This window comes from Serratia nevei (genome assembly GCF_024160145.1).
GTDB lineage: Bacteria > Pseudomonadota > Gammaproteobacteria > Enterobacterales > Enterobacteriaceae > Serratia > Serratia nevei_A.
In genome coordinates this window covers 56991-113945 of record NZ_JAMYWQ010000010.1, presented here as the reverse complement: position 1 = coordinate 113945, position 56955 = coordinate 56991, and the positions used below count along the sequence as shown (strand labels likewise).

At 60.5% G+C, this 56955-nt stretch carries 53 protein-coding genes, 1 tRNA gene and 1 other RNA gene (1 of these 55 cut by a window edge); 35 read left to right on the top strand and 20 right to left on the bottom strand.

Going from position 1 to position 56955, the window contains the following annotated elements; all coding sequences use genetic code 11:
• The first annotated feature begins 68 nt into the window (after window positions 1-68).
• Window positions 69-725: a ribose-5-phosphate isomerase RpiA gene (rpiA, locus tag M6G53_RS09920; RefSeq protein ID WP_025304157.1), complete on the top strand. Its 657-nt coding sequence runs from the start codon at window positions 69-71 to the stop codon at window positions 723-725.
• A gap of 292 nt (window positions 726-1017) precedes the next feature.
• Window positions 1018-2256, top strand: coding sequence for a phosphoglycerate dehydrogenase (serA, locus tag M6G53_RS09915; RefSeq protein ID WP_025304156.1), 1239 nt, complete (start codon window positions 1018-1020; stop codon window positions 2254-2256).
• A gap of 48 nt (window positions 2257-2304) precedes the next feature.
• Here serA and M6G53_RS09910 read toward each other — a convergent pair whose 3' ends face one another.
• The 3 genes from M6G53_RS09910 to zapA all read right to left on the bottom strand — a co-directional run bounded on the left by M6G53_RS09910 (window position 2305) and on the right by zapA (window position 3518).
• Complete coding sequence (locus tag M6G53_RS09910) at window positions 2305-2913, bottom strand: 5-formyltetrahydrofolate cyclo-ligase (protein WP_253330913.1); 609 nt, start codon at window positions 2911-2913, stop codon at window positions 2305-2307.
• 52 nt (window positions 2914-2965) lie between these two features.
• Window positions 2966-3148, bottom strand: a non-coding RNA gene (ssrS, locus tag M6G53_RS09905) — 6S RNA.
• A gap of 40 nt (window positions 3149-3188) precedes the next feature.
• Complete coding sequence (gene zapA, locus M6G53_RS09900; protein ID WP_004931621.1) at window positions 3189-3518, bottom strand: cell division protein ZapA; 330 nt, start codon at window positions 3516-3518, stop codon at window positions 3189-3191.
• Window positions 3519-3837: 319 nt separating this feature from the next.
• On the opposite strand from zapA, the gene M6G53_RS09895 reads away from it, so the two are divergent.
• From M6G53_RS09895 to M6G53_RS09860, 8 genes are all read left to right on the top strand, one after another.
• Window positions 3838-4416 carry a YecA/YgfB family protein gene (locus tag M6G53_RS09895; RefSeq protein WP_253330905.1) on the top strand — a complete coding sequence of 193 codons (579 nt, stop codon included), beginning with the start codon at window positions 3838-3840 and terminating at the stop codon, window positions 4414-4416.
• A 55-nt stretch (window positions 4417-4471) separates the two neighbouring features.
• The gene (gene pepP, locus M6G53_RS09890; RefSeq protein ID WP_253330903.1) at window positions 4472-5788 is read left to right on the top strand and encodes a Xaa-Pro aminopeptidase; all 1317 of its coding nucleotides are present in this window, start codon (window positions 4472-4474) and stop codon (window positions 5786-5788) included.
• 1 nt (window position 5789) lies between these two features.
• The gene (gene ubiH / locus M6G53_RS09885; protein WP_253330894.1) at window positions 5790-6968 is read left to right on the top strand and encodes a 2-octaprenyl-6-methoxyphenyl hydroxylase; all 1179 of its coding nucleotides are present in this window, start codon (window positions 5790-5792) and stop codon (window positions 6966-6968) included.
• 80 nt (window positions 6969-7048) lie between these two features.
• Entirely contained in the window at window positions 7049-8251 is a 1203-nt protein-coding gene (ubiI, locus tag M6G53_RS09880) for an FAD-dependent 2-octaprenylphenol hydroxylase (RefSeq protein ID WP_253330892.1), read from the top strand.
• 508 nt (window positions 8252-8759) lie between these two features.
• Complete coding sequence (gene gcvT, locus M6G53_RS09875; RefSeq protein WP_049232314.1) at window positions 8760-9857, top strand: glycine cleavage system aminomethyltransferase GcvT; 1098 nt, start codon at window positions 8760-8762, stop codon at window positions 9855-9857.
• A 164-nt stretch (window positions 9858-10021) separates the two neighbouring features.
• On the top strand, window positions 10022-10408 hold the full coding sequence (gene gcvH, locus M6G53_RS09870) for a glycine cleavage system protein GcvH (RefSeq protein WP_253330890.1): 387 nt from the start codon (window positions 10022-10024) through the stop codon (window positions 10406-10408).
• A 92-nt stretch (window positions 10409-10500) separates the two neighbouring features.
• Window positions 10501-13380 (top strand): aminomethyl-transferring glycine dehydrogenase, encoded by a 2880-nt coding sequence (gene gcvP, locus M6G53_RS09865; protein ID WP_253330888.1) that lies wholly within the window; start codon window positions 10501-10503, stop codon window positions 13378-13380.
• Between the two features lie 108 nt (window positions 13381-13488).
• Complete coding sequence (locus tag M6G53_RS09860; protein ID WP_253330886.1) at window positions 13489-14454, top strand: quinone oxidoreductase family protein; 966 nt, start codon at window positions 13489-13491, stop codon at window positions 14452-14454.
• 10 nt (window positions 14455-14464) lie between these two features.
• On the opposite strand, the gene M6G53_RS09855 is transcribed toward M6G53_RS09860, so the two are convergent.
• Genes M6G53_RS09855 through M6G53_RS09845 form a run of 3 tightly spaced genes read right to left on the bottom strand, consistent with a single transcriptional unit; the run spans window position 14465 to window position 17074 of the window.
• Window positions 14465-14995 carry a GNAT family N-acetyltransferase gene (locus tag M6G53_RS09855; RefSeq protein ID WP_253330884.1) on the bottom strand — a complete coding sequence of 177 codons (531 nt, stop codon included), beginning with the start codon at window positions 14993-14995 and terminating at the stop codon, window positions 14465-14467.
• Window positions 14992-16410 (bottom strand): ATP-binding protein, encoded by a 1419-nt coding sequence (locus M6G53_RS09850; protein ID WP_253330882.1) that lies wholly within the window; start codon window positions 16408-16410, stop codon window positions 14992-14994. The genes M6G53_RS09855 and M6G53_RS09850 overlap by 4 nt, the downstream gene beginning before the upstream one ends.
• Window positions 16411-16414: 4 nt before the next feature.
• On the bottom strand, window positions 16415-17074 hold the full coding sequence (locus M6G53_RS09845; protein ID WP_019455640.1) for a response regulator: 660 nt from the start codon (window positions 17072-17074) through the stop codon (window positions 16415-16417).
• Window positions 17075-17263: 189 nt separating this feature from the next.
• Here M6G53_RS09845 and M6G53_RS09840 point away from each other — a divergent pair, with 189 nt between their 5' ends.
• Both M6G53_RS09840 and M6G53_RS09835 read left to right on the top strand, forming a co-directional pair.
• Window positions 17264-17497 (top strand): hypothetical protein, encoded by a 234-nt coding sequence (locus M6G53_RS09840; RefSeq protein ID WP_253330877.1) that lies wholly within the window; start codon window positions 17264-17266, stop codon window positions 17495-17497.
• A gap of 96 nt (window positions 17498-17593) precedes the next feature.
• The gene (locus M6G53_RS09835) at window positions 17594-18340 is read left to right on the top strand and encodes an SDR family oxidoreductase (RefSeq protein ID WP_253330876.1); all 747 of its coding nucleotides are present in this window, start codon (window positions 17594-17596) and stop codon (window positions 18338-18340) included.
• A gap of 46 nt (window positions 18341-18386) precedes the next feature.
• Here the strand turns inward: M6G53_RS09835 and M6G53_RS09830 are convergent, their stop codons facing one another.
• Window positions 18387-21593 (bottom strand): hypothetical protein, encoded by a 3207-nt coding sequence (locus M6G53_RS09830; protein ID WP_253330875.1) that lies wholly within the window; start codon window positions 21591-21593, stop codon window positions 18387-18389.
• A gap of 345 nt (window positions 21594-21938) precedes the next feature.
• On the opposite strand from M6G53_RS09830, the gene M6G53_RS09825 reads away from it, so the two are divergent.
• The 8 genes from M6G53_RS09825 to rbsK are packed head-to-tail and all read left to right on the top strand — an operon-like array spanning window position 21939 to window position 29878.
• The gene (locus M6G53_RS09825; RefSeq protein WP_198636958.1) at window positions 21939-22757 is read left to right on the top strand and encodes a DeoR/GlpR family DNA-binding transcription regulator; all 819 of its coding nucleotides are present in this window, start codon (window positions 21939-21941) and stop codon (window positions 22755-22757) included.
• Window positions 22758-22805: 48 nt separating this feature from the next.
• Window positions 22806-23789 carry a substrate-binding domain-containing protein gene (locus tag M6G53_RS09820; protein WP_253330874.1) on the top strand — a complete coding sequence of 328 codons (984 nt, stop codon included), beginning with the start codon at window positions 22806-22808 and terminating at the stop codon, window positions 23787-23789.
• A 2-nt stretch (window positions 23790-23791) separates the two neighbouring features.
• The gene (locus M6G53_RS09815) at window positions 23792-25309 is read left to right on the top strand and encodes a sugar ABC transporter ATP-binding protein (protein ID WP_253330873.1); all 1518 of its coding nucleotides are present in this window, start codon (window positions 23792-23794) and stop codon (window positions 25307-25309) included.
• On the top strand, window positions 25302-26288 hold the full coding sequence (locus M6G53_RS09810) for an ABC transporter permease (RefSeq protein WP_253330871.1): 987 nt from the start codon (window positions 25302-25304) through the stop codon (window positions 26286-26288). The genes M6G53_RS09815 and M6G53_RS09810 overlap by 8 nt, the downstream gene beginning before the upstream one ends.
• A gap of 10 nt (window positions 26289-26298) precedes the next feature.
• Window positions 26299-27333 (top strand): ABC transporter permease, encoded by a 1035-nt coding sequence (locus tag M6G53_RS09805; protein ID WP_253330869.1) that lies wholly within the window; start codon window positions 26299-26301, stop codon window positions 27331-27333.
• Between the two features lie 31 nt (window positions 27334-27364).
• Window positions 27365-28036 (top strand): D-allulose 6-phosphate 3-epimerase, encoded by a 672-nt coding sequence (gene alsE / locus M6G53_RS09800; protein WP_253330867.1) that lies wholly within the window; start codon window positions 27365-27367, stop codon window positions 28034-28036.
• A gap of 10 nt (window positions 28037-28046) precedes the next feature.
• The gene (gene alsK / locus M6G53_RS09795) at window positions 28047-28955 is read left to right on the top strand and encodes an allose kinase (RefSeq protein WP_253330865.1); all 909 of its coding nucleotides are present in this window, start codon (window positions 28047-28049) and stop codon (window positions 28953-28955) included.
• Window positions 28952-29878: a ribokinase gene (gene rbsK, locus M6G53_RS09790; protein WP_253330863.1), complete on the top strand. Its 927-nt coding sequence runs from the start codon at window positions 28952-28954 to the stop codon at window positions 29876-29878. The genes alsK and rbsK overlap by 4 nt, the downstream gene beginning before the upstream one ends.
• A 32-nt stretch (window positions 29879-29910) precedes the next feature.
• Here the strand turns inward: rbsK and M6G53_RS09785 are convergent, their stop codons facing one another.
• Window positions 29911-30519, bottom strand: coding sequence for an HD domain-containing protein (locus M6G53_RS09785; RefSeq protein WP_253330861.1), 609 nt, complete (start codon window positions 30517-30519; stop codon window positions 29911-29913).
• A 183-nt stretch (window positions 30520-30702) separates the two neighbouring features.
• Between M6G53_RS09785 and trhA the strand changes: the two genes are divergently transcribed.
• Complete coding sequence (gene trhA / locus M6G53_RS09780) at window positions 30703-31377, top strand: PAQR family membrane homeostasis protein TrhA (RefSeq protein WP_253330859.1); 675 nt, start codon at window positions 30703-30705, stop codon at window positions 31375-31377.
• Window positions 31378-31525: 148 nt separating this feature from the next.
• Window positions 31526-32023, top strand: coding sequence for a DUF2165 family protein (locus tag M6G53_RS09775; protein ID WP_253330857.1), 498 nt, complete (start codon window positions 31526-31528; stop codon window positions 32021-32023).
• Window positions 32024-32061: 38 nt separating this feature from the next.
• On the opposite strand, the gene ygfZ is transcribed toward M6G53_RS09775, so the two are convergent.
• A complete protein-coding gene (ygfZ, locus tag M6G53_RS09770) occupies window positions 32062-33054 on the bottom strand; it encodes a tRNA-modifying protein YgfZ (protein ID WP_253330855.1) in 993 nt (330 codons plus the stop codon).
• 320 nt (window positions 33055-33374) lie between these two features.
• Here ygfZ and sdhE point away from each other — a divergent pair, with 320 nt between their 5' ends.
• Both sdhE and M6G53_RS09760 read left to right on the top strand, forming a co-directional pair.
• Window positions 33375-33641 carry an FAD assembly factor SdhE gene (sdhE, locus tag M6G53_RS09765; RefSeq protein ID WP_019455657.1) on the top strand — a complete coding sequence of 89 codons (267 nt, stop codon included), beginning with the start codon at window positions 33375-33377 and terminating at the stop codon, window positions 33639-33641.
• On the top strand, window positions 33622-34044 hold the full coding sequence (locus M6G53_RS09760) for a protein YgfX (RefSeq protein WP_253330853.1): 423 nt from the start codon (window positions 33622-33624) through the stop codon (window positions 34042-34044). The genes sdhE and M6G53_RS09760 overlap by 20 nt, the downstream gene beginning before the upstream one ends.
• Window positions 34045-34105: 61 nt before the next feature.
• Here the strand turns inward: M6G53_RS09760 and fldB are convergent, their stop codons facing one another.
• On the bottom strand, window positions 34106-34624 hold the full coding sequence (fldB, locus tag M6G53_RS09755) for a flavodoxin FldB (RefSeq protein ID WP_253330851.1): 519 nt from the start codon (window positions 34622-34624) through the stop codon (window positions 34106-34108).
• An 85-nt stretch (window positions 34625-34709) separates the two neighbouring features.
• Between fldB and xerD the strand changes: the two genes are divergently transcribed.
• From xerD to M6G53_RS09725, 6 genes are all read left to right on the top strand, one after another.
• The gene (gene xerD / locus M6G53_RS09750) at window positions 34710-35630 is read left to right on the top strand and encodes a site-specific tyrosine recombinase XerD (protein ID WP_253330849.1); all 921 of its coding nucleotides are present in this window, start codon (window positions 34710-34712) and stop codon (window positions 35628-35630) included.
• Window positions 35631-35656: 26 nt separating this feature from the next.
• The gene (dsbC, locus tag M6G53_RS09745) at window positions 35657-36373 is read left to right on the top strand and encodes a bifunctional protein-disulfide isomerase/oxidoreductase DsbC (RefSeq protein ID WP_253330847.1); all 717 of its coding nucleotides are present in this window, start codon (window positions 35657-35659) and stop codon (window positions 36371-36373) included.
• A gap of 6 nt (window positions 36374-36379) precedes the next feature.
• Window positions 36380-38113, top strand: a complete 1734-nt coding sequence (gene recJ, locus M6G53_RS09740) for a single-stranded-DNA-specific exonuclease RecJ (protein ID WP_253330845.1) — start codon at window positions 36380-36382, stop codon at window positions 38111-38113.
• A gap of 166 nt (window positions 38114-38279) precedes the next feature.
• A protein-coding gene (gene prfB / locus M6G53_RS09735; protein WP_096242572.1) for a peptide chain release factor 2 occupies window positions 38280-39378 on the top strand; the annotation gives its coding sequence in 2 pieces (ribosomal slippage) (window positions 38280-38354 and window positions 38356-39378; 1098 coding nt in all).
• A gap of 9 nt (window positions 39379-39387) precedes the next feature.
• Window positions 39388-40905 (top strand): lysine--tRNA ligase, encoded by a 1518-nt coding sequence (gene lysS, locus M6G53_RS09730; protein WP_033649459.1) that lies wholly within the window; start codon window positions 39388-39390, stop codon window positions 40903-40905.
• 148 nt (window positions 40906-41053) lie between these two features.
• Window positions 41054-41127 (top strand) — tRNA-Gly (locus M6G53_RS09725).
• A 167-nt stretch (window positions 41128-41294) separates the two neighbouring features.
• On the opposite strand, the gene M6G53_RS09720 is transcribed toward M6G53_RS09725, so the two are convergent.
• From M6G53_RS09720 to M6G53_RS09695, 6 genes are all read right to left on the bottom strand, one after another.
• On the bottom strand, window positions 41295-43292 hold the full coding sequence (locus M6G53_RS09720; protein WP_084827196.1) for a BCCT family transporter: 1998 nt from the start codon (window positions 43290-43292) through the stop codon (window positions 41295-41297).
• A gap of 155 nt (window positions 43293-43447) precedes the next feature.
• Entirely contained in the window at window positions 43448-43762 is a 315-nt protein-coding gene (locus tag M6G53_RS09715; protein ID WP_253330951.1) for a hypothetical protein, read from the bottom strand.
• Between the two features lie 128 nt (window positions 43763-43890).
• Window positions 43891-45123: a cysteine desulfurase-like protein gene (locus tag M6G53_RS09710; RefSeq protein ID WP_253330843.1), complete on the bottom strand. Its 1233-nt coding sequence runs from the start codon at window positions 45121-45123 to the stop codon at window positions 43891-43893.
• The gene (locus tag M6G53_RS09705) at window positions 45120-45734 is read right to left on the bottom strand and encodes a 2OG-Fe dioxygenase family protein (protein WP_224217742.1); all 615 of its coding nucleotides are present in this window, start codon (window positions 45732-45734) and stop codon (window positions 45120-45122) included. Before M6G53_RS09705 ends, M6G53_RS09710 begins: the two co-directional genes overlap by 4 nt.
• A 221-nt stretch (window positions 45735-45955) precedes the next feature.
• Complete coding sequence (locus tag M6G53_RS09700; protein ID WP_253330841.1) at window positions 45956-46624, bottom strand: hypothetical protein; 669 nt, start codon at window positions 46622-46624, stop codon at window positions 45956-45958.
• A gap of 98 nt (window positions 46625-46722) precedes the next feature.
• Complete coding sequence (locus M6G53_RS09695; protein ID WP_253330839.1) at window positions 46723-47292, bottom strand: HdeD family acid-resistance protein; 570 nt, start codon at window positions 47290-47292, stop codon at window positions 46723-46725.
• Between the two features lie 149 nt (window positions 47293-47441).
• On the opposite strand from M6G53_RS09695, the gene actS reads away from it, so the two are divergent.
• Complete coding sequence (actS, locus tag M6G53_RS09690) at window positions 47442-48197, top strand: amidase activator ActS (protein WP_253330837.1); 756 nt, start codon at window positions 47442-47444, stop codon at window positions 48195-48197.
• A gap of 34 nt (window positions 48198-48231) precedes the next feature.
• Here the strand turns inward: actS and M6G53_RS09685 are convergent, their stop codons facing one another.
• On the bottom strand, window positions 48232-49089 hold the full coding sequence (locus M6G53_RS09685) for an AraC family transcriptional regulator (RefSeq protein ID WP_253330836.1): 858 nt from the start codon (window positions 49087-49089) through the stop codon (window positions 48232-48234).
• Window positions 49090-49235: 146 nt separating this feature from the next.
• Here M6G53_RS09685 and M6G53_RS09680 point away from each other — a divergent pair, with 146 nt between their 5' ends.
• Window positions 49236-51005: an ABCB family ABC transporter ATP-binding protein/permease gene (locus M6G53_RS09680; RefSeq protein ID WP_253330949.1), complete on the top strand. Its 1770-nt coding sequence runs from the start codon at window positions 49236-49238 to the stop codon at window positions 51003-51005.
• A gap of 9 nt (window positions 51006-51014) precedes the next feature.
• Here M6G53_RS09680 and betI read toward each other — a convergent pair whose 3' ends face one another.
• Entirely contained in the window at window positions 51015-51611 is a 597-nt protein-coding gene (gene betI, locus M6G53_RS09675; protein WP_253330835.1) for a transcriptional regulator BetI, read from the bottom strand.
• Window positions 51612-51769: 158 nt separating this feature from the next.
• Here betI and M6G53_RS09670 point away from each other — a divergent pair, with 158 nt between their 5' ends.
• Window positions 51770-53314, top strand: a complete 1545-nt coding sequence (locus M6G53_RS09670) for a BCCT family transporter (protein ID WP_253330834.1) — start codon at window positions 51770-51772, stop codon at window positions 53312-53314.
• A 6-nt stretch (window positions 53315-53320) separates the two neighbouring features.
• On the opposite strand, the gene M6G53_RS09665 is transcribed toward M6G53_RS09670, so the two are convergent.
• Window positions 53321-53752 carry a VOC family protein gene (locus tag M6G53_RS09665; RefSeq protein ID WP_253330833.1) on the bottom strand — a complete coding sequence of 144 codons (432 nt, stop codon included), beginning with the start codon at window positions 53750-53752 and terminating at the stop codon, window positions 53321-53323.
• 654 nt (window positions 53753-54406) lie between these two features.
• On the opposite strand from M6G53_RS09665, the gene M6G53_RS09660 reads away from it, so the two are divergent.
• Both M6G53_RS09660 and M6G53_RS09655 read left to right on the top strand, forming a co-directional pair.
• Window positions 54407-55672, top strand: coding sequence for an MFS transporter (locus M6G53_RS09660; RefSeq protein ID WP_253330832.1), 1266 nt, complete (start codon window positions 54407-54409; stop codon window positions 55670-55672).
• 36 nt (window positions 55673-55708) lie between these two features.
• Entirely contained in the window at window positions 55709-56518 is an 810-nt protein-coding gene (locus M6G53_RS09655; RefSeq protein ID WP_253330825.1) for a MoaF C-terminal domain-containing protein, read from the top strand.
• A gap of 1 nt (window position 56519) precedes the next feature.
• On the opposite strand, the gene lldD is transcribed toward M6G53_RS09655, so the two are convergent.
• On the bottom strand, window positions 56520-56955 hold the end of the coding sequence (lldD, locus tag M6G53_RS09650) for an FMN-dependent L-lactate dehydrogenase LldD (RefSeq protein ID WP_253330823.1). It continues 704 nt past the right edge of the window; only the last 436 of its 1140 coding nucleotides appear in the window; its start codon lies beyond the right edge, outside the window — the gene reads right to left on this strand; the stop codon is at window positions 56520-56522.

The window sequence follows — 56955 nt, the reverse complement described above, 5'->3', positions numbered from 1 at the left end:
CCGGCGTGAAAAACAGCGTTTTACCCTATAATACGCACACGTTTTCGTACAGAGGCAAGGGACATATTATGACGCAGGACGAACTGAAAAAAGCGGTGGGCTGGGCGGCGCTGGAATACGTGACGCCGGGCACCATCGTCGGGGTCGGCACCGGTTCTACCGCTGCCCACTTTATTGATGCGCTGGGATCCATCAAGCACCAGATCGAAGGCGCGGTGTCCAGCTCCGACGCCTCCACCGCCAAGCTGAAAAGCCTCGGCATCCACGTGTTCGACAGCAACGAAGTGGACTCGCTCGATATCTACGTGGACGGCGCGGACGAAATCAACGGCCATATGCAGATGATCAAGGGCGGCGGCGCGGCGCTGACGCGCGAGAAGATCATCGCCGCCATCGCCAAGAAATTCATCTGCATCGTCGACGCCAGCAAGCAGGTGGACGTGCTGGGCAAGTTCCCGCTGCCGGTGGAAGTGATCCCGATGGCCCGCTCTTACGTGGCGCGTGAGCTGGTGAAGCTGGGCGGCCTGCCGGAGTATCGTCAGAACGTGGTGACCGACAACGGCAACGTGATCCTGGACGTGCACAACCTGAGCATCACCGACGCCATCGCCCTGGAGAACAAGATCAACGGCATCGCCGGCGTGGTGACCGTGGGGCTGTTCGCCAACCGCGGCGCGGACGTGGCGCTGGTCGGCACCCCGGAAGGCGTGAAAGTGGTCAAATAAGCCTCCGCCGTCTGTGGCCCGGCAGTGCCGGGCCGCATAATTCTTCGGTTAAAATATCTTTTCTGAAAAACGGCAAATTTGGTGACTTATGTCACATTGTTAAACCTGACTCCCCAAAGCTTCTGCCGAAAACTTTCCCTATGGCATTTTCTGCCGTAAACCGCCAGGAACGCTGCGCCTTGTCCTGCTGGGCAGGCAATCGTTTGTATTGCCGCCCGCGTTATTTTTGTTATGTTGGATGGGAGCTGTGTCGTCACAGCCGCTTCTGAAGTCTGAACATAGGGTCGGGTAAATGGCAAAAGTATCATTGGAGAAAGACAGGATTAAATTCCTGTTGGTGGAAGGGGTTCATCAGAGCACGGTCGATAACTTGCGTGCCGCCGGTTATACCAACATCGAATATCACAAGGGTGCGTTAGACACCGAATCGCTGAAGGCCTCCATCCGCGATGCGCACTTCGTCGGCATCCGATCGCGTACGCATCTGACCGAAGAGGTGTTCGCCGCCGCAGAAAAACTGGTGGCGGTGGGCTGCTTCTGCATCGGCACCAATCAGGTTGATCTGAAAGCGGCGACCAAACGCGGTATTCCGGTCTTCAACGCCCCGTTCTCCAATACCCGATCCGTGGCCGAAATGGTGCTGGGCGAGCTGCTGCTGATGCTGCGCGGCATTCCGGCTGCCAACGCCAAGGCGCACCGCGGCGTGTGGCACAAACTGGCCGTGGGCTCCTATGAGGCGCGTGGCAAAAAGCTGGGCATCATCGGCTATGGCCATATCGGCACCCAGCTCGGCATTCTGGCCGAAGGGCTGGGCATGAAGGTGTTCTTCTACGATATCGAGAACAAGCTGCCGCTGGGCAACGCGCAGCAGGTGCGCCATCTGTCCGATCTGCTCAATATGAGCGATGTGGTGACGCTGCACGTGCCGGAAACGCTGGCCACCAAGAACATGATGGGGGCGGAAGAGCTGGCGCTGATGAAACCGGGTGCCATTCTGATCAACGCCTCGCGCGGTACCGTGGTGGATATCCCCGCGCTGTGCGATGCGCTGGCCAGCAATCACCTGGCGGGTGCGGCGATCGACGTCTTCCCGGAAGAGCCGGCGACCAACAGCGATCCGTTCAACTCGCCGCTGTGTGAGTTCGACAACGTGCTGCTGACGCCGCACATCGGTGGCTCCACCCAGGAAGCGCAGGAGAACATCGGCGACGAAGTGGCCGGCAAGCTGGCGAAATATTCCGACAACGGGTCGACCCTGTCCGCCGTCAACTTCCCGGAAGTGTCGCTGCCGGCGCATGGCCCGAATGCCAGCCGCCTGCTGCACATCCACGAAAACCGCCCGGGCGTGCTGACGCAGATTAACCAGATCTTCGCCGAAGAGGGGGTTAACATCGCCGCGCAGTATCTGCAAACCGGGCCGGAAATCGGCTACGTGGTGATCGACATCGAAGCGGAAACCGCGCGCGCCGATGCCGCGCTGCAGCGCATGAAGGCCATTGACGGCACCATTCGTGCCCGTTTGCTGTTCTGATTCAGCAACATGCCGCAACGAAAAAGGCCGGAGCGATCCGGCCTTTTGCTATTTGGGTTCGTGCCACGCCCAGCTGCAAAGTGGGGTGAGGATTTCCGGCAGCGGGATATCCCAATGCTCGGTTGGCAGGTGCTCCACCTGTTGGCAATCATGGGCCAGGCCGATGGGATAGGGGCCGCCGTTTTGCCAGTTTTGCAGGGTGCGATCGTAAAAGCCGCCGCCCATGCCCAGACGCTGCCCGGTATGATCGAACGCCACCAGCGGCGTCAGCACGATGTCCAGTTCACCCAGCGGCAGCACCTGGCGTACATCGAGGCGCGGTTCGAGAATATTGAAGCGGTTGCGCACCAGCGGCGTTTCCGGCGCATAGCGCAGGAACAGCAGGTGGCCCGGGCTGAACGGATGCAGCACCGGTAGGTAAACCCGTTTGCCCTGCACCCACAGATGCTCGATCAGCGGCCCGGTGTCGAGTTCACCGTCAAACGACAGAAATACCGCGATGCTGTGCGCCGCCTGAATGCGCGCATGCGCGACGAGGCGTTCGGCTATCTTTTCTGCGGCAAAGCGTTGCTGGCCCGGCGTAAGCTCGCGCCGACGTTGGCGAATGAGTTGACGAATGGCTTGGCGCTGCTGCGCAAATTGGGGTTGAAAAGGCATCGTATCAGGCTTGCTCAGTGTGGGGTTCAACACACATAAACCGCTGAGAAGGGGAATCTCCGAGATGCCGTCGCAGGCTGTAACCCTTGAACCCATGGTTCAAGGTGAACGTGCCGTCGCAATCTTAAGGCTTCTCGGCGCACCGAGCGTGCTCACCGATCGCGGAGCAACACATTCTGTTTGTACTAAATATCGGCTCAGGGGACTGGCCCGCTGGCGAACATCTCAGAGAAATTTTGTACTCGTTGCCGAAACTGTGGTTTCAACAACTTAAGTTATTCGAATTGTGCATCCTGACGTTCAGAGATGCGACCTTGTTCAAGCAGCGCTTGTTCAATGGTCTGCTGCAGCATCCGTATGCGTTGTTCCATATTGGACGCATAGTCACGGGTTTTCAACCGTTCTTGAGCCAGTTCGTGACAGACGTTCAATGCCGCGATGAAAACCAGTTGCTCAGTATTGGAGACTCTAGTGCGAACTTTAAGATCTTGCAACCGTTGGTTAAGATCGTCCGCCGCCATATTCAACGCATCTTGTTGTTCTGGCGGGCAATTGACTCTTAACGAGCGGCCAAAAATTTGAATATCTACCGGTTGTGCAGACATGCCACCTTCCTGCCTAAATTTCGCGCCAGCCTTGTCCGCCCTGGCCGGGCCGTCAAAGCGGGCGCCACTATATATACCTCGGTACCAAGATACAACCCCTTTTTCAGTACCTGGTTGTAATCTACTGTGGCGGACACTGCCAGTCAAAAAAGGGTGTCAAAATGCGCAGTTACCGCACTTTCATCACCCGCCGGCGCAGTGTGAGACCTGCCACATCACGATTATAACTAGCCACTGAGGTGTCGCGCTTATCTGGTATAGCGACGGACCTTGGTGGTAGCATAACACGAACTTATCCTGCCAACGATGACGAATGCGCATGTCTATACAGAATACATTTCCAAGTTACCAATCTTTGACCGTGGCCCTCAACCAGCAGGCGGTGGCGCTGACCGCGGCAGAAATGCACGGCCTGATCAGCGGCCTGCTGTGCGGCGGCAGCCGCGATGCCGGCTGGCAGGCGCTGGTGCACGATCTGACCAACGAAGGCGTCGCCTTCCCGCAGGCGCTCAGCCAACCGCTGCAACAGCTGTATGAAGTGACGCGCGAAACGCTCGAAGACGACGAATTCCTGTTCCAACTGATGCTGCCGGAAGGGGAGATCGTCAGCGTGTTCGATCGCGCCGACGCGCTGGCCGGTTGGGTCAACCACTTCCTGCTCGGGCTGGGCATGATGCAGCCGAAGCTGGCCCAGGTGAAAGACGAAGTCGGGGAAGCGATCGACGATCTGCGCAACATCGCGCAATTGGGCTACGACGAAGACGAAGATCAGGAAGAATTGGAACAGTCGCTGGAAGAAGTGGCGGAGTATGTGCGGGTTGCCGCCATCATGTGCCACGGCGAATTCACCCGTCACAAACCAACGGCGCCGGAAAACATCAAACCGACGTTGCACTAAACGTCCTATCGCCCCTCCGCCGGCGGTGCGGATGGCATGATTTCAGGAGAAGGTAATGACTCAGCAGGAATTCAACAACCGCCGTCAGGCGCTGTTGGCGAAAATGGCGCCGGCCAGCGCGGCGGTTATTTTCTCTGCGCCGGAAGCGACGCGCAGTGCAGATTCAGACTATCCCTACCGGCAGAACAGCGACTTTTGGTACCTGACCGGCTTCAATGAGCCGGAAGCGGTGCTGGTGCTGATCAAAAGCGACGAAACGCATAACCACAGCGTGCTGTTCAACCGGGTACGCGATCTGACGGCGGAAATCTGGTTTGGCCGCCGCCTGGGGCAAGACGCCGCGCCGGCGAAGCTGGGCGTGGATCGCGCGCTGCCGTTCGATGAAATCAATGACCAGCTGCATCTGCTGCTCAATGGCCTGGACGTGGTTTACCACGCGCAGGGCGAATACGCCTACGCCGATCAGATCCTGTTCGGCGCGCTGGACAAGCTGCGCAAGGGGTTCCGCCAGAATCTGCAGGCGCCGGCCACCGTGACCGACTGGCGGCCGTGGTTGCACGACATGCGGCTGTTCAAATCGCCGGAAGAGCTGGCGGTGATGCGCCGCGCCGGTGAGATCAGCGCGCTGGCGCATACCCGCGCGATGGAAAAATGCCGCCCGGGCATGTTCGAATATCAGCTGGAAGCGGAAATTCACCATGAGTTCACCCGCCTCGGCGCCCGCTACCCGTCTTACAACACCATCGTCGGCAGCGGCGAAAACGGCTGCATCCTGCACTACACCGAGAACGAGAGCCAGATGCGCGACGGCGATCTGGTGCTGATCGACGCCGGCTGCGAGTATCAGGGGTACGCCGGCGACATTACCCGTACCTTCCCGGTCAACGGCAAGTTCAGCAAGCCGCAGCGCGCGGTGTACGACATTGTGCTGGCGTCGCTGCTGCGCGCTTTGGCATTGTTCAAACCCGGCACCAGCATTCGCGAAGTCAACGACGAAGTGGTGCGCATCATGGTGGTCGGGCTGGTGGAGCTGGGCGTATTGAAAGGTGAAGTCGACCAGCTGCTCGCGGAACAGGCGCACCGGCAGTTCTTCATGCACGGGCTGAGCCACTGGCTGGGCCTGGACGTGCACGACGTCGGCCACTACGGCACGCCGAGCCGCGATCGGCTGCTGGAGCCGGGCATGGTGCTGACCGTGGAACCGGGGCTGTACATTGCGCCGGATGCGGACGTGCCGGCGGAATACCGCGGCATCGGCATCCGCATCGAGGACGACATCGTGATCACTGCCGACGGCAATGAAAACCTGACCGCCAGCGTGGTGAAAGACGCCGATGCCATCGAGGCTTTAATGGCGGCGGCAAGGTCATAGAATGAGCGTAATTATCGTTGGCGGCGGTATGGCGGGCGCGACGCTGGCGCTGGCCATCTCGTCGCTCACACAGGGCAAAATGGCGGTGGATCTGGTCGAGGCGACCCGGCCGGACGACCGCAGCCACCCAGGCTTTGACGCCCGCGCTATCGCTTTGGCGCAGGGCACCTGCCAACAGCTGGCGCGCATCGGCGTTTGGCCGGCGCTGCGCGACTGCGCCACGCCGATCGCTCAGGTGCACGTCAGCGATCGCGGCCACGCCGGTTTCGTGAATCTACAGGCGCAGGATTATCAGGTCGATGCGCTTGGCCAGGTGATCGAACTGCACGACGCCGGGCAGCGGCTGTTCGCGCTGCTGGCGAAGGCGCCGGGCGTTACGCTGCACTGCCCCGCGCGGGTGGTGGACGTGATCCGCACCGCAGAGTGGGCGGAGGTGCTGCTGGACAACGGCCAGCGTCTGCGCGGGCAATTGCTGGTGGCGGCCGACGGTTCGCGTTCGGCGCTGGCGCAGGCCTGCAACGTAGAGTGGCGGCAGGAGGACTATCCGCAGTTCGCCACCATCGCCAACGTCACCACGGCGGAAGATCCGCAGGGGCGCGCCTTCGAGCGTTTTACCCGCTACGGGCCGCTGGCGCTGCTGCCGATGTCGCAGGGGCGCAGTTCGCTGGTGTGGTGCCATGCACGCGAAGATCGCGCCCGGGTGGATGCCTGGGACGACGAGCGTTTTATCGCCGAGCTGCAACAGGCCTTCGGCTGGCGGCTGGGGCGTATCCTCAAGGCCGGTAAACGGCACAGTTATCCGCTCAGCCTGCTGACCGCCGATCGTCATGTCAGCCATCGTCTGGCGCTGGTGGGCAACGCGGCGCAGACGCTGCACCCGATCGCCGGGCAGGGGTTCAACCTCGGCCTGCGCGACGTGATGTCGCTGGCGGAAACGCTGGCGGAAGCGGTAGACAGCGGCGAAGACGCCGGCGCTTATGCGCTGCTGAGTCGCTATCAGCAGCGGCGGCAAAACGATCGGCAGGCGACGATCGGCGTGACCGACGGATTGATCCGCCTGTTCGCCAACCGTTATGCCCCGCTGGTGGTCGGCCGTAATCTGGGGCTGATGGCGATGGCGCGTTTGCCGGCGGTGCGCGACGCCTTCGCCAAGCGCACGCTGGGCTGGGTGGAACGTTAGACACAGAATCGGGCGCCCTGTGGCGCGCCCAAAACGCGGCGCGGCAAGGCGTCGCGCGTTATTTAAGGAAATCGAGCAGCATGCAATCATTTGACGTGATTATCGCCGGTGGCGGTATGGTGGGGCTGACGTTGGCTTGCGGCCTGCAGGGCAGCGGGCTGCGCGTGGCGGTGCTGGAACAGCGCCAGCCGGACATGGCGCCGCCGTCGGAGCAGCCTGCGCTGCGCGTCTCCGCCATCAATGCCGCCAGCGAGCGTTTGCTGCAGCACATCGGCGTGTGGGACGACATTCTCCAACTGCGCGCCAGCGCTTACAACGCGATGGAAGTGTGGGAGCGCGACAGCTTCGGCAAAATCGCCTTCCGCGGCGACGAGTGCGGCTTCAGCCACCTCGGCCACATCATCGAAAACTCGGTGATCCAGCAGGCGCTGTGGAAACGCGCCGAAAACCTGTCGGACATCACGCTGATTACTCCGGCTGCGCTCAAGCAGGTGGCGTGGGGCGAGAACGACGCCTTCGTCACGCTGGAAGACGGCCGCATGCTGACCGCCCGGCTGGTGATCGGTGCCGACGGCGCCCAGTCGTGGCTGCGCCAGCACGCCGACATCCCGCTCACCTTCTGGGATTATCGCCATCATGCGCTGGTTGCCACCATTCGCACCGAAGAGCCGCATCAGGCGACGGCGCGGCAAATTTTCCACGGCGACGGCATTCTGGCGTTCCTGCCGTTCAGCGATCCGCATTTGAGCTCCATCGTCTGGTCGGTGACGCCAGAAGACGCCGAGCGGCTCCAACAGCTTGAGCCGGCGCAGTTCAACCGCGAACTGGCGATGGCCTTTGATATGCGTCTGGGCGCCTGCAGCCTGGAAAGCGAACGGTTGGCGTTCCCGCTGACCGGCCGCTATGCGCGCAGCTTCGCCGCGCACCGCCTGGCGCTGGTGGGAGATGCGGCGCATACCGTGCATCCGCTGGCCGGGCAGGGCGTGAACCTGGGCTTTATGGATGCCGCCGAACTGATTTCCGAACTGCGCCGCCTGCAGCGGCAGGGCAAGGATATCGGCCAGCACCTCTATCTGCGCCGCTATGAGCGCCGCCGCAAACATGGCGCGGCGGTGATGCTGGCCAGCATGCAGGGTTTCCGCGAGCTGTTCGACGGCAACCATCCGGCCAAAAAGCTGCTGCGCGACGTGGGGCTGCGGCTGGCGGACAGTCTGCCCGGCGTCAAGCCGAAGCTGGTGCGTCAGGCAATGGGCCTGAACGATCTGCCCGAGTGGCTTGCCTGACACCCCCGCCTTCTGCGAGCCCGCTGCGGGCTCGCGCTTCTCGCCTTATGCCATCGTCTTTCCTTATATAACCCTTCATTTGAAATAATCTAATTTCAGCTGCTTTTTATCATTACTTTTTCTAATTCCATGTTCGGTTATCAAAAGTCGGAATCTCATGTGCGGCCGTCGGTTTGTTATATAACTTCGGAGTTTTGCCGCTTTAATTGTTAATTTTGTGCCTTAAAGCGCATTTTTCCAGTGAAAAACTCTGCACACTAGCCCGGCATTTTACCGCCCCGGAACGGCGATGAGCCTATTTTAACTTATGGTTAATGGGGGCGTTCGGTGATAAGTTCGAGGGAAAGGTATCGTTTGCGTCACGGCGGTTGCACACAGTTTCCGCCCGTCCCGGCGCAGCATTTGTGTTGAGCAGTCAGTGCGCCATGGCGATCGGGCCGCGAGCCAGGCTCCGCCGCATTGCGTGGCAGCACCCTAACTTCTAGCGACGAGTGGAAAGAGGGAAAAGATGGCAAAGCAAACCCCACTGTACGACCAGCACGTGGCGTGCGGTGCGCGCATGGTAGACTTTCACGGCTGGATGATGCCGCTGCACTACGGCTCGCAGCTCGATGAGCACCACGCGGTGCGTCAGGATGCCGGCATGTTCGACGTGTCTCACATGACCATCGTGGATCTGCACGGCGCCCGCACCCGCGAATTTCTGCGTTATCTGCTGGCGAACGACGTCGCCAAACTGACCCAACCCGGCAAGGCGCTGTACACCGGCATGCTGAATGCCTCCGGCGGCGTGATCGACGACCTGATCGTTTATTTCCTCACTGAAGACTATTTCCGCCTGGTGGTGAACTCCGCCACGCGCGACAAAGACCTGGCCTGGATCGAAGAGCACGCCGCGCCGTATGGCGTTGCGCTGACGGTACGCGACGATCTGGCGCTGATCGCGGTGCAGGGCCCGCAGGCCAAAGAGCGCGCCGGCACCCTGTTCACCCCGGAACAAAAAAGCGCGGTCGAAGGCATGAAGCCGTTCTTCGGCGTGCAGGCCGGCGAGCTGTTTATCGCCACCACCGGTTACACCGGCGAGGCCGGCTATGAGATCGCGCTGCCGAAAGCGCAGGCGGCGGATTTCTGGCAAAAATTGCTGGCCGCGGGCGTCAAACCGGCCGGTCTGGGCGCGCGCGACACGCTGCGTCTGGAAGCGGGCATGAACCTCTACGGGCAAGAGATGGACGAAGGCGTTTCGCCGCTGGCCGCCAACATGGGCTGGACCATCGCCTGGCAGCCGGAAGATCGCCGTTTCATCGGCCGCGAAGCGCTGGAACAACAGCGCGAGCAGGGCACCGAGCAACTGGTCGGCTTGATCATGACGGAAAAAGGCGTATTACGTAATGAGCTGCCGGTGCGTTTCACCGACGCGGCGGGGCAAACCCACGAAGGCGTGATCACCAGCGGTTCGTTCTCTCCGACGCTGGGCTTCAGCATCGCGCTGGCGCGCGTGCCGGCAGGTATCGGCGAGCAGGCCATCGTGCAGATCCGCAACCGCGAAATGCCGGTCAAAGTGACCAAGCCCGGTTTCGTTCGTGCCGGCAAGCCGCTGACAAATTGATTTTTTATTGATTCTTCCCTAGGGATTTCGCGCTGCGGCTAGGCGGCAAGTGCGCGAGTCCTCGGGAGCTTACTGCGGTAAGTGACCGAGGTGAACGTACGCAGCCAACAACGCTGCAGTGTGAAAGACGACGGGAAATTATTTCTTCGAAGGAGTAACCGGCTATGAGCAATGTGCCAACAGAATTGAAATACGCATCCTCCCACGAGTGGGTTCGTTCAGAAGGTAACGGCGTTTACACCGTAGGCATCACCGAACACGCGCAGGAACTGCTGGGCGATATGGTATTTGTCGATCTGCCGGAAGTGGGCCGCAAAGTCGCCGCCGGTGAAGATTGCGCCGTGGCGGAATCCGTTAAGGCGGCGTCGGACATTTACGCGCCAATCAGCGGCGAAATCGTGGCGGTAAACGGTGAGCTGGAAAGCTCCCCGGAACTGGTGAACAGCGAGCCCTACGGTGACGGCTTCCTGTTCCAGATTAAAGCCTCCGACGAAGGCGAGCTGGCGAACCTGCTAAACGCCGCGGCTTATCAGGCCTCGATCGACGAGTAATCGTGACCACGCCCCAGGCCTTTCGGCCGGGGCGTTTTAGTGACCGCTCAAGCTATATCCCGTTTCACGCAAGCATTCAGGAATTTGTAGCAATGACTCAGACACTCAGCCAACTCGAACACAGCGAAGCGTTCATCGAACGCCACATCGGCTCTTCTGCGGAACAACGTCAGGAGTTGCTGGCAGCGGTGGGCGCTCGCTCGCTCAGCGCGCTGATCCAACAGATCGTGCCGGCGGACATTCAGCTGCCGGGGCCGCCGCCGGTCGGCGACGCGGCGACCGAACACCAGGCGCTGGCTGAGCTGAAGGCGATCGCCTCGCAAAATCAGCGCTACAAATCCTATATCGGCATGGGCTACAGCGCCGTGCTGACGCCGCCGGTGATCCTGCGCAACATGCTGGAAAACCCGGGCTGGTACACCGCTTACACCCCTTATCAGCCGGAAGTGTCGCAGGGCCGCCTGGAAGCGCTGCTGAACTTCCAGACCGTGACCCTCGATCTGACCGGCCTGGATCTGGCTTCCGCTTCGCTGCTGGATGAAGCCACCGCCGCCGCCGAAGCGATGGCCCTGGCCAAACGCGCCAGCAAGCTGAAAGACGCCAACCGCTTCTTCGTGGCCGACGACGTGCATCCGCAGACGCTGGACGTGGTGCGCACCCGCGCCGAAACCTTCGGCTTCGACGTCATCGTCGATAAAGCGGAAAAAGTGCTGGAGCTGGACGGCGTGTTCGGCGTGCTGCTGCAACAGGTGGGCACCACCGGCGAACTGCACGACTACAGCGCGCTGCTGGCCGAATTGAAATCGCGCAAAATCATCACCAGCGTGGCCGCCGACATCATGGCCCTGGTGCTGCTGACCGCGCCGGGCAAGCAGGGCGCCGACGTGGTGTTCGGCTCCGCGCAGCGCTTCGGCGTGCCGATGGGCTACGGCGGCCCGCATGCCGCCTTCTTCGCCTGCCGCGACGAGTTTAAACGCTCGATGCCGGGCCGCATCATCGGCGTTTCCCGCGATGCCGCCGGCAACACCGCGCTGCGCATGGCGATGCAGACCCGCGAGCAGCATATCCGTCGCGAGAAGGCTAACTCGAATATCTGTACCTCGCAGGTGCTGCTGGCCAACATCGCCAGCCTGTACGCGGTGTACCACGGCCCGCAAGGGCTGCAGCGCATCGCCGGGCGTATCCATCGCCTGACCGACATTCTGGCCGCCGGGCTGCGTCAGGCCGGCCTGACGCTGCGCCACAGCACCTGGTTCGACACCCTGACCGTTGAAGTGAAAGACAAGGCGGCGGTGCTGGAACGCGCGCTGAGCTTCGGCATCAACCTGCGTACCGATATCCACGGTGCCGTAGGCATCACGCTGGACGAAGCCACCTCGCGTGAAGACGTGCAGACGCTGTTCGCACTGCTGGCCGGCGACAACCACGGCCTGGACATCGACGCGCTGGACGCGGCGGTGAGCAAGAACAGTCAATCCATCCCGGCCGCCATGCTGCGCCAGGATCCGATCCTGACCCATCCGGTATTCAATCGTTATCACAGCGAAACCGAGATGATGCGTTACATGCATCGTCTGGAACGCAAGGATCTGGCGCTGAACCAGGCGATGATCCCGCTGGGCTCTTGCACCATGAAATTGAACGCGGCGGCGGAGATGATCCCGATCACCTGGCCTGAATTCTCCGAGCTGCACCCATTCTGCCCGCCGGAGCAGGCTGCCGGCTACCAGCAGATGATCGGCCAACTGTCTCAGTGGCTGGTGCAGCTAACCGGCTATGACGCGGTGTGCATGCAGCCGAACTCCGGCGCGCAGGGCGAATACGCCGGCCTGCTGGCGATCCGTCGCTATCACGAAAGCCGCAATGAAGCAGGCCGCCACGTCTGCCTGATCCCGAGCTCCGCGCACGGCACCAACCCGGCCTCCGCCCAAATGGCGGGCATGAGTGTGGTGGTGGTCGCCTGCGACAAGAACGGCAACATCGATCTGCACGATCTGCGCGTCAAGGCGGAGCAGGCAGGCGAAGAACTCTCTTGCATCATGGTGACCTACCCGTCGACCCACGGCGTGTATGAAGAAACCATCCGCGAAGTGTGCCAGATCGTGCATCAGTTCGGCGGCCAGGTGTATCTGGACGGCGCCAACATGAACGCCCAGGTGGGCATCACCACGCCGGGCTACATCGGCGCGGACGTTTCGCACCTCAACCTGCATAAAACCTTCTGCATTCCGCACGGCGGCGGCGGCCCGGGCATGGGCCCGATCGGCGTGAAAGCGCACCTGGCGCCGTTCGTGCCGGGCCACAGCGTGGTGCAGATCGATGGCGTAACCACCCAGCAGGGCGCGGTTTCCGCAGCGCCGTTCGGCAGCGCCTCCATCCTGCCAATCAGCTGGATGTACATCCGCATGATGGGCGCGGAAGGCCTGAAGCAGGCCAGCCAGATGGCGATCCTGAACGCCAACTACATCGCTACCCGCCTGAAAGGCGCATACCCGATTCTGTATACCGGCCGCGATCACCGCGTGGCGCACGAATGTATCCTTGATATTCGTCCGCTGAAGGAAGAGACCGGCATCAGCGAAATGGACATCGCCAAGCGCCTGATCGACTTCGGCTTCCACGCGCCGACCATGTCGTTCCCGGTGGCGGGCACGCTGATGGTCGAGCCAACCGAGTCGGAAAGCAAGGTGGAGCTGGATCGCTTTATCGATGCGATGCTGGCAATCCGCAGCGAGATCGACCGCGTCGCTAAAGGCGAGTGGCCGCTGGAAGACAACCCGCTGGTGAATGCGCCGCACGTGCAGGCGGAGCTGGTCAACGACTGGCAGCACCCGTACAGCCGTGAGCTGGCGGTGTTCCCGGTGGCCGGCGTGCGCGAGAACAAGTACTGGCCGAGCGTCAAGCGTCTGGACGACGTGTACGGCGACCGTAACCTGTTCTGCTCTTGCGTGCCGATGAGCGATTACGAATAACACGTTCGGCAAAGCTTGCGTTCGGGGGACACCGCATCATGCGGTGTCCCTTTTTATTTTATTGCGGCCTATTCTTTTCTGTACGTTCCCACGATTTGAGGAGTCACCATGCAAGCGGCAATCGTAACAGCGTTGGGGCAAGCCCCGATTTTCGGCACCTTTGAGGAGCCTCAGGCGCAGGCGAATGAAGTGCCGATCGACGTTCTGGCAGCCGGCATCAAGCAGCTGGATCGCGCCACCGTCGCCGGCACCCATTACTCCAGCCCGAAGCAGTTGCCGATCGTGCCCGGCACCGACGGCGTGGGCCGTACGGCGGACGGGAAACGGGTCTATTTCGCCTCCTTCCGCCGTCCTTACGGCGCGATGGCTGAGCGCAGCGTCGCGTCATGGACGGTGCCGGTGCCGGAGGCGGTGGACGATGCGACGGCGGCGGCGCTGATCAACCCGGCCTTCGCCGCCTGGCTGCCGCTGCGTTGGCGAGCGGATCTGCAGCCCGGCGAAACGGTGCTGATCATCGGCGCCACCGGCACCTCGGGCAAACTGGCGGTTGCCGCGGCGCGTCAGGCGGGAGCCGGGCGCATCGTTGCCGCCGGCCGTCGGCTGAGCGTGCTGGAGGCGTTAGGCGTGGATGCCACGGTGGATCTGGGCTTGCAGGGCGAGGCACTGACGCAGGCTTTCGCAGCGGCGGCGGGGGCGGGGGGGTATCAGGTGATCGTCGATTATATCTGGGGCCCGGCGACCGAAGCGCTGCTCGCGACGCTCAATAATCACGATCTCTCGTCTTACGCCGGCGGGCGCGGTGTTCGCCTGGTCAACGTCGGCTCGATGGCCGCGCCGGACATCCGGCTGCCGGCGGCGGTATTGCGCAGCAATCAGCTGCAGATCCTCGGCAGCGGCACCGGCAACTTCCCGCCGATCCCGGAGATGCAGCGCTACGCGACCGAGATTTTGGCGCTGGCGGCGACGGGCGCGCTCACTATCGAGACGCAGGAGCACGCGCTGGCGGAGATCGCCGAGGTGTGGGATCTGAACAAGAAAAGCGACGTGCGTTCGGTGATACGCATCGCCCGTTAGGCCCCGGCCGCTAGCGGCAAGGGCAGATCAGATGAATATCCTCCGGCTCGCGGGCGAACAGCTCGGCATCCGGGCGCTCGACGAGCCGGCAGCCCTGCGCCAGATAGAAGTCCACGGTGCTTTTGTTGGGGATGGAAGAAACGTACAGCCCGGCGGCGCCAGCCTGCGCCGCCTGATGCAGGCAGAGCTGAAACAGCTGCTTGCCTAACCCCTGGCCGCGTTTGTGTGCGCTGACGTAAAAAAACAGCAGCTGGCGCAGATCCCGCTGCGGGCCGCGCGGCTCGGTGTCCAACGCCGCCGCCGCGACGATCTCCTCGCCTTCGAACCGCGCGAAGAACGCGCCGCCGCGATCGAAGCACGCTTCGTGGATCGGCGTATAGGTTTCCCGATCGTGCGGATCCCAGCCGCGTATGTCGTAGTAGTCCGCATAAGGTTGCAGTTTGCCGTCCTGCAGGCGATACAGAGTGTCGATGATTTCGCTGCGGTCGATATCCCATAGCCGGTCGAGTTGTTGCCGTTGCAGCAGGACAGGGTCGCTCATGGTCGTTGTTCACTCTCGGTAGGTGGCCGGTAGCTTTCCGGCAAATCGATAATAAAACCGATGCCGCGATCGTCGAGGCCTTCGGTGACGCGCAGCTGCGCACCGATTTTGTCGGCCAGATTCCGGGCGATGGCCAATCCCAACCCGCTGCCGGTTTGCTGCGTGCCGGGCACGCGGTAAAAGCGTTCAAACAGGCGCGGAAGGTGCTCTTCGCTCACTCCGGGGCCGTTGTCGCGCAACGTAATATAGCAGCCGAGCGGTGCCAGCGAACGGATATTGGCTTCGATGCGGCTACCGGGCGGCGCGTACTTGAGCGCGTTGTCCAGCAGGTTGGTGAAGATGGCGATCAGCGCAGGGCGATCGGTACTCACCACCACGTCCTCGCTGCCGTCGAGTGACAGTTCAACGTCCTTTTCCAGCGCATAGGGGACGTGCTGCGCGATGCATTTGCCGATCTCTGCGTAGATGTCCACCGCCTCAATTTTCAGCGGAAAATCTTCCGCCTCCAGCTTGGCCAGGTTGATCAGCTGGCGCGACAGCGACGCCGCGCGATCCAGCCCCTGCTGCATGTCGCCGATGATCTCCCGGCGCTCCTGCTGCTCCGAGACCTGGGTCAGCAGGTGCAGCTGCGCCAGCACGGCGGCGATCGGCGTGCGCAGCTCGTGCGCCGCATCGGCCATAAAGCGTTTTTCGCGCTGATTGGCGGCGTCGATGCGCGCCATCAGCTTGTTGACTTCCACCACCACCGGCCGGATTTCCTGATACTGTTCGCTGACGTTGATCGGTGACAGATTGCCCGGCTGGCGATCGGAGATGGTGCGGGCGATCTGGCGCAGCGGCCGCAGGCTGAAGTAGGCGGTAAACAGCAAAGTGATGATGATCGCCGCCAGAATGCCCAGCAGCGGCACGGCGGTGCTCTCCGCCGGGTTGCCGAACAGCGTGGTGCGATCGTTGAACGACTCGCCGACGATCACCCGATACTGCCGTTTTTCGCTCCAGCTGCCGGCGAGATGCCAGTTGGCGCCCGCGTAGTTGACGGAGCCGGACAGGACCGAAGGCGGCAGGCGCAGCGGTTCTCCCTGCGTCTGCGAACTGTAAAGCACCCGGTTGTCCCGATCGTAAACCACGAACAGCGGGTGATAATCGATTTGATCCTGCATGCCGTTATTGATGGAATCAATGTACATGCCTTCAATGGTCTTGATGATGCCGCGGTAATCGATATTGTCGGTGCCGGTCTCATCGAGAATATTGGCGATGCCCACGGCGACGATGCGTTGCTGGTTATCGAAATATTTTTCCATGTCGGGGTAATACCAATATTTCACCCAGGCGACGAGGATCCCCCACAATAATAAAATGGCCAGAACCTGGAAAATAATGGTGCGCATAAAGAAGGATTTGAAACCGATCATCCTGCTACTCTTTCTTCAGCAAATAGCCAATGCCGCGTACGGTAATAATTCTTTCTTTACCGATCTTGCGCCGTAAATTATGCATGTGCACTTCCAGCGAATTGCTTTCCACGCTGTCGCCGTGGCCGAACAGCCGCTGTTCCAGCACCGCTTTGCGCACCACGGTGCCGGCACAGCGCATTAGCTCGTGCAACAGGTGATACTCTTTTTTCGACAGCATCAGCAGTTCGTTATCCAGCGTTACCTGATGGTTGACCGGATCGAGGTACAGCGTGCCGAGGCTCCAGGTTTGCGACGCGAAGCCCGCCATGCGCCGGTTGACCGCCTTGACGCGCGAGATGAGCTCGGGCAGCGCAAAGGGTTTGGCCAGAAAGTCGTCCGCGCCGGAGTCCAGGCTGTTCACCAGGCTTTCGATACGGTCGCGGGCGGTCAGGATGATAATCGGGATATTTTGCCCGGCGGCGCGCCAGGCGATCAGCTTTTGCAACCCGTCGCCGTCCGGCAGCGTGAGATCCAGCAGCATCAGATCGAACCCGCCGGGTGAGAGTTTATTTTCCGCGTCCGCGAGCAGACGCACCCAGCACAAATTAAAGCCGGTCAGCTCCAATGCGCGGCACAGCGCCTTGCCTAATTGCAGGTCGTCTTCCACCAACAGTATGTTCACGTTTGTTCCGCTGAGATCTTTGAGTCGCGATTATCTAACTATAACCCTGACGGGAAGACAACGGCGAAACCCGCTTTGCCTGCGCGTTCTTAAGCTAATCTTAATCTGGCTTTAATCTCGCGTTAAGGGAACGCGGGGGAATTTCCATTATTTTACTGGCATTCGATATCACGACAGAAGGAGCGAGACATGCAGACTGACGGTTCCCCACTTGCGGGCACCGCGCGACGGCTGATGTATTCAGGCGTGGCGGCAGTGCTCGTTCTGTTGATGCTGTCTTTTCGCGGCGATGTGCAGAGCCATGGCCACAACGGCCTGCATGTTGCCGGCTTGCAGCGGGTTCATCAGGTGACGACGCCGGACGCCTGCGGCTGCGTCAAAGCGTGCATTAAAAAGCAGCTGCGCCGCCTGACTCAGCTTTGAAGCGTATTTCAGGGCACCGCTCTATACTCTGACGGGCAAACGGGGCGCCTGTGTGCAGGCCGCGATGTTGAGATAGCCAACCAGAGAAAAAGCAGTATGACGAAAGTGGCATTGGTAACCGGCGCGAGCCGGGGAATTGGCCGTGCGGCCGCCTTGTTGCTGGCCCGGCAGGGCTATGCGGTGGGCGTGAATTACCTGCGCGATAAAAACGCGGCGCGGCAGGTGGTAGCGGAGATTGAGGCGCAGGGCGGCAAGGCGCTGGCGTTGCAGGCCGACGTGGCCGACGAAGCGCAGGTGATGGCGATGTTCGCCGCGCTGGATGCCGGGCTGGGCACGCTCAGTGCGCTGGTCAACAATGCCGGGATTCTGTTCCGGCAGGCAAACATTGAGCAGTTGACCGCCGAGCGCATCAATCAGGTACTCGGCACCAACGTCACCGGTTACTTCCTGTGCTGCCGCGAGGCGGTGAAGCGCATGGCGCAGCGCCATGGCGGGCTGGGCGGCGCCATCGTCAACGTTTCCTCCGCCGCTTCTCGTTTAGGCGCGCCGGGGGAGTATGTGGACTATGCCGCGTCGAAAGGCGCCGTCGATACCCTGACTGTCGGATTATCGCGGGAAGTGGCGGCGCAGGGCATTCGCGTCAACGGCGTGCGGCCCGGATTTATTTATACCGAGATGCACGCCAGCGGCGGTGAGCCGGGGCGGGTGGATCGCGTCAAAGGCAGTTTGCCGATGCAGCGCGGTGGGCAGCCGCAGGAAGTGGCGGAGGCGATCGCCTGGTTGCTGTCTGACGCCGCCTCTTACGTGACCGGCACCTTTATCGAAGCCGCAGGCGGGCGTTGAGTGTGGCCAAGGGAAATACCTGTGCGATATTTCCCTTGGCAGTCGTTTAAATAACGCTTTCAAGCACCTGAGAATGCGCCGCGGAGGCGCTGATTTCAATTTTAGGCGGGGTGTAGTGTACCAGCTTAAGCGTATCGCTGACGCTCATGTTGCCCAATGAAAAGACGATATCGTCACGATCGAAGGTGTGATTATGATTGCTGTCGATAATGACAAAACTGTTTTTATCGAGTTTCAGCACGCCAACCTCACTTAAACGGTCTTCGCTGGCGCCATGGGTGACCGTGGCAAGCGTCTCTCGGAACAAATCAAAGGCAGTGGCGGTGGGGCTTAGATTCAGTGAATTAAACAGGGCGGTGGTTTCACTGGCACTGTATTCGCCATAGCCGATCATGGTTTGCCGCCCCTGGCTGGAGAAGATCCACGGATTGGTGCTGTCTCCTACGATAAGCGTATCATTGTTGCCCAAGGTGGGTGTGGTGGTGGAGGACCAGGGGGCGACGGCTTTCAAGGTCACCAGACTGTCTATCGCGCTCTCCTTGAAGATAATGGTGTCACCGGCAGACTTGTTTTGCAGATCGCGTGTTAGGGTGGTGTTCCCTTGTAGGTTAAGCGTATCGCTCTTCTGCGAGTGGGTGTTGATAGCCAGTTGATAGCCGCTGAGTTCGCTGCGTATCGCCGCATATTTCACATAGGATGGCCCCAAAAGATCGTACAGGGCGCCGCCGCCGGTGCCACCCTTTTCGGCCAGCAGGTTCAGCGGGGTGCCGTTGCTGTTGATCTGGGTCAGATGGGTGCTGAAATCCTGCTTGATGGTCAGATTCAGCCGCTTGTCGCCGGACAGGGTCACCATGCCGATCGCGTTTTGATCGCCGGCTAACCGCAAGGTGTTCTCTGCCGAGCCGGATGAGAGAATATCGATATATCCATAGATGTTGCTTTCCGGCGTAGGGCCTTGCAGTTGTTTAATGGCGAAGCTCAGGGTGCCGGCATCGATCTTGTCAGCGTGCGCAGCGTTGAATTTTATCGTCATGACTGGCGTGGTGCGCGTGTAGCGATCGTCATACAGATAATCGAAATGAATGCGGCTGTTGGCCGTGGCGTCACCCAATACGCTGAGCGTGCGGAAGCTGTAATTTAGCCCCCATGGATCTACCGGTATGTTGAGTACGGTAACGTTGTCTGCCAATCCGGTCAAAGCAAACCCGGCGTCACCGGTCGCGTTTTGGTAAGGGCTGGCGGGAGGAGGCGTTGCCTGCGTCAGCTGGCTCACGTTGGCATACTCTGCATTGTGAATACTGGCGACGGCGCGCGTGACGCCGAAATCAAACACGTTTTTCCCTTCGCTAGCCACCCATTTACCGTCCAGATAAATTGAGCCCGTGCCTTTATAGTTTGCCAAATCGATTTTTTGGAAGAAGTTAAAGTTATTGATGTTGCTGACTATCTTGCCTTGTATTTGGCCGTTCTCCGCGGTGGTCAGATAAATGTCCTTGGTCAGGAAGTTGGCGGAAAGCACGTTATCGTGGGTGGCATCCTGATCGTCATACCGCGCCGCCATCGCCTTGAACTGCTTGCTGACGATATTGGCGAGGCCCGGCGTGGCGTTGCCCTGCCAGAGAAGCCAGTCTGCGCCCCGATCCATCTGTATTTGGGCATCGGCGTTGATCATGTCTGCGGGGGCAGAGATGATAATTCGGTCATCGCCAGCCGAACCGATAAACGAGACATGCGTATTTTCCAGGATGACTTGGGGCGTAACGTCGATATTGCGACTGAAATCCAGCGTCGCTGGCTTGTCACCGGTCATTTTGAGTGTTTGCAGGTTAGGGGCAAAAGAAAGCGCGATATTGGCTGCTTTTGTGACGTTTATTTCGGCGTTTCTAAGCGCATGCCATTCGATGTCGGAAAGTTTGTGAGCGGGCTGGCGGTTGATGGCGCCGACCGATTCGCCTGCGTCGTTTATTGTCAGCACGGCCTGCTTGGCATAGCCCAGAGCATCGGCGATGCGTTCGTAGCTTTTCGCATTGTAAGTCCAGCCAACGTAAGATTTATTCGTGCCGCCATTGAGAAACGTGTCGATCAGCATACTGGTTGCCACGTAGGCATTGTTACCGCTGTCATGCCAGATTTTGCTTCTGTCGGCCGCGCTCAGCGTGGCATTGAATAGCCTGGCGTACGTTTGTTCCCAATACACCGCGTCGGCAAAAGACGGCGAGCCGGCCAGGCCGCGCAACAGATCCGCCGTGCTCATGCCGGCGGCCAGCTGTTTGCTGTAGACCTCCAGGGCCGTGGCATCCATGGTGTAACCGGCGACGCCGTAGTAAAGCGCGGTCACGGTTTCAAGGTATTTGTTTTCCGGCAATTCACCCGGCTTATAAACATGGGTGGCGAGCAGGAAACTGTTTTTCGCCGCGGCAGGGTCGGATGAGGTATCGCTGCGGATTTCGGCGATCATTGTTACCACGACATCGCCGCGAGATTGGCTGTGATCTTGCAGACCGGTTAAATAGCGTTGTAAATCCTCTTCGCTGGCGGGGTGTTTGAAGGTTTGTTCGAAGATCCGCTTAACGAAATCATGATCGTTTAATGAGGTCAGATAACTGCGGGTGTTGACGAACACATCGGCGATATTGCTAAGCGTGGCCTGAGCGCTGGCCAATTTTTGGCCCCAATAGTTGATGCCTTGCGGCACCATGGTGGAATTCAGCACATAGTAAATGGCTTGAATATCCGCCGCGCTCTGTGTCGCGCTTGCGCCGCCGTTAAAGGACGGATACAGGGTTTGCTGGATGGTGTTGTCGAATTGCTGTTGTTGAGCGATCGCGGTGGCGTCGTTGCCGTGATAGTCGCGTAGTCCATTGCTTAGCTGCACGGCAATTTGCCCGAGCGTGGCGCCGCTGTTCAGCTGATTTTCCAGCGTGGCAAGCTGCTCCGTATTGGCATAGACACCGTGAATATTATGGTAAATATATTGGATCTTACCCGCATCATCGAGTGCCGACAGCCGTTTTTGCCCATCATCCGCACCGATCAGCAAGTCGGCCAGCATATTATTCGACAGCTCGCCGCTATGCAGTTTTTTGGCGAAAAATTCAAGTGTCGCGCGGTCGGCCTGTTTACCCAGGATGCCGTAATACAGTGCGGCTACGTCACGTTCCAGTGCCAGGAAGCTCATTTTTTTCCCCAGAGAAAAAGTGATTGCACCTAGCATTGAAGTGTAAAAAACCGATATATCAAGATTGGCCGTCACTATTTTTCATTTATGACGGATGAGATTGCGCTGACGCCAAACGCTGCCCTGATGTGGCCCGCCTTTCGGTCAAAACCACAAAAACGGTCATTAACGGTCAGGTCGAGAAGCGTGGAATTGTGACCGTTTACCGTTTCTCTCCTGTCTGTCTAAGACGCACACACATCATAACTGCCTGTTACTGCACACTTTCGTAATTATTCATTTCATTTCCTTCCCGATTTTTTTGACAACTATCACACCGCCATCGTTGACCGATCGCGGGGCGATGCGCTTTGCGTCTGCGCGCAAAACGCGGCGCAGCAAATCGATATCGTAATCATCGTCCTGGAGGAGAAAAGAAACATGCTGCCTGTAGAACGTCATCGCTTTATCACCGAAGTCTTGAGCCAGCGCGGCCGCGTGATGGTGCAGGAGGTGGCGCAGCTGTGCCACATCTCCATCGAGACGGCGCGGCGTGATCTGGCCTTGCTGGAACGGCGCGGCTTGCTGCTGCGCAGCCACGGCGGCGCGGTGTTCGTTGAGCCGCCGGCGGTGGAGAAAACCTATGTGCCCGCCGAGATAGACCAGGGGGAATCTTTCCGCCAGCGCAGCAACGAGGCGCCGGAGCAGAAAACGCGCATCGCCAAACGCGCGCTGGAATTTATCGCGCCGGGGGATTGTCTGCTGCTGGACAGCAGTTCCACCAGCTGGTTTTTGGCGCGTCAGCTGCCGGATATCTCGCTGGTGGTGTTGACCAACTCGCTGCACATCATCCAGACGCTGGCCTGCAAGGCCAACGTGCGCACCATCGGACTGGGGGGCGAGTATTCCGCCAAGTACGAGGATTTTATCGGCGTGCTGGCGGAGCAGATGCTGAAGGAGTTCGTGATCAACAAGCTGTTCTTCTCCTGCCACGGCATCTGCCAGGACGGCGGCATCCGCGAGAGCAACGAGCACCATGCGCGGTTGAAGCAGCAGATGCTGCTGGCGTCGGAGCGCAAGTTCCTGCTGGTGGACAGCAACAAGTTCGGCCGCCGCTCGTTCGCGCGCATCTGCCACTACCGGGAGATAGATACCTTAATCACCGATCGGCTCAGCGATGACGAATTTCGTCAGGAACTGGCCTGGAACAACGTCGACGTGATTGAAGTTTCACCCGCCGCGAAAAGGGCGGTGCGATAACAACAACGAAAACCCTTTATTACAGCCAACACTTGTGGAGAGAGAACAATGAAAAAATCCGTACTGGTCGGTCTGTTTGCCTCGCTGCTGCTTTCGGTCTCCGCGCAGGCGGCGGACAAGCTGAAAATGGGCGTGGTGGTGAAGATCGGCGGCATTCCCTGGTTCAACGCCATGGAGGCCGGCATCAAAAGCGAGGGCGCCAAACGCGGCATCGATGCCTGGATGGTCGGGCCGACGGCGGCGGATCCGGCGCTGCAGGTGCGCGCCATCGAAGATCTGATCGCGCAGAAGGTGGACATCATCGGCGTGGTGCCGAACGACGCCCGGGTGCTGGAGCCGGTGCTCAAGCGCGCGCAGGAAGCGGGCATCAAGGTGATCGTGCACGAATCCCCCGGCCAAAAGTACGCCGACTGGGACTTTGAGCTGGTGGACGCCTCGCAGCACGGCGTCAACCACATGAAAGCGCTGGCCGCCTGCATGAAAGAGCAGGGCAAGTACGCGGTGTACGTCGGCAGCCTGACGGTGCCGCTGCACATCACCTGGTCGGACTCGGCGATCAACTACCAGAAGCAGCACTACCCGAACATGCAGCTGGTGGGCGACAAGTTCGGCGTGGGCGAATCGCTGGATGACAGCGTGCGCACCACCAACGATCTGATGGCCAAATATCCCGATCTGAAAGGCGTGCTGGCCTTTGGTTCACAGGGGCCGATCGGCGCCGGGCGCGCGGTGCTCAACCGCGGCAAAAGCAACGATATCTGCGTCATCGGGCCGTTCAGCCCGGGCCAGGGCGCTTCGCTGGTCAACCGTGGCGCCATCAAGGGCGGCTATATCTGGAATCCGAGGGTGGCGGGCGAAGTGTTCGTGCGCATCGCCGACATGATGCACAAGGGAGAACAGATCACCGACGGCATGACCATCGAAGGCATGGGCAAGGTGCAGGTGGATGCGCAGCAGCACACCATTCTCGGCAACGCCACCGAAAGCCTGGATAAGCAAAACCTGCCGAAGCTGGTGAAGATGGGGCTGTAATCATGGCGATTTGCGGCAATACGGCAACGCAGGGCGCACCGCTGATCGCACTGCAACAGTTGTCGATGACCTTTGGCGGCCAGCGGGCGCTGAACGCTATCTCGCTGGCGCTGATGCCGGGGGAAGTGCACTGCCTGGCGGGCACCAACGGCTGCGGCAAGAGTACGTTGATCAAGGCGATCGCCGGCGTGTATCAACCGGACGACGGCAGCCGCATCACCCTCGACGGGCAAACCTTCGGTCGGCTGTCGCCGGATCAGGCGCGCGCCTTCGGCATTCAGGTGATCTACCAGGATCTGTCGCTGTTTCCCAACCTGACGGTGGCGGAAAACATCGCCTTCGAGCACAACCTGCATGGGTTGCTGGGGTGGTACCGCCCGGCACGGCTGCGGCGCACCGCCGAGCGCCTGCTGCAGGAGCTGAATTTCCATCTGGATCTCGACAAACGGGTGGCGGAGCTGCCGATCGCTCAGCGCCAGCAGGTGGCGATCTGCCGCGCGCTGGTGGCGGAGGCGCGGCTGGTGATCATGGATGAACCGACCGCCTCGCTGACCCGCACCGAGGTCAATCAGCTGCTGCGCACGGTGGATTACCTGAAAGCGAAAGGCATCTGCGTGGTGTTTGTCAGCCACCGGCTGGACGAGGTGCTGGAGATTTCGGATCGCGTCACGGTGATCCGCGACGGCAACAAGATCGGCACCTGGCCAGCGGCGGAGATCACCGGCGATCGTCTGACCGAGCTGATGACCGGTCTGAAGCTGGACTATCGCCTGAAGTCACCGAGCATGAATCAGGATCGGGTGATGCTGGAGGCGGATCGCCTCAGCCGCGCCGGGCAGTATCAGGACGTGAGCTTCCGTCTGCATCAGGGCGAGGTGCTCGGTCTATGCGGCCTGCTCGGCTCCGGGCGCACCGAGCTGGCGCTGAGCCTGTTCGGCATGACCCGGCCGGACAGCGGCAAGCTCTACCTCGACAGCAAACCGGTGCGCTTTCGCGGCCATGAGGACGCGATCAAGGCCGGCATCGGCTACGTCTCGGAGGATCGCCTGACGCTCGGCCTGGTGCAGCAACAGTCGGTGGCGGACAACGTGGTGCTGACCATTCTCGATAAGCTGCGCGGGCGTTTTCGCCTGATTGACGACGACCGCAAGAATCGCATCGTCGCGGAGTGGATCGCCAAACTCGGCGTGCGGGTGGCGGATCCGGAGCAGGCGGTTTCGACGCTGTCCGGCGGCAATCAGCAAAAGATCGTGTTGGCCAAGTGGGTGCTGACCCAGCCGCGGATCCTGATCCTCGACTCGCCGACCGTCGGCGTCGACGTTGGCGCCAAGGCCAGCATCTACCAACTGATCCATCTGCTGGCGCAGGAGGGGATCGCCATTTTGCTGATCTCCGACGAGGTGCCGGAGGTGTATTACAACTGCGATCGGGTGCTGCACTTCAGCGGCGGCAGCGTGATCGGCGAATACCTGCCGGGGCAGGTGAGCCAGCAACAGCTGGCGGAGGCGGTCAATGCGTAGATTCAGCCTGAAACCGCGCGGCAACGAAGGCTACCTGGCCTGGGTACTGCTGCTGACGGTCATCGTTTTTTCGCTGCTCAGCGATCGGTTTTTGACGGTGCAGAACCTGCTCGATCTCAGCGAAAGCTATGCGGTGAGCGGCATTTTCGCCCTCGGCCTGTTCGTGGTGCTGGTGACCGGCGGTATCGATATCTCCTTCGCGGCGGTGGCCTCGGTGGTGCAGTACCTGATCGCCACGCTGGCGACCCACTACGGGCTGGCCAGCCCGGCGGGCAGCATTCTGCTGGCGTTGGCGATCGGCGCCGTGCTGGGCATGGTCAACGCGCTGTTGATCTACTGCCTGCGCATCGTCTCGATCATCGTCACCATCAGCATGCAGGCGTTGTTGTTCGGCATGCTGATGTGGCTGACCAACGGCCGCAGCCTGTACGCGCTGCCGGACTGGTGGACGTTGCCGCGCAGCGTGCTGCCGTTCCAATGGGGTGAACAGAGCTATCAGCTCGGTTTGCCGACGCTGGTGATGCTGGCGGTGGCGCTGCTGACCTGGCTGCTGCTGAACAAGACCCACCTCGGGCGTCAGCTGTTTGCCGTGGGCGGCGATGCAGAATCGGCGCGGCGCATCGGCATCCGCGTCGGCCTGCTGCACCTGTTCGCCTACGGCTATTTGGGCGCGATGGCGGCGATCGGCGGCCTGGTGCAGGTGTACCGCATGGGGGAGGTGGTGCCCAACGCGCTGGTGGGCGGTGAGCTCGATGTACTGGCGGCGGCGGTGTTGGGCGGCGCCAGCCTGAACGGTGGCAAGGGCAGCGTGATCGGCACGCTGATGGGCGTGTTTCTGATCGGCGTGCTGAAAAACGGCCTCAACCTGATCGGCGTGTCCAGCTACTTCATGAACGTGGTGATCGGCCTGGTGATCGTCGCGGCGATCACCGTCACCCACTACAAGAAACGCAAAGAAACCGACGTCGGTTTCGCCTGAGGAGCGCCTGATGGGCAACTACCTGAAATTTCGTCCGGACGGCACCGCCGTCGGTCTGTTGGCGCTGCTGCTGGCGGTGGTGCTGGCCTTCAGCCTGCTGATGCCGGGGCGCTTCTTCAGCGGCGCCACCTTCACCAGCGTGGCGTTCCAGCTGCCGGAGCTGGGCCTGCTGACCCTGGCGATGTTCATCCCGATCCTCAGCGGCGGCCTGAACCTGTGCATTATCGCTAGCGCCAACCTGACCAGCCTGCTGATGGCCTGGCTGTTCATCAGCTATCTGCCGGCGGACGCCGGGCTGGGGTTGCAGGCGCTGTGGCTGGCGTTGGCGCTGGCGGCGGCGATGTTGCTGGCCGGGTTTATCGGCGCGGCGACCGGCGCGTTGGTGGCCTATGTCGGCGCGCATCCGATTCTGGTGACGCTGGCGACCATGACCACGGTCAACGGCATCGGCATCTACCTGACGCGCGGCGCGGCCCTGAGTGGCATGCCGGAGATCGTGCGGTTTATCGGCGCCGAGCGCGTGCTGGGCGTGCCGGTACCGCTGTGGATCTTCCTGGCGGTCGCCGCGCTGCTGGCGCTGTTCTTGCAGAAAACCCGGCTCGGCAAATGCATCTACATGAGCGGCAGCAACATCAACGCCACCCACTTCAGCGGCGTGAATACCCACCGGGTGCTGATCGCCATTTACACCCTCTCCAGCCTGCTGTGCGTGATCGCCGGGCTGGTGATGATGGCGCGCTTCAACTCGGCGCGCATGGGCTACGGCGATTCTTATCTGTTGCTCACGGTGCTGGCAATCATTCTGGGCGGCACCGATCCGTTCGGCGGCTTCGGCCGGGTCAGCGGTGTGGTCCTGGCGCTTATCGTGCTGCAGGTGATCGCCACCGGTTTGAACCTGATGAACGTCAGCCCACATTTCAGTCTGGCGATGTGGGGCGCGGTGCTGATCGTGGTGCTGGCGCTGAAGTTTTTCCGCCATCGCTATCGGCAGCGGCGGGCGATGCGCCGCAGCGCGGCACAGGCCAGAGCCGCAGCGGGCCACTGATCCTTTTTCCCTTTTGCGCAGGATAACGCTAATGAAATACCAGATTTCACCTTCACTGATGTGCATGAACCTGATGGATATCCGCCAGCAGTTGGCGGTGCTGAACCGCCGCGCCGATATGCTGCATATCGACATCATGGACGGGCACTACGTGAAAAACATCACGCTGTCGCCGTTCTTTATCGAACAGATCCGCCCGCACACCGCGTTGCTGCTGGACGTGCATCTGATGGTGGAGAACCCGACCGATTTTATCGACCCGATCGCCCGCGCCGGCGCGGACTTTATCTGCCCGCATGCCGAAACCATCAACCGCGATGCGTTCCGGGTGATCAACCAGATCCGTGGGCTGGGCAAAAAAGTGGGGGTGGTGCTGAACCCGGCCACGCCGGTGGAATTTATCCGCCACTACCTTCATCTGCTGGACAAGGTCACGGTGATGACCGTCGATCCGGGCTATGCCGGGCAGCCGTTCATTCCTGAAATGCTGGACAAGATCCGCCAGCTGCGCGATCTGAAACGCCAACAAAACCTGAGCTATCTGATCGAGATCGACGGATCCTGCAATCAGCGCACCTACCGCGATCTGATGGGCGCCGGCGCGGAAGTCTTGATCGTCGGCAGCTCCGGGCTGTTCAACCTCGATCCGGATCTGGAGACGGCATGGGAAAAAATGCTGGATCAGATGCGGCAGGCGGCCTGAGGCGGGGGAGATGATGCGGCATTTTCTTGGCGTAGACGTCGGCGGCACCAATACCCGACTGCTGTTGATGGATGATGACGGCGAGTTCAGCGGGTACCGCAAGATAGCGACCGCCGACTGGGCACAGCAGGCCGAACCGCTGGTGGCGTTGGGCCGCCTGATCGCCGGGCATTGCCAGGATCGTCAGGTGGCGCAGGTGATGCTCGGGCTACCGGGGATCCTCAGCCGCGATCGCTCGCGGGTGCTGTCGCTGCCGTTCATTCCGGCGCTGGACGCCCAGCCGGTGGCGGCGCTGTTGGCCGATGCGCTGGCGCTGCCGGTGCGGATGGATAAAGACGTCAATCACCTGCTGTGGTGGGACTTGCAGCAGCTGCCGGCGCTGCCGCAGGTGGCGGTGGGGCTGTATCTGGGCACCGGCATGGGCAACAGCCTGTGGCTGAACGGCGACTTTTATCACGGGGCGCACGGCGCCGCCGGCGAGCTGGGGCACATTCCCTGGCCGGGCCATCAGGGCGAGTGCCCGTGCGGTAAACGGGGCTGCGTCGAGAGCCAGACCTCCGGCCACTGGCTGACCGGCTGGGCGCGCGCCAACGCGGCACAAACGCCGTTCGAACGGCTGTTCGAACGCCACGGCGATCATCCGGATCTGCGGCGCTTCGTCGAGCGATTGGCGCAGACCATCGCCATCGAAATGAACGTGCTCGATCCAGAGCGGCTGATCCTGGGCGGCGGCGTGATCGCCATGAGCGGTTTCCCGTTGCCGCTTCTGGAACAAGAGATCCGCCGCCATTTGCGCGGGCCGCAGCCGGCGCAGGGGCTGGCGATCTCCGTCAGCCGCCTCACCGATGAAACCGGCAGCAAAGGCGCCTGCCTGGCCGCCCGGCGCCACCTCCAATTGAGCAGGGAGTACCCGCAATGAAAGGCAAAGTCTGCGTGTTCGGTTCGTTCAACCTGGATATCGTCGCCGGCATGGCGCGCTTTCCGCAGCCCGGCGAATCGCTGATCGCCCGCAACAGCATGATGGGCGCGGGCGGTAAGGGGGCCAACCAGGCCACCGCTGCGCTGCGCGCCGGGGCAAGGGTGCATTATATCGGCAAGGTGGGGCGCGACGACTTCGGCACCTTCGCCCGGCGCCACCTCGCCGCCGCCGGTTTCGATGCGGTGACGCTGTTCTCGACCGGCGATTGCCCGACCGGCAATGCGCTTATCTACGTTGCCGGCGAGGAGGCGGAGAACATGATCGCCGTCGATCCCGGCGCCAACCTGACGGTCAGCGAAGACGAGGTGCGCCAGTGCCGGCCGGCGATCGCCGCGGCGGACATTCTGTTGACCCAGCTGGAGAACAATCTGCCGGCGATTGAGCAGGTGATCGCCATCGCCCGCGAGGCGCAGACCTTCATCATTCTCAACCCGGCGCCGTTTCAGCCGGTGCCGGACAGCCTGCTGGCGCAGGTCGATATGCTGACGCCCAACGCCACCGAGTGTACGTTGCTGAGCGGCGTGCCGGTGCGGGATGTGGCTTCGGCGCGCCAGGCGGCGCAGGTGCTGCATGCCAAAGGCATTCGCTTGCTGATCGTGACCTTGGGCACGCAGGGGGCATTGTTCTCGGACGGGGAAAACAGCGAGCTGATCCCGGCGTTTCCGGCGCAGCCCAAAGACACCACCGGCGCGGGCGATGCGTTTAACGGCGCCCTGGCGGCGCAGCTGGCGAATCGGGTGCCGTTAGCCGATGCGGTGCGCTTCGCCGCCGCCTACGCGGCGGTCTGCGTGGAGCGCGCCGGGGCGGCGGGGTCGATGCCGAGCTATGACGAGGCGTTGGCACGCCAGCGGGCGTTCGCTTGACGTTGAAGGGCTGCCGTGGCAGCCCGGTTCACTTACTTCAACCAGCCTTTGCGCTGCGCATCCCGCAGGTGTTGTTCCATGTGGTGCCACAGCTCGGGGTGCACGTCGGCAATCGATGCATTGCGCGCCAGCACCTGCTCCAGGCTGATGCCGTTCTCTACCCAGCTCTGGCCTTCATTGTGCAGGTTCATCAGCATCGGCATGGTGCGATCAAGCAGCAAGGCGAAGCGTGCATCGGCGCTGTCGCCATCTTCATATTCCTGCCATAAAGCGGTGAAATACTCGCGCTGCGCCTCCGGCAACATGCCGAACAGACGGCGCGCCGCCGCCACTTCCTGATCGTGGATCGCCGCGCGGGCCGCCAGATCGTAGACCAGCACGTCGCCGGCGTCGATTTCCACGATGTCATGCAGCAGCGCCATCTGGATCACGCGCTGAATGTCTACGTCATCACCGGCGTAGGGTGCCAGGCTCATGGCGGCGATGGCAAAGTGCCAACTGTGTTCGGCGGAGTTTTCCTGGCGCTGGGTGCCCAGCACTTTGGTGCGGCGTTGCACGCCTTTCAACTTATCGATTTCCATCAGGAACTGGATGACCTGGGTCATTGAGCCGAAATCTAACGCGGGTACAGCGGATGACATGGTGTAAACCTCAAGGTGGGTGGGTTGAAGCCTGACGATTGTAGACCACCGTGCGGGCGATTTCGATGGTTACACGCGTTCACATTTTTATTTTAGCGTACACGTGTACACTGGAATTATTCTCAGTTAAGCTGCTTTGCGTTAATTTCGCACAAAGCAGGGCATTTTGAGGGGTTGCGCGTTATGGGGAAAACGGACGTAGTGAAAGCCGGGAACACTAAGATTGTCGCCGCGGCGTATCCGTGGGCGGAAGAGATCGCCAACAGCATCAGCCACGGTATCGGGCTGGTGTTCGGTATCGTCGGCCTGGTGTTGCTGCTGGTACAGGCGGTGAATACCGGCGCCGATGCGACGGCCATCACCAGTTACAGCCTGTACGGTGGCAGCATGATCCTGCTGTTTCTTGCTTCCACCTTGTATCACGCGATCCCGCATCAGAAGGCCAAACATTGGCTGAAAAAATTTGACCACTGCGCCATTTATCTTCTGATTGCCGGGACTTACACCCCGTTTTTGCTGGTAGGGCTGGATTCGCCGCTGGCGAAGGGCCTGATGGCGGTAATCTGGGGGTTGGCGCTGCTGGGCGTGCTGTTCAAACTGGCCTTCGCCCACCGTTTTGAAGCCCTGTCGCTGATGACCTACCTGACGATGGGCTGGTTGTCGCTGATCGTGATTTATCAGCTGGTTACGCGGCTGGAGGCCGGCGGTGTCACGCTGCTGGCGATCGGTGGGGTGGTCTACACCCTGGGGGTGATTTTCTACGCCTCCAAGCGCATTCGCTTTGGCCACGCCATCTGGCACGCCTTCGTGCTCGGCGGCAGCGCCTGCCATTTCATGGCGATCTACCTGTACGTCTAAGCGTTGCCGCTACGTCTGAATGCGTATTGAACTGGCGCCTCTTTTATTTTAAAAAAGAGGCGCTTGCTTCTTTCGGGTATCCAGCAAGCCCATTATTTCATGTCTGAGCCCGCGTACTTTTTCTCTCACCTGTTCAGGACTCATCACGATGATCGTTCGCTTATCCAAAGCGCTGCTGGTCTGCGCTATCGCCTTGTTCGCTTCGCTGGTCGCCTTCGGCAACATCACCGATTACGGCTCCAACTTCGCCTTCGTGCGCCATGTCTTTATGATGGACACCCTTTTCCCCGACGCCACCATCGGCTATCGCTCGATACAGACGCCGTGGCTGCATCACGCCGGCTATATTTTCATCATTGCGCTGGAGAGCCTGACCGCGCTGCTGTGCTGGATCGGCGGCCTGCGTTTGCTGGGCGGCCTGAAACTGCCCGCTAAAGCCTTCAACGGCCGGAAAAAGCTGGCGGTGGCGGGGCTGACGCTCGGCTTCCTCACCTGGCAGGTCGGCTTTATGTCGATCGGGGGCGAGTGGTTCGGCATGTGGATGTCGCAGCAGTGGAACGGCGTGCCGAGCGCGTTTCGCTTCTTCGTCACCATCATCCTGGTGCTGATCTACCTGGTGCAGCGCGACGGGGAGTTTGACGAGTAACCAAGACGGCCGCAGGCAGGGCGCCTGCGGCCGATGGATTATTTCTCTTCGGCCAGCGAGTACGGCAAGGGTTTGATCGCCAGCTGGCTGGCGGCATCGTCGCGCACCCGCAGCTTGCTGTCGGCGTCCAAATCGTTGTTCATCACCACCTGTACCCACAGCGTGCCGTCGGCCAGTTGGCTCGACGCCAGTACGGTGCCGGTGCGGCGCCAGTTTTCACCCAGCTGCAGCTCCAGATCTTCCGCCGCCTGTGGGGCGCGGGCCGCCTTACCTTCCAGCCAGTAGAGTGCACGCTTGTTGGCGCCGCGGAATTTGGCGCGCGCCACCATCTCCTGGCCGGTATAGCAGCCCTTGCTGAAGCTGATGCCTTCCAGCGCCTGCAGGTTGGTGGCCTGCGGGATCAGCTGCGCGCTGTTGGCGGCGTCGATAACCGGATAGCCGGCTTCGATCTCCAGCGCCAGCCACTGGCCGCTGTCATTCAGTTCCGCCTGGTCATGCAGTTTGCCGATCAGCGGTTCGGCCACGGCGGGGCGGGTCACCAGCAGAAAACGTTCCGCCGGCGCATTGAAGTGCAGAATCGTGGTCTCGCCGTCCTGCACCACCGGGTGTTCGGCATCCGGCAGCGCAGCGAACTGGCCCGCCAACGCGGCGCGCGCCTGGAAACCGGCGACGCCCAGCAATACCGCATCGTTATCGGCGGCGATGGTGACTTTGGAGAACACCGCGTATTTTTTGATTTCCGCCAGCTGGCTGTCCAACACGCTGCGGCGTTCCAGATAGGCGAAGCCTTCGCCACGGTGGAACAGACGCAGGTTGCTCCACATTTTGCCTTTGGCGTCGCAGTGGGCGCACAGCACGTGCCGATCGGCCGCCAGCGCGTCGATGTCTGCCGTCACCTGGCCCTGGAGATACTTCACCGTGTCCGGCCCGTTCAGCGTCACCAGCGCCCAATCTTCCAGCGAGATCAGCGTCAGGGGCAGATGGGTGGAAGCGGAGGGCTGACGGGGTGGGAATGGAATGTTATGCGCCATAGTAAGTTCCTGCTCAACGTTTAGCTTACCTGAAGGGTATTGAACCCATGGTAAAAGAGGCGGCGGGCTTTGCAAACTGTTATTCGCGCCGTGGGGCCGGGGTGCGCTTTTTTTGGCATTTTGCGCTTTATTACGTTTTCCGCAGCAAAGCGCCTTCCCGGCGTGTATGTCAAATTGTTACTCTATAGGCTTGCGGCCTGGGCACCCTTGCAGACAGATCCCCGGCTGATGGAATTATATTGCGACGGCGTTGCCATACAGTGTGTCATTTGAACCCTGCGCTGGCGCTGCCGCGCTGAAAAGAGGTGAGTCATAACAACATGGATATTAACAACAAAGCACGTATTCACTGGGCTTGCCGCCGTGGCATGCGCGAGCTGGACATCTCCATCATGCCGTTCTTCGAATACGAATACGACAGCCTGAATGACGCGGACAAGGCGCTGTTCATCCGCCTGCTGGAGTGCGACGATCCCGATTTGTTCAACTGGCTGATGAATCATGGCGCGCCGCAGGACAGCGAGCTGCAGAGAATGGTGACCCTGATCCAGACGCGAAATAAAGACCGTGGCCCAGTGGCGATGTGATATCCGCATTTCCTGGCGCACCCAGCTGTTTTCCCTGTTGACCCACGGCGTTCTGATCCTGCTGATCCTGATTTCGCCCTGGCCGGAAGGCTTTGGCCCGCTGTGGCTGGTGCTGCTGACGCTGGTGGTGTTTCAGTGCATTCGCAGCCAGAAGCGCATCGCCGCGGTGCAGGGCGAGCTGCGGCTGCTGGCAGGCCGGCGCTTCAGCTGGCACGGCCGCGAGTGGCGGCTGGCGAAAAAACCGTGGATGCCGGGTTACGGCATGCTGCTGACGCTGCTGCCGATGGAGGGAAAAAAGCGCCGCCGGCTGTGGCTGGCTTCCGACTGCATGAGCAAAGCGGAGTGGCGCCACCTGCGGCAGCTGTTGCTGTATCCGCCTGCGGATGACGGCGAACCGGAGTGAGACGGCTGGGCCGGCGAGGAAACGCTTCCGCCGCCGGCAGAGGGCTGAGCGCCGGGCGGCGTTACAGCAGCGGCTCCATTTCCAACAGGATCTGTTCGCACCATTGCTGCAGGCGCTCTTCGCTCAGATCGTATTGGTTGACCTCATCGAGCGCCAGGCCGACGAAATGTTTGCCGTCGGCGCTCAGTGGTTTGGGGCTGGTGAACTCGAAGCCGTCGATCGGCCAGAAGCCGACGAACTGCACGCCCAGCGGTGCAATCTGATCGTGCAGCATGCCCAGCGCGTCGAGGAACCATTCACCGTAACCGAGCTGATCGCCCATGCCGTACATGGCGACGATCTTGCCTTTCAGATCCAGCGCCGGCAGCTGCGGCCAGATCGCTTCCCAGTCTTCCTGCAGTTCGCCGAAATCCCAGGTCGGGATGCCGAGGATCAGAATGGCATAGTCCTCCATCAGCTTGGGCGAGACGTCTTTCAGGTTGTGCAGGTCGACCAGGTCTTCACCCAGAATCTCACGGATTTTTTCCGCCGCCATCTCGGTGTAGCAGGTGCTGGAGCCGTAAAACAGACCAATCTTCATGTGTAAACCGTTACGTTGCTGTTTAGAGAATTGCAGCGAGTATACCTGATTTGCGCCGGCTTAAGGCATAATGGCGCGGGTGGAAATGCAACAAAGAGAGGACCGCGTGCAACAGCAAGACAATGCGCTGATTGAACAATTCCTGGATGCGCTGTGGCTTGAGCGCAATCTGGCGGAAAATACGCTGGCCTCCTACCGGCTGGATTTGCAGGCGCTGGCCGCCTGGCTTGGCCAGCAGAACACCGCCTTGCTGCTGGCGCAGGCGCTGGATCTACAGGCCTTCCTCGCCGAACGGGTGGATGGCGGCTACAAGGCCACCAGCTCCGCGCGTTTGCTGAGCGCCATGCGCCGTTTGTTTCAGTATCTGTATCGCGAAAAGCTGCGCGCCGACGATCCCACCGCGCAGCTGGCTTCCCCCAAGCTGCCGCAGCGTTTGCCGAAGGATCTGAGCGAGGCGCAGGTCGATGCGCTGCTGCAGGCGCCCTGCGTCGATCAACCGCTGGAGCTGCGCGACAAGGCGATGCTCGAAGTGTTGTACGCCACCGGGCTGCGGGTCTCCGAGCTGGTGGGGCTGAGCATCAGCGATGTCAGCCTGCGTCAGGGCGTGGTACGGGTGATCGGCAAGGGCAACAAAGAGCGGCTGGTGCCGCTGGGCGAAGAGGCGGTCTACTGGATCGAAAACTATCTGGAACACGGCCGCCCATGGCTGGTCAACGGCCAGACGCTGGATGTGCTGTTTCCCAGCACCCGCTGTCAGCAAATGACCCGACAGACGTTCTGGCATCGTATCAAACACTATGCCATCCTTGCGGGCATCGACAGCGAGCGTCTGTCGCCGCACGTGTTGCGGCACGCGTTCGCCACCCATTTGCTGAACCATGGGGCCGATCTCCGTGTCGTACAGATGTTGTTAGGGCACAGCGATCTCTCGACCACGCAAATTTATACTCATGTAGCGACCGAACGACTGAAACAGCTACATCAACAGCATCACCCGCGCGCCTGAGCGGCGGGTTCGAAAGGATTGGAACAATGAAAAAAGGTTTAATGCTGCTCTCTCTGCTGGTGGCTTCGGTGACCGGTGCGGCCCATGCCGATGACGCGGCGATCAAAAAAGCGCTCGCCAGCCTGGGTATCCAGCAGGCGGACGTGCAGCCTTCGCCGGTCAACGGCCTGAAAACCGTGCTGACCGACAGCGGCGTGCTGTACGCCTCCGAAGACGGCAAGCACATCCTGCAGGGCCCGCTGTTCGACGTCAGCGGCAAAGAGCCGGTCAACGTGACCAACCAACTGCTGAGCAGCAAAATGGACGCGCTGAAAGATCAGATGATCGTCTACAAGGCGCCGAAAGAGAAACACGTGATCACCGTGTTCACCGACATCACCTGCGGTTACTGCCACAAGCTGCACCAGCAGATGAAAGAGTACAACGATCTGGGCATCACCGTGCGTTACCTGGCGTTCCCGCGTCAGGGGCTGGCTTCTCAGGCTGAGAAGGACATGAAGTCTATCTGGTGTACCGCCGACAAGGCTAAGGCGTTCGACGCCGCCATGAAGGGCGATGCTATCTCCCCGGCGGCCTGCAAAACCGACATCAGCAAGCATTACGAGCTTGGCGTGCAGTTCGGCATTCAGGGCACGCCGGCGATCATTCTGGAAAACGGCATGATGATCCCGGGCTATCAGGGGCCAAAAGAGATGGCCGCCATGCTGGACGCGCACCAGGCCGCCACCAAAGCCGGTGGTTAATCGCCGGTGAGTATCAAAACGCAATTGCGCCGCCGCCCGGCGGCGGACGACACGCATCTGCCCGCCAGTTTGCCGCCGCTGCTGCGCCGGCTGTACGCCCTGCGCGGCGTGCAGGGTGAACAGGAGCTGGAGCGCGGCGTCAAGGGCATGCTGCCCTGGCAACAGCTGGACGGCATCGACGACGCCGTCAGCCTGCTGCAACAGGCGCTGGCCGACGGTCGCCGCATCATGGTGGTGGGCGATTTCGACGCCGACGGCGCCACCAGCACCGCGCTGACGGTGCTGGCGCTGCGCAGCATGGGCGGCGCAGCCGTCGACTACCTGGTGCCTAACCGTTTCGAAGACGGCTACGGCCTGAGCCCCGAAGTGGTGGAGCAGGCGGCGGCACGCGGCGCGCAGCTGATCGTCACCGTCGATAACGGCATTTCCTCCCACGCCGGCGTCGACGTGGCGCACGCCAAGGGCATGCAGGTGCTGGTGACCGATCACCACCTGCCGGGCGAGACCCTGCCGGCGGCCGAAGCGATCGTCAATCCCAACCTGCGCGGCTGCGCCTTCCCGTCCAAATCGCTGGCCGGGGTGGGCGTCGCGTTCTACCTGATGCTGGCGCTACGCGCCCGGCTGCGGGACAGCGGCTGGTTCGAGCAGCGTGCGCTGGCGATGCCCAATCTGGCGGAACTGCTGGATCTGGTGGCACTCGGCACCGTGGCCGACGTGGTGCCGCTGGACGCCAACAACCGCATTCTGGTGTATCAGGGGTTAAACCGCATTCGCGCCGGCAAATGCCGTCCGGGCATCCGCGCGCTGCTTGAGGTGGCCAACCGCGATGCCCGCCAGCTGGCGGCCAACGATCTCGGTTTCGCCCTCGGGCCGCGGCTCAACGCCGCCGGCAGGCTGGACGATATGTCGATCGGCGTGGCACTGCTGCTGAGCGATGACATCGCGCAGGCGCGCATGCTGGCCAACGATCTCGACGCACTGAACCAGACGCGACGCGAGATAGAGCAGGGCATGCAGGTGGAAGCCTTGCAGCTGTGCGACCAACTGGAGCGCACCAGCACCGAGCTGCCTTACGGGCTGGCGATGTATCACCCGGAATGGCACCAGGGCGTGGTGGGTATCCTCGCCTCGCGTATCAAAGAGCGTTTCCACCGTCCGGTGATCGCGTTCGCGCCGGCGGGCGACGGTATCCTGAAAGGCTCCGGCCGTTCGGTGCCCGGCCTGCACATGCGCGACGCGCTGGAGCGGCTGGATATGCTGAACCCCGGCCTGATGATGAAGTTCGGCGGCCACGCGATGGCGGCCGGGCTGTCGCTGGAAGAGGCCAGGTTTGACGAGTTCCGCCAGCGCTTCGGCGAGCTGGTGGGGGAATGGCTCGATCCGGCGATGCTGGAAGGGGTGATCTGGTCCGATGGCGAACTGGCGATGCAGGAGCTGTCGCTGACGACGGCGGAGCTGCTGCGCGAGGGCGGCCCGTGGGGCCAGGCGTTCCCGGAACCGACCTTCGACGGCAAATTCCGCATCCTGCAGCAGCGGCTGGTGGGCGAGAAGCACCTGAAGCTGATGGTGGAACCGCTCGGCGGCGGCCCGCTGCTCGACGGCATCGCGTTCAACGTGGACACCACGCTGTGGCCGGACAGCAGCGTGCGCGAAGTGGAACTGGCCTACAAGCTCGACGTCAACGAGTTTCGCGGCAACCGCAACGTGCAGCTGCTGATCCAGCATCTTTGGCCGCGCTGAGGCGAAATTGAACACAATTCGGGGATTGGGCTCTCCAATCCCCCGCATCCTTCCCGATCGCCACAAAAACTGACCAACTCGCTATAAACTGCCGCCCGGATCCGGTAGAATTGGCGGTTCCAATGGCATTCCGCCATCGACGACATCAACGTAAAAGAACGAAACCATGTTTGAAATTAACCCGGTAAAAAACCGAATTCAGGACCTGTCCGAGCGGACTGCGGTTCTTAGGGGGTATCTTTGACTATGATGCCAAGAAGGAACGCCTAGAAGAAGTCAACGCCGAGCTGGAGCAGCCGGACGTGTGGAACGAGCCGGAGCGCGCACAGGCGCTCGGCAAAGAGCGCGCCGCGCTGGAAGCCATCGTTGAAACCATCGATCAGCTGGAGCAGGGCGGCGAAGACGTCGGCGGCCTGCTGGAACTGGCGGTGGAAGCCGACGATGAAGAAACCTTCAACGAAGCGGTCGCCGAGCTGGATCAACTGATGAGCAAGCTGGATCAGTTGGAATTCCGCCGCATGTTCTCCGGCGAATACGACAGCGCCGACTGCTACCTGGATATCCAGGCCGGTTCCGGCGGCACCGAAGCGCAAGACTGGGCCAGCATGCTGCTGCGCATGTACCTGCGCTGGGCCGAAGCCAAGGGCTTCAAGACCGAAGTGATCGAAGAGTCCGACGGCGACGTCGCGGGCCTGAAGTCTGCCACCATCAAGATCATCGGCGACTACGCGTTCGGCTGGTTGCGCACTGAAACCGGCGTTCATCGCCTGGTGCGCAAGAGCCCGTTCGATTCCGGCGGCCGTCGCCACACTTCGTTCAGCTCGGTGTTCATCTACCCGGAAGTCGACGACGATATCGATATCGAAATCAACCCGGCGGATCTGCGCATCGACGTGTACCGCGCCTCCGGTGCGGGTGGTCAGCACGTCAACAAAACCGAATCCGCCGTACGTATTACTCACCTGCCAACCAACATCGTGGTGCAGTGCCAGAACGATCGTTCTCAGCATAAGAACAAGGATCAAGCGTTTAAACAGCTGCGAGCCAAGCTGTACGAGTTTGAGATGCAAAAGAAAAATGCTGATAAGCAGACGATGGAAGACAACAAGTCCGACATCGGCTGGGGCAGCCAAATCCGTTCTTACGTGCTGGATGACTCCCGCATCAAGGATTTGCGCACCAACGTCGAAACGCGTAACACGCAGGCCGTACTGGATGGCGACCTGGATAAATTCATTGAGGCAAGTTTGAAAGCCGGGTTATGAGGAATAGAAATGTCTGAACAACAAGTACAGGGCGCCGATCAGGCGCTGGATCTCAATAACGAACTGCAGTCCCGCCGCGAGAAACTGGCCGGCCTGCGCGAGAACGGCATTGCGTTCCCGAACGACTTCCGTCGTGACTCCACCTCCGACAAACTGCACGCCGCGTACGGCGATAAAGATAACGAAGAGCTGGAAGCGCTGGGCGTAGAAGTGACCGTCGCCGGCCGCATGATGACCCGCCGTATTATGGGCAAGGCATCCTTCGTCACGCTGCAGGACGTGGGCGGCCGCATTCAGCTGTACGTCGCGCGCGACGATCTGGCTGAAGGCGTGTACAACGACCAGTTCAAGAAGTGGGACCTGGGCGATATCCTCGGCGCACGCGGCAAGCTGTTCAAAACCAAGACCGGCGAACTGTCGATCCACTGCACCGAACTGCGTCTGCTGACCAAAGCGCTGCGCCCGCTGCCGGACAAATTCCACGGCCTGGCGGATCAGGAAACCCGTTACCGCCAGCGTTACCTGGATCTGATCGCCAACGAAGAATCGCGCAATACCTTCAAGGTGCGTTCGCAGGTGATGTCCGCTATCCGCAACTTCATGGTGGAACGCGGCTTCATGGAAGTCGAAACCCCGATGATGCAGGTGATCCCGGGCGGCGCGTCGGCGCGTCCGTTCATCACGCACCACAATGCGCTGGATATCGACATGTACCTGCGCATCGCGCCGGAACTGTATCTGAAGCGTCTGGTGGTTGGCGGCTTTGAGCGCGTGTTCGAAATCAACCGCAACTTCCGTAACGAAGGCGTTTCTCCGCGTCACAACCCAGAGTTCACCATGATGGAACTCTACATGGCTTACGCGGATTACAAAGACCTGATCGAGCTGACCGAGACGCTGTTCCGCACCCTGACCGAGAAAGTGCTGGGCACCTCTCAGGTGCAGTACGGCGACGAAGTGTTCGACTTCGGCAAGCCGTTCGAGAAGCTGACCATGACCGAGGCGATCAAGAAATACCGCCCGGAAACCGATCTGGCTGACCTGGCCGACATGGGCAAAGCGGTGGCCATCGCCGAATCCATCGGCATCAAGGTTGAGAAGAGCTGGGGTCTGGGCCGCGTCGTGACCGAGATCTTCGAAGAAGTGGCGGAAAGCCATCTGATTCAGCCGACCTTCATCACCGAGTACCCGGCTGAAGTGTCGCCGCTGGCGCGCCGCAACGACGTTAACCCGGAAATCACCGACCGCTTCGAGTTCTTCATCGGCGGCCGTGAAATCGGCAACGGCTTCTCCGAGCTGAACGACGCCGAAGACCAGGCTCAGCGCTTTGCCGATCAGGTGAACGCCAAAGACGCCGGCGACGACGAAGCGATGTTCTACGACGAAGACTACGTCACCGCGCTGGAGCACGGCCTGCCGCCGACCGCCGGTCTGGGCATCGGTATCGACCGTATGGTGATGCTGTTCACCAACAGCCATACCATCCGCGACGTGATTCTGTTCCCGGCGATGCGCCCACAGAAATAATTCCGTTTAGCGTGAAACCACCGGTGCAGGCAACTGCGCCGGTTTTTTTTTCGCCCACCGGACTTAACCGCTTAAAACATCGACAGTTACGCGCCATCTCCGCTTGCCCGCCGCCGATAACCGGTTATAATGCCTGTCGCACACCGATGCGGGTGTAGTTCAATGGTAGAACGGCAGCTTCCCAAGCTGCATACGAGGGTTCGATTCCCTTCACCCGCTCCAGCACTCTCTCCTGAAAACATCCTGATTCTCTGAAACGTTACTCCAACCCAATCCTTTGCCCCTGTAAGCGTTATCACTGGTTGTCCGCCATCCCACCAGCATTATCAGCGCCGTGGTGAAGAAAGCAGGGCAAAAAAATGCCGCCCCGGGGGACGGCATGTCGCTCTTTAGCGCACCAGATGCAAGAAATGCAGGTGTTTTTCGTACTGGTCGAGAATATCGTTGATCAACTGCTCCTGATTCCAGCCCATGACATCGTAGTTTTGGCCGCCTTCTTTCAGGTAGATCTCCGCGCGATAATACTTGTGCTGCTCGGCTTGCTGTTCATCGTTATCCAGCCCGGCCAGAGCGAACGTCGGCGAACTGTAGCCGCGCAGTCTGACTTCATAGATAAAGTTAAGCTCATCGCCCAAATCGACCTCGAAACGAATGCGGTCTTCCGCGGTGGCGTTGATGCTGCTGAGCGTGTTTTGTTTACTCAGCTCCTCCTGCACCAGCGTCATGGCCGGTTGGATAACCTCATCCATAAAGCGCTTCACCAGCGAGCGTTTTGGCAGATAGGCGATATTGCGCAGCCTGCGCTGCCAGGGAATGGGGTTGCGGGCGGCGGTGGGGGCGATGGTGGCCATATTTTGGCTGTCGCGCTTGGTCAGGTCGCGGCGCAGCGCCTTAAGCAAACCGTAAATGGATATCAGCAAGATGGCCGAGAACGGCAATGCGCTGGCGATGGTGACGGTTTGCAGCGCGCTGAGCCCCCCTGCGATCAGCAAGGCGATGGCGACGATGCCCATCAGCGACGCCCAGAAAATGCGTTGCCAAACCGGCGTGTTGCTGGAGCCGCCCGAAGCCAGCGTATCCACGACCATGGCGCCGGAATCGGCGGACGTGACAAAAAAGACGATCACCATCGCCATGGCGATAAACGAAAGCACGCTGGAGAACGGGAAATGCTCCAGGAAGTTAAACAACGCCAACGCCACGTCTTGCTGTACCGTCGTGGCGAGGTCTGTCGCGCCCTGTTCCATGATGAGGTAAATGGCGCTGTTGCCGAACACCGTCATCCACATGAGGGTGAAGCCGGCCGGGACGAACAGCACGCCGGTGACAAATTCGCGGATGGTTCGGCCGCGGGAAACCCGAGCGATGAACATACCGACGAAAGGCGACCAGGAGAGCCACCACCCCCAGTAGAGCAGCGTCCATCCGCCTAACCAGTTGCTGGATTTCGGCTCATAGGCATACAGGTTGAACGTCTTGCTGACCAGCTCGGACAGGTAGCCGCCGGTATTTTCCACAAAGGATTTCAACAGCAGGACGGTTGGCCCCAACAGCAAGACCAGGGCCAGCAGCAACAGCGCCAGGCCAAGGTTCAGCTCTGACAGAAAGCGTATGCCTTTCTCCAGCCCTGAAACCACGGAAATGGTGGCCAGCCCGGTAATCACCACGATCAAGATCACCTGAACGGTTTCGTTGATCGGCACGCCAAACAGGTGGTTAAGCCCGGCGTTGACCTGCAACACGCCATAACCCAGCGAGGTCGCGACCCCGAATACGGTGCCGATAACGGCGAAGATATCGACGGCGTGGCCGATAGGGCCATAAATGCGGTCACCGATGATCGGGTAAAGCGCAGAGCGCAGGGTCAACGGCAGGCCATGCCGATAGCTGAAGAAGGCCAGAATCAACGCCACGATGGCATAGATCGCCCAGGCGTGCAGCCCCCAGTGGAAAAAGGTCAGGCGCATGGCCTGTTTGGCCGCCTCGACGCTCTCGGGCGTGCCGACCGGTGGCGAGAGATAGTGCATCACCGGTTCTGCCACGCCGAAGAACATCAGGCCGATGCCCATCCCCGCAGAAAACAGCATGGCAAACCATGAGTGGTAGCGAAAATCGGGTTGCGCATGATCGGGGCCGAGTTTGATGTCACCGTAGCGGGAAAGCCCCAGAAACGTCACGCTGAGCAAAATCAGCGCCACGGCCAAAATATAAAACCAGCTGGCGTTGGTGAAAATTTGTTGCTGCAGCAGCTTGAAGTTCTTGTCGGCGACGTCGGGGAAAAAAGCGGCGAACGCGACCAGAAGAAAAATGAGGACTGCAGAGGTGAAGAATACCGCTTTGTTGATATGGCTCTGCGGCTTTTTTAGGGGGGTGTCTTTCTCACTCATAAATTGATTTATTCCATTTGTTTGATTATCGCCCTGAATGGAGGAGAGGTGTAACCTGCTATATCGTAGCAAAATAGTCAGGCTGTCGGTGCCGGTCAATAGGGCGGAATTACCGCTGCCTCAGCGCGGTAATTCCGAGTTATTCCGTGTGACCGTTAGTTAAATAAAAATGCCAATAATCCCGTCACCTTATTTTTATTTTCCCATCCTTCCAATTTCATGCAGGCATTAACGAAATCTGTTCTGCGCATTTCATTGCTGTCCGAGGGGAAAGCGCCGCCACCGGCGTTGGGGATCTCCGTGCCGTTGAAAGTCATGGAGGAGAAGGTCGGCGAGCTGGAGTGCAAAGACAGGTTCACGGGATAGCGCTGTTCGGCTTCTTGCCGGCAGTGGGTTCTGGCCGCTTCAAGGGGCGTTGGGGTTGCCGTTTGCGCTTCCCATTTCTCCGGCGTGGCACAGGAAGACATCATCAATGCGGCGGCGATAACTGCATATTTTCGCAAAGTAAAAATCCATTTCTAAAATAAAATCCCCTTGATTCTACCCCCAGCGTGCCGCGATGGCCCGCTCAATCAGGTGAGCGGGCCGATGTGACGGGTTAACTGAGGATATCTTCGGCGATCACCTTAAACAGCGTGTCTATTTCGCCTTGGGTGTTGTAGTGCATCATGCCGATGCGCAGCACGCCGCCGTCCTGCAACCCCAGCTGCTGGATCAGGCCCCGCGCATAGAAATGCCCGCTGCCGGCGCAGATGTTGTGCTGCCCCAGATGGCGGGCGATCGCGTCAGGCGTATGGCCGCTGAAGGTCAGGGCGAAGGTCGGCGTGCGCCGCGCGCTGTCCGCCTGTGAATGGCCGTACAGCCGCACGCCGTCGAGCTGCCGCAGCCGTTGCAAAAAGTGGCGGCACAGCGCTTCTTCATGCTGGTGGTAGGCGGCGAAACTCTCCTGCAAACGCTGCCTTAACGGCGCGCCCGGCGTGCCCCACTGCGCCAGATAGTCGATTGCCGCCGCCACGCCGGCCAGCGCTTCGAAGCTTTGCGTGCCGGTCTCGAAACGCCCGGGGCCGACATCGGTGGCCGGCTCGACTTTGTACGGCCGCAGGCGCTGCAGCCACTGCGGCGCGATGTAGGCCATGCCGACGTGCGGGCCAAAGAACTTGTAGGCGGAGCACACCAGGAAATCACAGCCCAGCGCCTGCACGTCAATCAGGTTGTGCGGCGCATAGTGCACGGCGTCGACATACACCTGCGCGCCGACCCGATGCGCGGCTTCGACGATGGTTTTGATATCGACGATGCTGCCGGTGACGTTGGAAGCGTAGCTGACCGCTACCAGGCGGGTATTGGCGTTGATGCGCTCACACACCTTTGCGGCGTCCAACGCGCAGTCGGCGCTCTCCAGCGGTATCTGATGCACCAAGGCCCCTTTGTCGGCGGCGGCCTGCTGCCAGCTGGAGACGTTGGCGTAGTGATCGAGTGCGGTGACGATGACCTCATCGCCGGCCTGCCAGTCGCGGCTGATGCTGCGGCTGAGATGGAAAGTCAGCGTGGTCATATTCATGCCGAAAACGATGTTGTCGGGCGAAGGCGCATTTAACAAGGCGCGCACCGATTCGCGCGCCTGGCCCATCACTTCGCCGGTGACTCGGCTGGAGAAGTAGTGGCCGCCCAGGTTGGCGTTGTATTTCCCCAGGTAGTCCGTCATTTTTTCCAGCACGCTTCGTGCAACCTGCGCACCGCCGGGGCCGTCGAAAAAGATCGCCGGTTTGCCGTCGATGTGCTGGGACAGGGCGCTGAACTGGCGTCGGGCGAGCTCGGGCGTAAAGGTCATGCTTTCTCTCCCCGCGCGGTGAGGACGAAGAGATCAAGATAGCCTTCTTCTTTCGGGCTGACGGCGTTGATCGGCGTGGCGTTGTGCCACAGTTTGCTGTCTGCCAGCAGCACGGCTTCACCGTCCGCCAGCGCTTTTTTAAAGAAGGGATCGTGGTGGCTGTCGTCGTACAGCATGATTTCACCGCCGACGATGTTGTGCCGGTGAATGGCGATCATGGCGATATGGTCGAAACCGTCCTGGTGAATGCCTTCCGGCGCCACCAGCGTATCTTTCTGGATGGCGACCACGCGCATTTGGTGGATCTCTATCTCGGCACCTTCCGGCAGTTCGTTATTTTCGGCAAACAGGTTGCACATCTCCGCCATGCCGGCGCTCTGCAGTACGGCGCTGTCGATAGGTTCGAAGCGGCGCACCACGTTGCCCTGGAAGTGGTTGATCTGATCGGACTGCATGAAGGTGCGCGGCCCCACTTCGGCGACGTTGGGGTTGAGGTATTTGACGACTGAATAACGGCGCAGGCGATATTTGCCGTCGGCGTGTTGCGTGTGGGGCAAGGAGGAAAACGAAGGCATCAGTTGTTGGGTGGCTTGCGGGCTTAGTACAGTCATACTTATTACGTTTTCGTGTTTCTGTAACATAATCACCTCTAATAATAATAATTTCTGATGTTGTAGGGGGTAATTCGATTGAATTGTAGACGACTCTATAACCAACGCAATTTGGCGGTGGCGAGGTGTGACGGCGGTCGTAAAGTGGGGTGAACGCCCGCGCTGGCGGGCGATCTCATGGGGGACGTATTAAAGGGGGGGCATTACGGCGATAACGGCGTTTACCTGGCGCGAGAGTAGTCGGCCAACTCGCTGAAAAAGGAGGAGAATGCTTGAAAACCGCTCTCTATCGCCGCGCGCGCTTCCTGCTCTTCTTGCCGGGAAAACGCCAGCGTGTCGAGCAATTCGCCGTGGCTGCCTATCGTGTGACCAGTCTCTCTGCTGAGATGCAGATCGCCGCAGTATTTCAACGGAATATGCGCCTCGTTGACCACCTGATTAATGACGGTAAACACGGCGTTGCCGACGGACTCGATCATTTCTATCACCACAATGCGCTGCTTCGCCGGTTTATTGGCGCTGAGTGCGAACAGGTGATACACCAGGCGACGGCTGGCCTGCAGTTGATCCGACCACAGAAAGCGCAGGTTATCGACCAGCGTGGTCGGCGTGTTCAACGACAGGGTTTGCAGATCGTGCAAAAACCATGGCCAATGGTGCGAGTCTTCCTGGGCATGCGTGTTGACCGCGTGCTCCAGCGGATCTTTGGGGCTGGGAAAGGGCAGCGCATACTTGTTCAGATCGGAAAAACTCATCACAAAATGCGACATGGCGGGTAAAAAAGCCAGCCGGCGCTGAACCGGTATGCGGTTGTCTCGCACATAATTCAGGAAGGGATGCTCAGAGAAAAGCTGCTTGTGACGGGCGATCAGGCTGGTGAGAGCGGTCATATTTTTCACCTGTTGCAGAACGTATCCTTCTCAGTGTAGGAGAAAGCGGTGCGAACGCGGTGAAAACCGCCGCCGTTGTCGGGCGGCGGGGCGTGGGATCAGGCGCGCTTGAACAGGTTGGCCGCCTGGAACAGGGCAAAGGAACTGACCAGCATCTCGATGCCGACGATCGCTGTCACCAGGGTGACCGACGCCGCCGGGCCTGAGCCGATCAGCATCCAGGCGATGATCAAATCGAGCACGCCGATAACGAACTGCAGCCAGTTGCCCGGCAGCCCGCGGCGCATGTAGCCCGCCGCCAGGCGCGCGATGCCGCCGAGCGCGAACAGCACGGCGAGGTACACTGCCAGCGCCAGAATGCCCGCCAGCGGGCTGGTGATGAACACATAGCCGATAATCAGGTAGGCCACGCCCAGCAGAATGCCGCCGATCATCGGCCAGGTGTTCTGCGCCCGGTTAGCGATCATGGCGATAATCAGCCCGGCGCCGCTCAACAGCAGCAAAACACCGACCACCACGCTCAGCGCTGCGCCGGAGGCAAAAGGATTGACCAGGCACAGTATACCGCCCGCCAGCAGCAGGAAGGCGATGATCAGCAGGGTGGTGCGTTGCTTTTTGAGCAGTTCTTCGCTCAGGAGGGGCAGATTATTGCGGTCGAGGTTCAACATGACAGTACTCCATTTCGTCGTTGGGTAATTAATCAGTCATCCTTACCTGTTTAGCATAGACCGTCCTGGGGTTTTTGACTGACCCGGTGCAAATGTTACACTGTGCGGCTGACGCGTATCAGAACCGAAACGACGACTGAGGACAGGATTTGAGCACAGGAAGCAAACTGGCAGGGTGGCGCCGCATCGCGGTGTGTCTGACATTGGGGCTGCTGTTGGCCGGGTGTTCGGGTAAAAACACCTATAACCGCGACTACGACAAATTGCCGAAGGGCAGCTACACCGGCAAGTCCTACACCGTCAAACGGGGCGATACGCTGTACTACATCGCCTGGATCACCGACAGCGAAGTCAGCGATCTGGCCAGAATCAACAAGATACGTCCGCCTTATAACCTGGAAGTGGGGCAGAAACTGCGGTTGAGCGGCAGCGCGCCGACCAAAACCGCCGCCACGCGCCGTAAAACCTCTTCGTCTTCCGCCGCGATCGCCAAGCAGACGCCACCGCCGGGCGCCGCCCGCTGTTGGCGCTGGCCGACCAGCGGGCGGATCGTGCAGGCCTACTCCAATTCAGATGGCGGCAACAAGGGCATCGACATCGCCGGCAAACGCGGCCAGCCGATCTACGCTTCCGCCAACGGCAAAGTGGTGTACGTCGGCAACCAGCTGCGCGGCTACGGCAACCTGATCATGATTAAGCACGGCGAAGACTTTATTACCGCCTATGCGCACAACGACACCACGCTGGTGCGCAACGGCCAGGATGTGAAGGCGGGGCAGAAGATCGGCACCATGGGCAGCACCGGCACCGATTCGGTGTTCCTGCACTTCCAGATCCGCTACCGCGCTACCGCGCTCGATCCGCAGCGCTATCTGCCGCCGCAAGGTTCGTCGCCGTCCTGTTAACGTCAATCTGGCGCCTTGCGGAGCCAGATGTCAGTTACTTCAGCGGCAGGTAAAGATCGGTCACCAGTTCATATTCCGCCACCTCGTGCACGAAGTTGTGGTAGTGGAAATAGAGCGGAAAATCGCGCAGCTCCTCGCCGCTGGCCGGCAACCACTCGCGGTACAGATAGCGGGCGCCTTCCGAGAGCCCGTCCAGCGAGCCGTGATGGCGCAGTACCGCGCAGCGCCCGGCCGGCAGCGTGCTGTTCACCACGCCGAAGGCGTTGTCCTCCGGGATAGGCGCAGTGACCTCGCCGCAGATGAAGAAGCGGAAGTTCTGCGCTGAGGTGGTGGCCGGATCGTGCGGCGCGATGCCGTAAGTGCGGCTGCTTCTGACCGGCGACAGGCCGCTGGTTTTGCGCCATGCGATAAAGCGCGCGGCGGTTTCGTTGACCAGCGCGGACGGGCCGCGATGTTCGATCATCGCCACCGGCGTGGCCGGAAAGTCGACAATGTCTACCTTCATGGGTTGTTTCCTTTTGTGTTTCGGCTCGGGAAAGCGCTGCTGCCAATCGATCCAGGCCGGCCGTTTGCGAAACTGGCTCGGCGTTTGGCTGAACGCCTGTTTGAAGGCGCGGCTGAAGGACTCCGGGTTTTGAAAGCCGGCGTCCAGCGCGATGTCAATCACCGGCTCCAGCGGGTTATACGCCAGGCGGTAAGAGGCGCGTTTAAGCCTCATCCACTGGATATAACGCCACACCGAGATGCCACAATACGCGCTAAACTGGCGTTGAAAATGAAAGCGCGAAAAATGGGCCACCTCGCTCAGTTTTTCGACGGTGAGCGCCTCGTCCAGGTGGTGGTCGATATAGTCAAAGACCTGCGCAAAGCGCTTTGCATACGTGTGGGTCATGTGATTGTCTCCTCCATGCCTGAACTTTGCCCGAGCCGCCGCCGTTTCTCCTGACGGATGATGCTGAGTTGCCGCCGGCCAGGCCAAAATCATAACCCCGCGCGGCCGTGAGCCGCGATCCCGACCGAGAAGATGAATATTACATGATGGATCGTTCCCGCTTGCTGAAATTCCTGCTGCCCTATCTGTGGCCGAAAGACAACCCGCGGCTGCGGGGGTATCTGGTGGTGGCCTTCGTGTTCATGGTGGCGGCCAAGGTCAGCACCACGCTGGTGCCGCTGGCCTACAAGGCGATGGTCGATGCGTTGAGCGGCGAGACGGCGAAAATGCTGGCGGTGCCGCTGGGGCTGATCGTCGCCTATGGCGTGGCGCGGGTGGGCGGCGCGCTGTTTGAGGAACTGCGCAACGTGATGTTTATCCACGTCAGCCAGAATGCCACGCGCCTGCTGGGCGTGCGGGTGTTTCGCCAACTGCATGCACTGAGCCTGCGCTTCCATCTGGAGCGCCAGACCGGCGGCCTGTCGTTGTCCATCGAGCGCGGCACCCAGGCGGTGTCCACGGTGCTGTCGCGGCTGTTGTTCTCCATCGTGCCGATCCTGTTCGAACTCACACTGGTCACGGCGATCATGTGGCACATGTTGAACGGCTGGTTCGCGCTGGCGATCCTGACGACGGTCGGCTGCTACATCCTGTTTACCGTGCTGGCGGTCAGCTGGCGCACCCGCTTTCGCCGCGAGCTCAACAAGGCCAACGCCGACGCCAACAGCAAATCCATCGACAGCCTGCTGAACTATGAGACCGTGAAGTATTTCGGCAACGAAGAGTTCGAGGCCGAGCGTTTCGACCTGTCGCGCCGGCTGTACGAATACGCCGCCATCAAGAACCAATTCAGTTTTACGGCGATCAACCTGGGGCAAACCGCCATTATTTCGATCGGGCTGATCGTGATGATGGCCATGGCGGCGCGGGGCATTACGCAGGGGACGATGACGGTCGGCGACTTCGTACTGGTCAACGCCTATCTGCTGCAGCTGTATCAGCCGCTGAACTTCTTCGGTTTTATTTACGCCGAGGTGCGCCAGGCGCTGATCGACATGGAGAACATGTTCGATCTGCTGCAGGAAAAGCGTGAAATTGTTGATAGCCCGGATGCGCAGCCGCTGCGCCTCGATCGCGGCGAAGTGCGGTTCGATGCGGTCAGCTTCGGTTACGACACGCGCCGGCCGATCCTCAAGCAGGTGAGTTTTACCATTCCGGCGGGCCACACGGTGGCGGTGGTCGGCGCCTCCGGCGCGGGCAAGTCCACGCTGTCGCGCCTGCTGTTCCGCTTCTACGACGTGCAGGACGGCGCCATTACTCTCGACGGCCAGGACATTCGCCAACTGACCCAGGCCAGCCTGCGGCAGGCGATCGGCATCGTGCCGCAGGATACGGTGCTGTTCAACGATACGCTGCGCTACAACATCGGCTACGGCAAAACCGGTTCCAGCGATGAAGACATCGAGCGGGCGGCGCGGCTGGCGCATATCCATGATTTTATCGTCGGTCTGCCCGACGGTTACGACACCCGGGTGGGTGAGCGCGGGCTGAAGCTGTCGGGCGGTGAAAAGCAGCGGGTGGCGATCGCGCGCACCATCCTGAAAAATCCGGCCATCCTGGTGTTTGACGAGGCGACCAGCGCGCTGGATACCCAGACCGAACGTGAAATCCAGGGGCACCTGCGCGAGGTGAGCCGCAACCACACCACGCTGGTGATCGCCCACCGGCTCTCCACCGTGGTGGACGCCGATGAGATCATCGTGCTGGAGGCGGGGGAGATCGTCGAGCGCGGAGGGCACGAGGCGCTGCTGGCCGCGAACGGCCGCTACGCCGCGATGTGGCAAACCCAGTACAGCGAAGAGCAGGAATCGCGCTGACGGGGCCGTTTACCCCAGCGGCTGAACAGCATTGAGCCGCTGCGCCACGTAGTCGCAGGCGATGCGGCAGTCCTGCTTCAGGTCTGTCTCGTCGCCGGCCAGGCTGCCGCGCAGCCAGAGCCCATCGATCATTGCCGCCAGCCCGCGTGCGGCGTCGCGCGCCTGCGGCAGCGGCAGCTCGCGGCGGAACTGGCAGCAAATGTTGGAATAGAGTCGCCTGTCGTTGGCGCGCTGCAGGCGGCGCAGCACCGGCTGGTGCATGCTGGCGGCCCAGAAGTCGAGCCAGGCGCGCATGGACACGGCGTTGGTTTGGCTGGGGTGGAAGTTGCCCTGGATAATGGCGAACAGCTGTGACTGGCTGTCGCCGGCCGCCTGCGCGCGGCACTCGGCCACCGCATCGCGCAGATCGCGCAGGATTTTGCGCATGGTGGCGCTGAGCAACCCCTCTTTATCGCCAAAATAGTGGCTGACGATGCCGGTCGACAGCCCGGCCTCTTTCGCCACCTGAGACAGGGTGACGCCGGCCAGCCCGACGACGTTAATGGTCTCGAAGGCGGCGTTAATCAACTGCTCCTTACGCTGCTCCGGAATGTCTCTGCGGTACATATTTTCCTCAACTGATAGGCCAATCACACTTTGGATTTGATTGATTGAACGGTCAATCAATACTCTATATGCTGCAAAAATGTCAAATAAATGACGATAAAATGTTAACTAAAAGTTGCATTGAAATCGTCTGTCTTTCGCACCATGGAAGCCTGCCAATGACAGTGAAAAATCCCCCATCGCTTGATAAAGAACCTATCAGATTGAACGCTCCGGTATTTTTCGGCTCAGCGGCGGTGATCCTGCTGCTGGGATCGCTGGTCGTGCTGTTTCCCTCCGCCAGCAAACTGTGGCTGAACGCCGCGCAAAGCTGGGTCGCCGACGTGTTCGGTTGGTACTACATGTTATTGATGGTCGCCTGCATGGCGTTCGTCTTCTGGCTGGCGCTGTCGCGCTTCGGCCCTATTCGCCTCAGCCAGGATGATGAACCGCCGCAGTTCAGCTATCCCTCGTGGGTGGCGATGCTGTTCTCGTCGGGCATCGGCATTGCGCTGGTGTACTACGGCGCCTATGAACCGCTGGACCACTTCCTGTCACCACCGGAAGGCAGCGGCGGCACCGTGCAGGCGGCGCGACAGGCGATGGCGCTGACCTTTTTGCACTGGGGGCTGCACGGCTGGGCGCTGTATGCGCTGATCGCCACCGCGCTGGCCTATTTCGCCTATTGTCGCGGTCTGCCGCTGGCGCTGCGTTCTGCGCTGTACCCGATCTTCGGTGAGCGCACCCACGGCGGCGTCGGCCATCTGGTGGACAGTTTCGGCATTCTGGTGACGGTGATCTCGATGGTAACCAACCTGGGGATCGGCGCGCTGCTGGTGAACTCGGGGCTGTTTTATCTGTTCGATATTCCGCAAAGCACCGGCGTGTTGCTGGCCCTGATTGTGGTGATGATGGTGGTGGCCACGCTGGCGGCGGTCACCGGCGTCGAGAAGGGCATCGCCATGCTGTCGAACATCAACGTCGGCTTCCTGTGCCTGTTGCTGCTGTTCGTGTTTCTGGCCGGGCCGACGCTGAACCTGCTCAACGGCATGTTGCAGAACCTCGGCGATTATCTTACCTCGCTGGTCAGCCGCAGCTTCGACATGTATCTGTACGGCAAGGCGCGCCAGTGGCAGGGCGCCTGGACGCTGTTCTACTGGGCCTGGTGGGTGGCGTGGGCGCCGTTCGTCGGGCTGTTCATCGCGCGCATTTCCAAAGGGCGTACCATTCGCGAACTGATTTTCGGCGTGCTGCTGATCCCGCTGGGCTTCACGCTGGCCTGGCTGTCGATCTTCGGCAATACCGCCATCAGCCTGGTGCTGGAAGGCGGACAGGCGATCCTGGGGCAGGTGGCGCAAAGCGATCCGCCGATGGCGGTGTTCAAGCTGTTCGAATACTTGCCCTATACCCAGCTGACCGCCGGCTTTGTGGTGGTGATAAGCTTCGTGCTGTTCCTGACGCCGGTCGATTCCGGCACGCTGATGATAGCGAACCTCTCCTGCCAGGGCGGTTCCGCCCATGATGACGCGCCGGCCTGGCTGCGGGTATTCTGGGCGGCGGTGACTACGCTGGTATGCGCTGGCCTGCTGTATGCCGGCAGTTTCAGCGCGATGCAGACGGCGGTGGTGCTGTGTGGCCTGCCGTTCTCGGCGGTGATCGTGCTGTACATGGTCAGCCTGCGCAAGGATCTGTGTCGTTACGCCATGAAGCCGGTGCTGCCCTGAGGCGGTTTATTCGTCTGCACGCGGCCGGTGATGCACGTACTCGACAGTCGTGCCGTCCGGCAGGCGCGCATTGAAACAGGCGCCGGTGGGCACCGCCACCGGGCCGAAGAAAATCTCGGCTCCGGCGGCCAGCAGCCGCTGGTGGTAGGGATAAATGTCATCGACCAGCAGCGTGCCGACGGTGCTGCGGAAAGGGCGCAATTGCTCTTCCGCCCCCTCCAGGATCAGAAACGGCCCTACCGCCGCCAATACCAGCCGATGCTCGGGAAAATCGAAGCGCATGTCCGCCGTTACGCCGTGCAGCTGCTCGTAAAACGCGATGGTGCGATCGATTTCGCCTTCGCCAACGTAGACCCGAATCAGCACGCGTGGCTCAGGCAGCGATGAAGAGTCGGCGGTTTTGCGCCAGAAACCGGCTTTTGTCAGTGCTGTCGTCATGTTCATCTCCTTGCTGGTTACCTGCCGCTTATCATGCCGCCGTTCTTCCATCCGGGGTTGGATCGAGTTGGCATAAGCTAGCCGCACCGGTAATAACCCCCTCACAGGGCGCTAAAGGGCATTCTGTTTGTGATTCCCGTCACGGCCTGCGCTTTTATTATTATTCAGCATTGATAATGTCATTGCGTGATTATTGATTAACACAATGGAGTTAATCGTTATTGTCATGGCCGATATAAAGCAAACGGATTCAAATAATAAAGCGGGTGGGGCAATGCGGCTGATGAAAAGGGAAATACCGTCCATTTATAAGTAAATATTAAGTCTTATTTATTAACCTGTTTATAAAACACGGCATTTTGGCTTTTTCGATAAAATTAAAAAGTGCTGGGTAATTTTATTTAAATCAGTAAAAACATAATGTTGATTTATTTTCATGTCATTCGCGCTCTGTGAAAAATACCTGATTTGCCACCCCGTCGTCGTTTTCAACGGTCGTTTGACATGCCCGTTACTTGAGATAAGTTTATATCGTTAATATGTTAATGAGTTGTTATCGTGACCGATGGCCAATGTTTCTCCTGGCCGAGCGCTTAATCGACTTATGCCATGGCCGCTCGCCATTCATAAGTTAACTTATGGACCAATGACGCTATGAATAACTCGCCAGGGCAGCGCTCGCGATTGAGCGAAGAGAACCGATTGCTGATTATTTTATTCTTCGTGTTCGGCTGCGTGTTCGTCGATCGCCTGACTATCTCTTTCCTGTTTCCGATGATCGCCGCCGATTTGAAGCTGAGCAACGTGCATCTTGGCACGCTGTCGGCGGTGCTGGCATTGACCTGGGCGCTGTCCGGCGCGGGGCTGGGGGCGATTGCCGATCGCTTTAATATCCGTAAACCGATGCTGATCCTGTCGATCTTGGTGTTTTCGCTGTTCTCCGCGCTGTCGGGGCTGGTCAGCGGCTTTGCCATGTTATTGATCTTCCGCGCGCTGATGGGGATCGCCGAAGGGCCGGTGCTGCCGATCGCGCAATCGCTGATGGTGGAAAAATCGCAGCCGCAGCGCCGTGGCTTCAATATGGGGCTGATCCAAGGGGCGGCACCGGGGCTGTTGGGGGGGATTATCGCGCCGCCGCTGATTATCTATCTGGCGCAGAAATGGGGCTGGAGCATGGCGTTTCATCTGACCGCCGTGCCGGGCATCATTCTGGCGTGGCTGATCTATCGCTATGTGAACGGCAAGAAGGATCCCGCTTTCAGCGCCGCGCCGGCGGCCGGCAAGGCGGCGAACAAAGCCGCTTACGGCGAGCTGTTTAAAATCAAGAATGTAGCGCTGTGCATTCTGATTTCCTGCGTGTTCGTCACCTGGTTCATGATCATCATTACCTTCACCCCCAACTTTTTGGTGACCGACCGCGGCTTCGGCGAAGGCACGATGGGCGGCATCATGAGCGCCATCGGCGCCGCCTGGGTGTTCTGGGGCGTGGCGGTGCCGGCGATTTCCGATCGCCTCGGCCGCAAGCCGACGCTGATCTTCTTTTCGCTGCTGGCGGTGTGCTGCCCGCTGTTCCTGAGCTACGTCGATAACCCGTGGCTGCTGGGCGTGCTGGTGTTCCTGTCTTATACCGGCCTTGGCTGCTTCACGCTGTTTATGGCCACCATCCCGTCGGAAACGGTATCGCCGGCCCGCATCGCGACCGCGTTGGGGCTGGTGATGGGGATTGGCGAGGTGATTGGCGGCTGTCTGGCGCCGTTTATCGCCGGGCTGATCGCCGATCGCTACGGGCTGGTCAGCGTGATGTGGCTGGCGGCCGCGGGCGCCGTGTGCGCCGGCGTGCTGAGTTGTTTTCTCGATGAAACCGCCCCCGCGGTGGTGAGCCGCAGAGCGGTGAAAACTGCGGGCGTCGCCGACGTCTGAGGCGGTTTTCATCCCATTCAATCAAGGAGAGCGAAGATGTCAGCAGAACAATCCGTACTGAATCAAAATGCCGAGCCGGACTGGAAGAATTACGACGATTTCGCGCGCGGTATCGACACTAACCGGCTGCCGGGCACCCAGGACTGGCGCAGTAAAACGCTGCAGATCGCCTTTGAAGACGGAGGGGAAATCACGCTGCGCTTCAGCGCCGACCGGCAGCGGGTGCTGTGGGCCTGGGGTGGGGAGAGCGGTGAGGACGCCTACGAAGAGGTGCAAACCTCCGCCGCGCGCTATTTTTTCAATATTCCGCTGCAGTCGCCGGGCAACGAGTGCCTGACGCTGGTGCTCAACCGCGACAGCGGCCGGGCGCTGCTGGTACGCAGCACGCTGTTGCCCGAACAGACGGTGGAAAAGGGCTCGCGCCTCAGGCAAAGCTTCCACGTCGGCCGGATTGCCGGCGTCACGCCGGGCGGCGTCGTGCCGCATCTGACCCGCGAGCTGATCGGCTATCGCACGCTGAACGTCTACAGCCCCAACCACTATTACGAACATTTCTACGTCAACACCGAGCGCTACGCCTGGCAAAACCTGCGCGGCGAGCAGTTCGGCCACGGCGACATGGACTACGCCACTTACTACAAGTTTGAGGACGAGATGTTCTTGTTCACCTTCCGGGAAAAGATTATCCCGGTGTGCTCGGTGTTCTTCTTCGACTTTATTTCCGGGCGCTGTACCGGCACCTTCCTCGGGCTGGACGCCGCCGGCCGGGTGTTGGTGTCACCGGCCGGGGCCTTCATTAGCAAGATGAGCTACAACACCTACCCGGAAGGCGTGCAGCCGCTTTGAGTCAGGCGTTTCTGACCAGCGATCCGGCGTTGATCTCCGCGATGGTTTTCGCGCCGGTGAGCGTCATGGCGACGCGCATTTCCTTGTCGATCAGATCCAGCAAGTTGGCCACCCCGGCTTCGCCGGCCGCCGCCAGCGCATAGACGAAGGCGCGCCCCAGCAGCACGCTGTCGGCGCCCAGGGCGATCATGCGCACCACGTCCAGGCCGCTGCGGATGCCGGAGTCGGCCAACAGGGTGATGTCGCCTTTCACCGCGTCGGCGATCGCCGGCATGGCGCGCGCGGTCGACAGCACGCCGTCCAGCTGGCGGCCGCCGTGGTTGGAGACGATGAGGCCGTCGGCGCCGAAGCGCACCGCGTCTTTGGCGTCCTCCGGATCCAGAATGCCTTTGATGATCATCGGGCCGTCCCAGAATTCGCGGATCCACTCCAGATCT

Bases quoted from the DNA above. Each gene is read 5' to 3' on its own strand.
- M6G53_RS09850 (WP_253330882.1), bottom strand. From the start codon at position 16,410: ATGATCGGTTTCAAATCCTTCTTTATGCGCACCATTATTTTCCAGGTT.
- M6G53_RS09685 (WP_253330836.1), bottom strand. From the start codon at position 49,089: ATGACCCACACGTATGCAAAGCGCTTTGCGCAGGTCTTTGACTATATC.
- gcvH (WP_253330890.1), top strand. From the start codon at position 10,022: ATGAGCAATGTGCCAACAGAATTGAAATACGCATCCTCCCACGAGTGG.
- rpiA (WP_025304157.1), top strand. From the start codon at position 69: ATGACGCAGGACGAACTGAAAAAAGCGGTGGGCTGGGCGGCGCTGGAA.
- gcvT (WP_049232314.1), top strand. From the start codon at position 8,760: ATGGCAAAGCAAACCCCACTGTACGACCAGCACGTGGCGTGCGGTGCG.
- zapA (WP_004931621.1), bottom strand. From the start codon at position 3,518: ATGTCTGCACAACCGGTAGATATTCAAATTTTTGGCCGCTCGTTAAGA.
- M6G53_RS09655 (WP_253330825.1), top strand. From the start codon at position 55,709: ATGTCAGCAGAACAATCCGTACTGAATCAAAATGCCGAGCCGGACTGG.
- dsbC (WP_253330847.1), top strand. From the start codon at position 35,657: ATGAAAAAAGGTTTAATGCTGCTCTCTCTGCTGGTGGCTTCGGTGACC.
- M6G53_RS09665 (WP_253330833.1), bottom strand. From the start codon at position 53,752: ATGACGACAGCACTGACAAAAGCCGGTTTCTGGCGCAAAACCGCCGAC.
- rbsK (WP_253330863.1), top strand. From the start codon at position 28,952: ATGAAAGGCAAAGTCTGCGTGTTCGGTTCGTTCAACCTGGATATCGTC.
- sdhE (WP_019455657.1), top strand. From the start codon at position 33,375: ATGGATATTAACAACAAAGCACGTATTCACTGGGCTTGCCGCCGTGGC.
- M6G53_RS09910 (WP_253330913.1), bottom strand. From the start codon at position 2,913: ATGCCTTTTCAACCCCAATTTGCGCAGCAGCGCCAAGCCATTCGTCAA.
- M6G53_RS09720 (WP_084827196.1), bottom strand. From the start codon at position 43,292: ATGAGTGAGAAAGACACCCCCCTAAAAAAGCCGCAGAGCCATATCAAC.
- lysS (WP_033649459.1), top strand. From the start codon at position 39,388: ATGTCTGAACAACAAGTACAGGGCGCCGATCAGGCGCTGGATCTCAAT.
- M6G53_RS09700 (WP_253330841.1), bottom strand. From the start codon at position 46,624: ATGACCGCTCTCACCAGCCTGATCGCCCGTCACAAGCAGCTTTTCTCT.
- xerD (WP_253330849.1), top strand. From the start codon at position 34,710: ATGCAACAAAGAGAGGACCGCGTGCAACAGCAAGACAATGCGCTGATT.
- fldB (WP_253330851.1), bottom strand. From the start codon at position 34,624: ATGAAGATTGGTCTGTTTTACGGCTCCAGCACCTGCTACACCGAGATG.
- M6G53_RS09805 (WP_253330869.1), top strand. From the start codon at position 26,299: ATGGGCAACTACCTGAAATTTCGTCCGGACGGCACCGCCGTCGGTCTG.
- betI (WP_253330835.1), bottom strand. From the start codon at position 51,611: ATGTACCGCAGAGACATTCCGGAGCAGCGTAAGGAGCAGTTGATTAAC.
- M6G53_RS09860 (WP_253330886.1), top strand. From the start codon at position 13,489: ATGCAAGCGGCAATCGTAACAGCGTTGGGGCAAGCCCCGATTTTCGGC.
- M6G53_RS09670 (WP_253330834.1), top strand. From the start codon at position 51,770: ATGACAGTGAAAAATCCCCCATCGCTTGATAAAGAACCTATCAGATTG.
- alsE (WP_253330867.1), top strand. From the start codon at position 27,365: ATGAAATACCAGATTTCACCTTCACTGATGTGCATGAACCTGATGGAT.
- M6G53_RS09785 (WP_253330861.1), bottom strand. From the start codon at position 30,519: ATGTCATCCGCTGTACCCGCGTTAGATTTCGGCTCAATGACCCAGGTC.
- ubiH (WP_253330894.1), top strand. From the start codon at position 5,790: ATGAGCGTAATTATCGTTGGCGGCGGTATGGCGGGCGCGACGCTGGCG.
- ygfZ (WP_253330855.1), bottom strand. From the start codon at position 33,054: ATGGCGCATAACATTCCATTCCCACCCCGTCAGCCCTCCGCTTCCACC.
- M6G53_RS09775 (WP_253330857.1), top strand. From the start codon at position 31,526: ATGATCGTTCGCTTATCCAAAGCGCTGCTGGTCTGCGCTATCGCCTTG.
- M6G53_RS09660 (WP_253330832.1), top strand. From the start codon at position 54,407: ATGAATAACTCGCCAGGGCAGCGCTCGCGATTGAGCGAAGAGAACCGA.
- serA (WP_025304156.1), top strand. From the start codon at position 1,018: ATGGCAAAAGTATCATTGGAGAAAGACAGGATTAAATTCCTGTTGGTG.
- M6G53_RS09815 (WP_253330873.1), top strand. From the start codon at position 23,792: ATGGCGATTTGCGGCAATACGGCAACGCAGGGCGCACCGCTGATCGCA.
- M6G53_RS09855 (WP_253330884.1), bottom strand. From the start codon at position 14,995: ATGAGCGACCCTGTCCTGCTGCAACGGCAACAACTCGACCGGCTATGG.
- M6G53_RS09820 (WP_253330874.1), top strand. From the start codon at position 22,806: ATGAAAAAATCCGTACTGGTCGGTCTGTTTGCCTCGCTGCTGCTTTCG.
- M6G53_RS09825 (WP_198636958.1), top strand. From the start codon at position 21,939: ATGCTGCCTGTAGAACGTCATCGCTTTATCACCGAAGTCTTGAGCCAG.
- pepP (WP_253330903.1), top strand. From the start codon at position 4,472: ATGACTCAGCAGGAATTCAACAACCGCCGTCAGGCGCTGTTGGCGAAA.
- M6G53_RS09840 (WP_253330877.1), top strand. From the start codon at position 17,264: ATGCAGACTGACGGTTCCCCACTTGCGGGCACCGCGCGACGGCTGATG.
- ubiI (WP_253330892.1), top strand. From the start codon at position 7,049: ATGCAATCATTTGACGTGATTATCGCCGGTGGCGGTATGGTGGGGCTG.
- M6G53_RS09715 (WP_253330951.1), bottom strand. From the start codon at position 43,762: ATGATGTCTTCCTGTGCCACGCCGGAGAAATGGGAAGCGCAAACGGCA.
- M6G53_RS09710 (WP_253330843.1), bottom strand. From the start codon at position 45,123: ATGACCTTTACGCCCGAGCTCGCCCGACGCCAGTTCAGCGCCCTGTCC.
- M6G53_RS09835 (WP_253330876.1), top strand. From the start codon at position 17,594: ATGACGAAAGTGGCATTGGTAACCGGCGCGAGCCGGGGAATTGGCCGT.
- M6G53_RS09695 (WP_253330839.1), bottom strand. From the start codon at position 47,292: ATGTTGAACCTCGACCGCAATAATCTGCCCCTCCTGAGCGAAGAACTG.
- M6G53_RS09680 (WP_253330949.1), top strand. From the start codon at position 49,236: ATGGATCGTTCCCGCTTGCTGAAATTCCTGCTGCCCTATCTGTGGCCG.
- alsK (WP_253330865.1), top strand. From the start codon at position 28,047: ATGATGCGGCATTTTCTTGGCGTAGACGTCGGCGGCACCAATACCCGA.
- M6G53_RS09705 (WP_224217742.1), bottom strand. From the start codon at position 45,734: ATGACTGTACTAAGCCCGCAAGCCACCCAACAACTGATGCCTTCGTTT.
- trhA (WP_253330859.1), top strand. From the start codon at position 30,703: ATGGGGAAAACGGACGTAGTGAAAGCCGGGAACACTAAGATTGTCGCC.
- M6G53_RS09895 (WP_253330905.1), top strand. From the start codon at position 3,838: ATGTCTATACAGAATACATTTCCAAGTTACCAATCTTTGACCGTGGCC.
- M6G53_RS09810 (WP_253330871.1), top strand. From the start codon at position 25,302: ATGCGTAGATTCAGCCTGAAACCGCGCGGCAACGAAGGCTACCTGGCC.
- gcvP (WP_253330888.1), top strand. From the start codon at position 10,501: ATGACTCAGACACTCAGCCAACTCGAACACAGCGAAGCGTTCATCGAA.